The organism is Runella sp. MFBS21 (genome assembly GCF_029433105.1).
GTDB lineage: Bacteria > Bacteroidota > Bacteroidia > Cytophagales > Spirosomataceae > Runella.
Genome location: NZ_JARNTW010000019.1, coordinates 57,672 through 115,342 on the forward strand (window position 1 = coordinate 57,672; position 57,671 = coordinate 115,342).

A 57,671-nucleotide genomic window follows, 5' to 3' on the forward strand; every position below is an offset into this window, starting at 1 on the left:
TCACGACCAAATATTTCTGCCTCAAAAATCCCTAAACTAAAGTTTTTGCCTAGGTTCATGCTTAAATGATGGATAGCGGCATACTTTTTATTGATGGGCTCATCGGGCGAACGACCAGGCTGATTGTAGAGCATATTCGCCCACAAATTGGTATATTGAAAACGCCCTAACTGCGTAGTCATTTTCAAAAATAAGTAAGGCGAACTCCAATCCGACAATAGCATAGAGCGGAATCCACTCCCTATAAAATTTCTATCGTGTCCAAATTGGATATTGATTTGTTTGATGGGATTAAACGTAATATACCCACGTGCCGAAATAAAATCGACCCCATAAGTTCGTACACTTTTAACGAGACTTTCGCCAGGTACGACATAGAGTGGATAATTAAGGTATATCTCACGTACGTTGAGAGTATAGTCGCGCACATACTTCCCAAACATCCCCTGTGTATCAGTCACATAAGTATAAAACCCCAATTTCTTACCAATCAATCCTCTTAATTCGACGCCACGGGCTGTGAGCCATAAATAATCTTTGGAACTATTTTCAGTGCCCAAAATAAGGTGTGTTACTGGGCTAAGATGAAGGTCAAAGTTTTTGTTTTGGACATAATAAAAATCCGATGGTTTTTGATAAAAACGTTTCAGTAATCGCTTCTGACTCATCGGCGTTCGGTCGGCTGACCACTCCCAACTATCTTGACGGAGGTATTCGATGTTGAAAAAGTCGGTATCATTGAGTGGCATCGTGCGGTCGGCCATGATACTATCCAACAAACCAATGATTGCTTTACGCTCAAATGGTTTTACGCCAATGTGAAAATCTTCGCTAAGCTTTCCGCGACGAATTTCCAAACGATCTATTAAGTGATAATAATCATCATTGAGTGGGGCATATTGCGACTGTCCTACCGCACTTTGCAGCACCACAAAACAATATATAAGGGTAACGTAAAGTCTAAATTGCATAGTATTTATATATGACTTGAGCAAATTAAGCTAATTTTGTCAATCAAAATGGTTTATGGTAATACCGTTTGGTCTGGCAAAATTGTCAACACTCTAATAAAATAGATTATTCTCTTGAGTAAGTCTTCCAACACAGTTTATTTTCCTAACCTCAATGGCGTGCGTTTTATTGCGGCCTTCTCGGTTTTGATTCATCACATTGAGCAAGTAAAAGAGGTGTTCAAAATTCCGCATTTTTATGATAACCACCTCATAAAAAGTATGGGAAAATTAGGGGTGGATTTATTTTTCGTTTTAAGTGGGTTTTTGATTACCTATCTTTTACTTCACGAAAAGGGGCGGTTTGGGAAGATTAACACCCGCGATTTTTATATCAGGCGCATCCTCAGAATATGGCCGCTGTACTTCCTAATCGTATTGCTTGCCTTTTTTGTGTTTCCTCATATTCCCTTTTTTGTACCACCAAACAACGAGATTTCGTTTATGTCCGAAAACTTCTATCGGCGACTATCACTTTTCTTGTTGGTACTACCCAATATTGGTTTTATTCTCTACAATTCACCCTATCTAGCCGCTCAAACCTGGTCTATCGGCGTCGAAGAGCAGTTTTATTACCTTTGGCCGTGGATTATCAAAAACTTCAGCTGGAAGCGACTCATCATCACAGTTACCATTTTTTGCCTCGGCACTTTCTTTGTTTTTTATGTTTATTATGAGTGGATAGGTAACACCTACTATGCAAACAACGTGCCTGAAATTGTGCGTTTCTTTTTTAGTCAGTTTCGTATCATTACGCTTATGACAGGAGGCGCGTGTGCGATGCTGGTTTATTACGATAAAAAGAAAGTATTAAACATCCTCTTCCGCAAAGATGTGCAGATGGTAGTCTATGCTGTGCTAGTGATTTGTTTGGCAACTGGCTTTCATATCAACCACATCAACCTAGAGTTTTATGGCTTATTTTTTGGATTTTTTATCCTGAATGTCTCCAGCAACCCACGCTCTATTGTCAATCTTGAATACCCGTGGATTTCGTATTTGGGTAAAATTTCGTACGGGGTTTATATCTATCAAACCGCCTTTATTGTATTTGGTGTGCATTTGATTCAGTGGGTATTTGGCAAAGATTTGTCCACTTGGAGTTTCAATCTGCTGCTTTATCCGTTGGCTACCGGGCTTACTATTTTGGTAGCGGGGCTTTCTTATCGGTATTTTGAAAAACCATTTCTTGACTTCAAAAATCGTTTTAGTCGCCATTCAACGGGTCGATGATAAACGTACCAACTCAGCCATCGTATAGGTTTTAAGCCCCAACTTACGGCTCTCGGCCAGTATATATTCTAATTTTTTGACATCAAAACCATAAGGCTCATCTGAAGCGTCAAACAAAGGGCGATGCCCCATCAACATGAGTACGGTATTGGTATTTTTGGCCCGAATCAGGCCATCACGTAGCTGTGCGTCGGTGATATGAGTCAATTGGTCAATCAAGAGCGAATGCACCGTAGGGTCGGGTTGGTCAAAATGATAGTAAATTTCATCCATTGCAAACACACTCCTTTTGAGCGTAAAATAAGGAAGCACGCGCTCTGTCATGGATACATCCCGTAGAAGTATGAAATAATCACGCAGCAACCGCTGATCGGTAAACCAAGTTTGCTGCCCGCCCACGTGTGCAAAAGTGACGGGTCGAAATCCCGCTTTTTGCATCGAAACTACCTCTGCCTCTACTTCATTTTTAAAAAAAGCATCCAACGAGCCGCTCCCTCGCCAATAATCCAACACTCGGATATGCGCTGCTCCGTGCGCTCCTATCTCGTGCCCGTCGCTTTCCAGCTCATGAAGCCACTGAATTTCTTGGGGCGACAAGCTATCAAACTGAGTCACATAAAAGGTAACATGAGCGTCGTATTTTTTGAGCAAGGGCCGTAGCTGCATCCATTCTTTGAGGTAGCGGTCGTCTAACGAAAATGCAATTCCAGCAGGATGCTTCTCTCCTTTTTTTTGGCAACCTATTGTTCCCAAAAACCCAATTAACAGTAAAAGGATAATGTTTTTGTTTTTCAAAGAATGAGTTCGTATTATCGTTGCTACAAATGTAACGTCCTAAACGCAAACTACCCACTTTCTTATGTTTGTCCTTACTCAACAAGCTTCTATTGCTAATCATTTTTTGGCCGAACTCCGCGACGTCAACATCCAACAAGACAGAATGCGGTTTCGTCGTAATTTAGAAAGAGTGGGAGAACTATTGGCGTACGAAATCTCCAAATCTTTGCCTTATCGCCCGGCAAGTGTCACCACACCCCTCGGAAAATCAGACACACGCCTCTTGCGTCAACCTCCCGTATTGGCTACTATTCTGAGAGCGAGCTTGCCTTTTCACCAAGGTTTCTTACATTTTTTTGACCATGCGGATAGCGCTTTCATCGGCGCTTATCGAGGACACCATATTGGAGATGACGATTTTGAGGTTGAAATGGACTACATTACCGCCCCCGACCTCCACGAACGAACCTTGATTTTGATGGACCCCATGCTTGCCACAGGTCGTTCAATTGAGAAAGTTTATCATGCTTTGTTACGATTTGGCATTCCGGCCCAAACCCACATCGCTGCCGTTATTGCAAGTCCTGAAGGTGTAGGTTATCTCCAAAAACGTATGCCCGAATGTCGCTTATGGATAGGAGCAGTAGACGAAAAGCTCGACCCACACTACTATATTGTCCCTGGACTGGGCGACGCCGGTGACTTATCGTTTGGAGCTAAGTTGTAGAAATGCCCAACCAACCTTCTAATGAAAGCACTGTTACCACTGCTATGTTGTATGATAGGGCTTTGGCCTTTGGTATATGCCCAACAGCAGTGGTACTTTGACAACTATACCCAACGTGATGGCCTCGCCTCTGATATTACCCTCCATGCCCTCAAAGACAAACGGGGTTTTGTGTGGTTTGCTACCCGTCATGGCCTGAGCCGCTATGATGGGCTTCATTTTAAGAACTACCCATACAATCCTAGCGATACCAACGGCATCCGAGGGCGTAGGCTTTACAATATCGTAGCCGACCCGCAAGGGCGTATTTGGATTAGCATGGAAACAGGCGTGTGCTATTATGATGAAGCCCACGACAATTTTCACTATGTTTATTTCAAAGAAACAAATGGCCGTTGGGTATTCATGCCTATCTTGGCCGAAGGTCATAATATCTGGATTGCAGCCAATGGGCTAGGCTTGGTCAGATACGACCAACGCACTAAAAAAATATATCCTACGCCGCTTACCGAACGGAAAACCAATTTTTTTATCACTCTCTACAAAAGCCGAGCAGGTGAAATATGGGCAGGCACGATTCACAGTGGCTTGTTTAGGTATTTTCCCAAAAACAATCATTATGAAGAATACGCCCACCAAGACCCTACCATAGAATACACCGAAAAAAACCACATCAACTCCATCACCGAAGACAAACACGGTAATCTGTGGCTTGGAAGCGAAGGTGGTGGTCTACAATATTTAGATTTAAAAAGCCGCACCTTTCAGCTCTTTTACCCAGACCAGAAGAATCTCAAAAAACCCTTTGCCGTCATCAAGCACACGGCTTTTTTACCTTCTCTCACGGGCGACTCTGTACTATGGTGTGGTACGTTTGGGCGGGGAATGTACACCTTCCATCTCCGTACCCGTACTTTTTCCCAAGCCCTTCGCAATCCTCCGCTCGAAAAAGGTCTGGTCAGTCCTTTTGTCAATTATTTCTTTTTAGACAATCAAGGTATTCTCTGGATAATGACCCACCTTGGTGTCAGCAAAGCACTTTTTGGCGCTCATCAAATCCACTCGCTCAAGCTGCCTTTTTTGCAAGAGTTAGGAAACCCTTATTCCGACAACAGTATTTTTGAAATCAAGCCCGATGTGCGCGATTCCTCGATTTTGTGGATGGCTTCTTGGGGTGGCGGGGTGCTCAAATATGACTTTCAAAACCAAAAACTACTAGCTTCTTATCTCAACCAAAGCCCCGATGTTCACCATTGGAATGTTCGTTCGGTATGTTTTGACAAAAAAAAGCGATTATGGGCTGGTACCGAAAATGGATTATTTTATTTTGACATCTCTTCTGATACTTTTCGGGAGTTTAAGCTACCCTCTTTTCCACAACGCGCCGAAAAAGTAATTTATGATATCGTAGCCGATTCCCAAAACAACCTGTGGGTAGCTTCTAGCAGTGGATTGCTACGCATTGATGCCACTACGCAGCAAGTCAGACAATTCAGTATGAAAGAAGGCTTGCTTGATTTTGTGGTCAATCGGCTTTTGCTCGACGCCTCGCAAAAACTTTGGGTAGCCACCCGCAAAGGACTGCATCATTTTGACACTCAAACCTACAAAATCGACTACTATCGGCATCCTTCCACGGCCAACAACGACCTCAATGTAGGATTAGGGATGGCATTCGACCACAAAGGACAACTATGGATTGCGGCCCGAGGAGGTCTTTCAGTACTGGATGTAAAACGTAAAAGGTTTAGAAATTTTGGCGAAAAACAAGGATTCAATGCCTCCCAATGCAATGATTTGTACATCGACGATGCCCAAAATGTATGGATAAGCACCCAAGGGGACTTATTTGTGTATGACACTAAGAATCATAGTTTCCGCTCTTTTTCGGTCAAAGACGGCCTTTTTGGGAGTTTTATGTACGACCGCATCAGTGTAGTCAAACCCAACGTTTTTGTCAATTTTATCGGAGCCGTTAGTTATTTCACCCCCCAAAATCTCTTATCTCCTACCGAAGATGCCCCTTTGGCATTTACAAGTTTTAAGGTGATTGACCAAGAAATGCCTTTTGACCGCGACCAAACCGCCACGCGACCTTTCCGTATCAAATACCAACAAAATGTTTTGACCTTCGAATTTTCGACCCTTGATTTTCTCAATCCCGAAAAAGCTCGTTATAGCTATAAACTTGAAGGATTTGACCCGAATTGGTCGGCTCTTTCTCCCAAACACACCGTGACTTATACCAATCTTGACGGGGGAGAATATACTTTTTGGGTACGAACGCTCAACAAAATGGGCCAATGGAATCGTCCGATTGCCTTCAAAATCTTGATAGAACCTCCCTTCTGGAAAACATGGTGGTTTAGAGCGCTTGCGGTTGCGGTATTGTTGGGGGTTTTATACATAGTGTATCGCTCCAAACTCCAACAAGAACGCCAAGAAGCCGCTTTTCGTCAGCAACGTACCGAAGCCGAAACCAAGGCCCTTCGTGCGCAAATGAACCCTCATTTTGTGTTCAATTGCATGAATACCATTGAGTATTATATCCTTAGTAATCAATCACACAAAGCTTCTATTTTTTTACAAAACTTTTCGTTGTTGGTCAGAAATGTGTTAGAAAACTCTCAATTTGATTTGATTTTTCTCTCGCATGAGTTAGAAACCCTTCAGCTCTACTTAGACCTCGAAAAAGAACGCGCTGAAGACAAATTTACCTATCAAATCCAACTCAGTCAATCCCTTCCGCTCACTACTCAAATCCCGCCGCTTTTGCTCCAACCCTTTGTAGAAAATGCCATTTTACACGGTCTCAGGCACAAAACCGACGGCCAAGGGCTGCTTCTCATTAAGCTATGGGCTACGACCGATAGGCTTTGGATACACATCGAAGACAATGGCGTGGGTCGGGAGGCTGCCACCGAAATCAATCGTCAGCAAAGTCGCAAAAAACAATCATTGGGAATGAAAGTAACTGCCGACCGTATCGCAGCCCTACCTTTGGCTACGGGGCAGGCGCCCGCTGCTTTTGAGATTGAAGACCTACCACCGCCGTACGGAACGCGAGTTGTGATAAACTTACCTCTGTATTTAGTCAACGGTAACGAAAATCCGAACGCTCTGCTCTAATTTGCACTGCCAAACACTCCCTTTCCCATGTTGAAAGTCATTTTGATCGACGACGAGCGCATGAGTCTTGAGGTACTAGCTATCAAACTACGTAGCCTAGCACCTCATACCGACATTCTGGCCACCTACCAATCGCCCGAAGAAGCCATCGTGGGGATTCGTCAGCTCAAACCTGACGTGGTTTTTTTGGACATCGAAATGCCCCAAATCGACGGCTTTACGCTTCTCAGGCACCTAGAACCTTATTCTTTTGAAGTGATTTTTACCACGGCTTATCACCAATACGCCATTGAAGCTTTGCGCCTTAGTGCTTTGGATTTTTTGCTAAAACCTATCCGCGAAATCGAACTTAGCGCCGCCCTCCAACGCCTCGAAAAGAAGCGACAAAATCAACAAAATACGCCTTCGGTGTTGCAGTTCAACAAAATCGCCATTCCCTCCCTCAAAGGCATTACTTTTGTGCCTATTGAGGAGATTGTGTGGCTCGAATCAGACAGCAACTATACGGTATTTCATTTGGCACATCCCAACGGTACTCAAGTTCGCAAAATAGTAGCTTCGCGTACACTCAAAGAGTTTGAAAACATACTGACTCCGGTGCAGTTTTTGCGGGTACATCGCTCGGCGCTTATCAATTTACTCCGCATCAAAGAATATACCCGCGGCGAAGGAGGCACGGTATTGATGGACGACGGCTCAGAGGTCGAAATCGCCCGCAGCGAAAAAAAAGGGTTTTTGGAAAGGCTGGGGCTATGAAAGTTGTTTCAAAAATGGTTATGTCGTAGTATCAGGTTAAACGCATTATAATTAACCTCGTCGAAGCGAAATATTTGTAGTAAGCAAACCTACAAGCGCCAATAAGGAAGGAGGCCATATTTCTTTTGCTACAAATTTCACGTTCCTCCGGAACTCGGCACGCAAAAAAATGATTCCTCAATCGCATTGACCCTATTTTTTAATGCGTTTATCTATTGTAGAATGAAAGATGAATTTAAAACCAGTAAATTTCTGAGTCTTATTCTCCGGCATCGCCCTGATTTAGTGGACCTTGAGATGGATAAAAATGGCTGGGTATCAGTAGAGGAATTACTTGCCAAAACTGCTACCAAAGGGCATCCCCTTACTTTTGAAGAATTAAAACACCTTGTACTCACTAACAATAAACAGCGCTTTGCATTTAGTCAGGATTTTCAGAAAATTCGCGCTAATCAAGGGCATTCCATCGAAGTAGATTTGGCGTATGACAAACAATTGCCGCCTTCTTTTTTATATCATGGCACTGCCGAGAAAAACCTTAGTTCTATTCTCAAACAAGGTATTCAGAAGAGAAATCGCCATCATGTCCATTTAAGTGTGGATAAAGCAACCGCCTATAAAGTAGGCATACGACATGGCAAACCTAGTATTCTCAAAATCAACACAAAATTGATGTCGGAGGCTGGTATCGCTTTTTATCTTTCGTCTAACGGCGTATGGCTAACCGATTTTGTGGCACCTGCTTTTATCGAAATAGAAGATAGTGAACAATAATCCTTATGACTTAAATATTCCCGCTATCTTTGTGACCAAATTAACGCTTTAATAGTGAATAGTCATGTAATCGGTTGCTCTTTTATTCTCTTCTAAAAACGCACTTACTATAGTGCGCAGCAATCTTTTTGTGTTTATTTAAAGTGTTTAATCATGGCTATTTCAACCAAATACGGTCGAACGTATCATTACCCTTTTTCACCAGGTACTACAAGCGACGACCGTATTAATCATCACTATTGGGAATCTTTTTCCCAAATACCCGAATTAATTCATACCGAAAAACTGGACGGAGAAAACAATTGCTTGAGCCGCTATGGGGTTTTTGCTCGTTCACATGCTGCCCCCACTACTTCACCTTGGACAAGTACCCTACGTCAACGTTGGCAATTGTTGAAGGATGACCTCGGTCATTTAGAGATATTTGGAGAGAATCTATTTGCTATCCATTCCATTGAATATCAGAAATTAGAATCCCATTTTTATGTCTTTGCAGTGCGCGAGCACGACCAGTGGTTATCGTGGGAAGAAACAGAATTTTATGCTCAATTCTTCGACTTTTCTACAGTACCTGTATTAGAGAAAATATTGATGCCCATCTCCCAAGCTCTGTTTGAGGAAAGTGTATTGCATTGGGCCTTACAGCCGAGCCAATTGGTATCAGTCGATATTCAAACTAACCAACCTTGTACAATGGAGGGAGTTGTGACACGTAACGCGGCACAATATTCAACGGATAATTTTACTCAGAATGTTAACAAATACGTTCGAAAGGGACATGTCAAAACAGACGAACATTGGACTAGAAACTGGAAACGCGCATCTCTGATGTGGGAAAGGAGGAAGGATGTGGAAAATCACTCAAAATAAAGAATGGAGTTTTTTGGAAAGTCAATTTGATTGGGTACGTGACATGGCCTCCACGCCGCAAGACCCTTACCACCATGCAGAAGGCAACGTCGCAATTCATACCCAAATGGTTTTGGCAGAACTAATCAAAAATAAAGACTATCAAAAACTGGATCCTCAATCTCAGGAAATCGTATGGGCAGCAGCCCTAATGCACGACCTCGAAAAACGTTCGACCACTATCATAGAAGCCGATGGACGTATTACTTCTAGAGGACATGCTAAAAAAGGCGAATTAAGTGCCCGGCTATGGCTATATCAAAATACAGATGTACCTTTTGATATTCGTGAACAAATATCAAAACTTGTGAGCTATCATGGGCTTCCGCTTTGGTTTTTTGAAAAAGAGAACTCCCAAAAAGCTATCTTACAAGCAAGTCTAGAAGTCTCAATGTCTCAGTTAGGAATGATAGCAGAAGCCGACAGCCGTGGTAGAATATGTACAGACCAAGCCGAATTACTGTATCATAATGGACTATTCCGTGCCTATTGTGAAGAGCTTGACTGTTGGAATCAACCATTTCAGTTTTCCTCATCTTTGGGGCGTTTCCTATATTTTCGCAAAGAAGAGCAATCTCCTGACTATGAACCTTTTGATAACACAACATGTGAGGTAATATTATTATCAGGATTGCCTGGTTCAGGTAAAGATACTTACATTCAAAAGTTCTTAAATGGGATTGCGGTAGTTAGCTTAGATGATATTCGTCGCCGTCTTAACATCTCTCCTACTGATTCGAAAGGTAATGGTAGAGTGATTCAGGAAGCTAAAGAAGAAGTAAAAACGTATCTGCGAAAGAAGCAACCTTTTGTATTTAATGCGACAAACATTAGTCGCTCAATTCGAGAGTTATGGATTGACTTGTTTGTAACTTATGGTGCCAAAACCCGAATTGTATATTTAGAAGTTCCTTATAGGCAATGGCTTTCACAGAATAAAAACCGTACTTATCCTGTACCAGAAACTGTGCTATTTCGGCTTTTAAACAAGTGGGAAGTACCAGCATCTTGGGAGGCACACACCGTAGAGTATATAGTATCCTAAAACCTAGAAAGCATAAAGAACCTGACAGAGTGTTGTACTGTTATTTAATTTATGCTTTCTTATTGGCTTTTCTTTTTACTTACAATAGTACCTCAAAAGTTTAAACTAAATTTGTTTTTGACATTTATACCTGGTTGTATTCCATGAATTCCCCAAAAACTGACACCCCCACTACTGTACGCGAAGGCGAACAACTCAACGTGGCTAATTTGAATGCTTATTTTGCTAACCAACTACCTGATTTTGGAGATATTACGGAGGTAAGTCAATTTCCCGGGGGATATTCTAACTTGACGTATTTTCTCAAAACTACCCACCAAAAAGAGTATGTTTTGCGGCGGCCTCCATTCGGAGCCAAACATATCAAAGGTGGACATGACATGGGCAGAGAATTTAGGGTGTTGTCGATGCTACAAAGGGCAGGCTATCCCAAAATCCCTCAGCCTATCATCTACTGTGAAGACGAAAGTGTACTTGATTGTCCTTTTTATGTGATGCAGCGCGTCCAAGGGGTGATTTTGCGGGCACACACTGCCCCCAAAATGGGGATTGAACCTCCTACGATGCGAAAAATAGCAGAAGCTTTGGTAGATAATCTCGCTCTTTTGCACAGTATCGACATTCGCACTACGGGGCTGATTGAGCTGGGCAAACCCGAAGGATACATCCAACGGCAAGTAGACGGCTGGTACAAAAGATATAAAAATGCCCAAACCGACGAAGTGCCTTTATTTGAACAAGTTCATGAGTGGTTGGTAAAAAACCTACCCCTCGAAAATCCGCCAAGCCTCATTCACAACGACTATAAGTACGATAACCTAGTCCTCAATTCGACCGACCTTACCGACATCGTAGCGGTACTAGATTGGGAAATGACCACCGTTGGTGATCCACTTATGGATGTGGGTACTTCGCTTTCGTATTGGTCTGAACCAAGCGATGGCGCGTTTGAAAAAAGTTTCAATCTTACGTGGCTTCCCGGCAATCTTACCCGCCAAGAATTTGCAGACCGCTATGCCCAAAAAAGTGGCCGTGATGTAGCCAACATTTTATATTACTACGTTTTTGGGTTGTTTAAAAACACCGTAGTCATCCAACAAATATACGCGCGTTGGAAGCAGGGTTTTAGCAAAGATAAGCGGTTTGGGGGACTTATCTTGGGGGTACATTCTCTGAGCAGTACCGCCGCCAAAGCTTTAGAAAAAGGCAAAATTTAAGGTTAAAAATCAAGAGAAGGCACGCCTGATAAAGCCCGCTAAAAAACCGCCAACCAACACCGGAAAAAACTGAAGCAAAGCCGTAAACTTGGTGGCATCGGCGTCGAAGGGAGTCATCCAATGCGCTGCTTCAATCACAAAATACCATCCAATAATCAAAACTACCTGTAAGAGTGCCAAAATCCAGCCCTTGCGCGGCTGTAGCCAACCTATCAAAAGACCTACTATCAATCCTACTAAAAAAGGCAAATGAATAGTGGGGCCATAAAAACAAGCCGCTGCCACTATCACACTCAAAACAACAGTAAGCAGTAAGTCGCGCACAAATTTTTGATTCCAGATAGAGTCCATGCGATGAGGGGGATTGATGTATGCCCGCAAAGATACACGCCAAAATCTACAACGAGGAGGTCTTGTTTATTTTACTTCCTCCAAAATAGAACTACTTAAGCGAAGAAGCTCTATTTCGGTTACTTTTACGTTGAATGCCGCTTCAATCAGACGTGATTCGGTAGCTACGGCGTTGCGCTGAGCTTCTCTGAATTCGAGCGGGGTGGAGTTTCCAAACTTAAATCTTTCGAAAGCTAAATCTACGTTTTGGCGGGCGATGGTAAGGTTTTTCTCTTCAAACTCAAAGAGTTGGAGACTATTCCGATACGTATTATAAGTCCGCTCCAACATCGACAAAAGCTGCAACTGCGCATCAGACTGTTGGTATTCGGCAATGTAAGTATTGACTTTGGCATTTTGCTCACGGCGGCGTTGATTGAGTCCGTCATAAATCGGAATCACCAACCGCGCCCCATAATTGAGCGAGCCATTTTTGCTGCTTTTCACCCCAAAACCCACTTCGTTGTTGAGGGTATTGTAGGTATAGCCTCCCAACAAATCCACTTGTGGCAACCGTGTGGCGCGGGTTTCACGCTCTACGATAGAGGCGATTTTACGGTTTTGGTCAGCTGCGATAAGATTAGGATTCTTGATTTTTAGGTTTTCTTGTAGCTGTGCTATTTGTAAATCTTTTCTGAAAATAATGGTATCAGGTACGTTGAAATCAATCTCAAAATCGCGTAGCATCAGGGCATTGAGATTGATTTTGCTATTTTTTAACACTTGTTCTTGCGCCACCAAAGCCGCCTGGTCGCCATTATAATCCACTTGAGCAGCCAAATACTCCGACTTGGAAGTAGTACCTACTTCATAGTTGGCCTTGGCCAATTCTCGTCTTGTGTTTGAAATATCAAGGGCATCTTTGAGGGATTCGAGGCGTTGTTTTTGGCGAATTACATCATAATAAGCCGCCGCTATTTGCGCCACGGTATTTTCGATATTGATTTTGACGTTGGTTTTACCCAAATTTTCAATTTCACGCAATCGGTCGGCGGTGGCAAACATTCCCATACCATCAAATACCGTCCATACTAGGTTGACACCCGAACTCGAATTTCGGTTTTGCACCCCTGTTTGCACCAATGGGTCGCGAGTGGTAGTACCAATCGGGAAAAAAGTCTGATTGACACTGTTGGTGGTGAAGTTGGCTTGGGTGGAGGCCGATACTACTGGCAGCATACCTGCATTTCCACGCGTATTGTCATTGTGGGCAATCGCCTCACGGCTACGGGCTATTTTGATGGAATAGTTTTTTTCGAGCGCTGCCGAAATCGCATTTTCGAGGGTGAGTAAATCTTGAGAAAAAGAGATAAAAGGCTGTAAAACAACAACAAACAACAGAATAAATGGGCGCATGGTCAGTAGAAAATCTGAATCAATTACAACTCTAGTTTTCAAAAATAGCGTATTAAAATGTAGATTTAGCGAGTATTTAATTCCGACACGATGAAAAACTACTTTTACGCGCTATTCGCCGCCTTTTTAGCGTCATGTTCAGGCCAAAATAAGGCAGATTTTATAGTTTTTAATGCCACGATTTACACCGTCGATTCCACGTTTTCGAAGGCTACCGCACTAGCCGTCAAAGACGGAAAATTTGCCCTTGTGGGGGATTCAGCTACGGTTTTTAGCCAATATACCGTCGATTCGGTCATCAATGCCGAAGGCAAAGCCCTCTATCCGGGATTGTACGATGCCCACGCGCATTTTTATGGGTTAGGCCAAATGCTCGACCAAGCCGATTTGGTAGATACCCAATCGGCCGAAGAAGTAGTAGAACGGCTCAAAAAATACCAAGCCGCTCATCCCGACCGCGTTTGGATTATCGGGCGAGGCTGGGACCAAAACGACTGGGCGGTAAAAAAATTCCCAACTAAAGAAATTCTCGATAAAGCTTTTCCCAACAATCCTGTCTATCTGACCCGTATCGACGGTCATGCAGCTTGGGTCAATTCTAAAGCTTTGCAATTGGGCAAAATCACCGCCGCTACCAAAGTAGAAGGTGGGGCGATTCCCCTCCACAACGGCCAACCTACGGGGATTTTGGTGGACAATGCGATGCGTCTTGCCCGCACCGCCAATCCTCAACCTACTCCCGAAGAAACCAAAAATATTTTGCTAAAAGCCCAAGAAGTCTGTTTTTCGTATGGTCTTACCAACGTGGGAGATGCGGGTCTATCGCCCGAACTCATCGACATCATCGACGATTTGCAGAAAAAAGGCCAACTCAAGATTCGACTTTATCCGATGGTGAGTATCAGCCAAGAAAATGTGGATAAGATGTTGAAAAAAGGTGTTTACGTCACCGACCGCCTCAATGTCCGTTCTTTCAAAATCTACGCTGATGGAGCGCTTGGCTCACGGGGAGCGTGTTTGCTCCAACCTTACGCCGACGCCCCCGAAACGACGGGATTTTTGTTGATGAGTCCTTCCGAACTAGAAAATTACATCAAGCAAATTGCCAATAGTGATTTTCAGGCTAATACCCACTGCATCGGCGACTCTGCCAACCGCCTGATGCTCAATCTATATACCAAATACCTCAAAGGCAAAAACGACCGCCGTTGGCGCATCGAACACGCCCAAATCGTAGATGCTGCCGATGTTCCTACTTTTGGTAACTTCAATATACTGCCATCGGTACAGCCTACTCATGCTACTTCCGATATGTATTGGGCAGGAGAAAGGCTGGGCAAAGCACGCGAAAAAAATGGGTACGCTTTTCAGGCACTTTTTCAACAAAATGGAAAAATCACCTTTGGAACCGATTTTCCGGTAGAGGCAGTCTCGCCTTTTTATACGTTTCACTCGGCAGTGTATCGGCAAGATGCGAAGGGATTCCCAAGCGGCGGCTACCAAATGGAAGGTGCCCTCAGCCGCGAACAAACCCTGCGTGGAATGACGATTTGGGCCGCCTATGGCAACTTTGAAGAAAATAAGCTTGGCAGCATCGAAGTGGGCAAAGCCGCCGATTTTATCATCTTAGAAAAAGACCTTATGACTGCCCCCGCCGCCCAACTTCGCGACATCAAGGTTTGGAAAACATTTGTAGGGGGCGAAAAAGTATTTGAGCAGAAATAGGTTTAAAGGTCGCTACTTAATAGGGGTACGAGTAGGTTAAATAGCCTAAAATTAGCCTCAGAGAGGCTCAATATTTGTAGTAGGAGAGTATTAATGTCACCCTCCAAGCTCCATAGGAGCGTAATATTACGTTCCTACAGAATACAACACACCCCCTTTCGTTCTTTTCTCTTCCGTTTACTACTTTTAACTTATGTATTGTATGATTTTCAAATTGACATATTTACTTAAGTACTTAAGCAGAAGTAACAAAAATTATATTGCTGATATACTCTAAGCCTCCTGAAACCCCATATCGTGGTAGCGAACCGTCTTTAGATGGGGTCAAGACATAATAAGTACGTTTTAAGAGCTTTAGCCCTGATTTTTCATATAAGTGTTGAAAATCAGGGCTAAAGCCATGTGATTTTCACATATTTTTAGCCCCAGCCTAAAGGCTTGGGGTTAAAATACAAAACCGTATCTAATCTATTTTTGCATGACTACTTAATATGTATTTTTGCATAAAATCGTATCTACCGTGACTTTTCGTAAACGCGTTTATAGCACGCTTGAATTTTCGTCTATTGGGCGACGTGGCCTAAGTCTGTATATCAATGTGGGGTTAGTGACAGTGATTGTACTGAACTCCCTTGCTATCATCCTACATACCGTACCCGAACTTGCCCAACATCCTCTTTACAACTCTCTTTTTCAAGACTTTGAGATTTTTTCCGTTTTTATTTTTACTATCGAGTACTTTCTTCGGATTTGGTCTTGTCCCGAAAACCCCCGCTATAAAGACGGTTGGCGTGGGCGGCTACGTTATCTTTTTTCATTTTGGGGTATCATTGATTTTTTAGCCATTTTTCCTTTCTACTTTACCCTGTTTTCTTCCGAGTTTGGCATCATTCGGATTTTACGTGTTTTTCGGTTGTTTCGGCTTTTTCGGGTTACGCGCTATGCCCATGCCCTCAAGCTCATTCGGGATGTGATTGTGGAACACAAAGAAGAACTCCTCCTTTGTTTTTCGTTTATCATTTTTACGCTGCTTATTTCATCAAGCGTGATGTATTATCTAGAACACAGCGTTCAGCCCGAACGATTCAAGAGCATTCCGGCTACGCTTTGGTGGGGTGTGATTACGATGACTACTACCGGCTACGGCGACATGTATCCGGTGACGGCGGCGGGCAAATTTTTTGGAGGCATAGTATTAATAGCCGGAATTGCCTTATTTGCATTGCCAACGGGTATCATCGCCTCGGGCTTTATTGAGCAGATTCGCCGCCCCAAGCGAAAAAAAGGCATTCGCTGCCCACATTGTAATGAATGGATAGATGCCCAAACGCTAAAACACATTCACAAATCTGAAAAAGAAGATTGATGCGTATCGGATTCGACGCCAAGAGAGCTTTCAACAACCGTACAGGATTGGGCAATTACAGCCGTTTTGTGCTCAATGCCCTCCAAACCTTTGCCCCACAGCACGAGTGCTTGGCTTATACGCCCAAAATCAAAGCAGGCTTTTTTGATGATTTTCCAACAAAAGACCTTCACCTGCCTCCTTCCCAAAACAAACTATATGGTGCTTGGTGGCGAAGCTACGGACTCCCAAAAACCCTTTCTAAAGACCATGTTCAGCTTTTTCATGGCCTAAGCAATGAGCTTCCCTCGGGGTTGGGTAAGGTGGGGATTCGGTCTGTAGTCACGATTCACGACCTGATTTTTTTGCGTTATCCAGAATTGTATCCCGCTATCGACCGTTTTTTTTATCGCCAAAAGTTCAAAAAAGCGTGCGAGCAGTCTGATTCCATTGTGGCCGTCAGTGAGCAAACCAAGCGCGATATTGTGGATTTTTATGGCATCTCCCCCCAAAAAATCCGCGTTATTTATCAAGACTGCCACCAAGCTTTTCAGCGTATTGTTTCGACCCAAGAAGTGCTTCTGAAACATAATATTTCAACCCCTTATGTGCTTTGTGTGGGCACCCTCGAAGCTCGTAAAAATCAATTGCGACTTACCAAGGCATTTGCCCAAGCCAACCTTCAAGAAGCCCAATTGATTTTGGTGGGGGGAAAAACCAAATTTCAAGCCGAAATCGAATCTTTTATCGCCAAAAACCATTTAGAAAATAAGGTCAAGATTCTTAATAACGTACCTTTTTCGGACTTACCTGCCTTGTACCAAGCGGCACGTGTTTTTGCTTATCCTTCTTTTTTTGAGGGTTTTGGTATTCCGATTGTAGAGGCACTGCACAGTGGAGTTCCCACTTTGGGGGCTACAGGTTCATGCCTTGAAGAAGCCGGCGGTCAGGGGGCAATTTATGCTAATCCATTGGACGAAAATGATTTATCCGAAAAATTAGCGCAACTTTGGACCAACGAAACCCTTCGCCAGACGCTCATTGCCAATGGTAAAGCGCACATTCAGCAGTTTGGTGCCCAACGCATCGCCACTCAGCTGACCGCACTTTACGAAAGCTTAACCTGAGAAAGGTATTTTTTTAAAATTCAAAAATCGATTACTGTTTTGTCTTTTCCACAATCATTCATACAAACTCTTTCGGCACAGCTCGGCAGCGAATACAACGCTTTTGAAGCAGCTCTGCAGCAAGCGGCACCTGTGAGCATTCGCCACAATACCGCCAAAGTAGCCGCTTCCCCTTTCGAAGACCCTATTCTGTGGTGCAATGAAGGCCAATATTTAGAAAATCGCCCTGTTTTTACGCTCGACCCGCTTTTTCATGCAGGGGCTTATTATGTACAAGAAGCTTCTTCGATGCTCATTGGGCACGCCTTGGCGCAGGTAGCTGACCTTACGCAGCCTTTACGGGTATTGGATTTGTGCGCGGCTCCCGGCGGCAAAACCACGCTTTTGGCTTCGCTTTTGCACCCTGACAGCCTGCTTTTGGCCAATGAGGTTATCAAAAGTAGAGTAGCGATTTTGAAAGAAAATATTCAAAAATGGGGACTGCCACAAGTACATGTCAGCAACCACGACCCACAGAGTTTAGACGGATTAGACGACTTTTTCGACATTATCGTCATTGATGCTCCTTGCTCAGGCGAAGGGCTTTTTCGTAAAGACCCCGCCGCTATCAATGAGTGGTCGCCCGACAATGTACAAATGTGCGCGGGGCGTCAGAAAAGAATCTTGAGTGCGGCCCTTCCTTTGCTCAAATCGAGCGGAATTTTGGTATACTGTACTTGTACTTACAATGATACCGAAAATCAGGGAAATGCGCAGTTTGTGATAGAAACAGGGGAATTTGAAGAGTTGAAAATTAGACTTCCTGCGGAGTGGGGAGTGTGGGCCAAAACCCACGGCTATCAGTGCTATCCGCACCGGGTCCAGGGAGAAGGTTTTTTCTTTAGTGTGTTTCAGAAAAAAGAACCTGTATTTGACCCCGAAGCCAAATATTTCGCCAAAAAAGGTCGCGATTATCGCTTTCGGTCTTTTAAAGCACTGCTTCCTCGCGAAACCACCGAAGTAAAACGGTGGCTTGCTCGCCCCGATGATTTTCATTTTTTCATCAAACCCAACGACGAAATCATTGCCATACTCGATAGTCAGTTAGAAGACCTCAAAATCCTTGACAATGTACTATTTGCCAAGGGTCTAGGTTTAGAAATGGGCGTGTTTAAAGGTAAAGATTTTATTCCTTCTCATGCTTTAGCATTGAGTGTTGAGCTATCCAAAGATATACCACAGATAGAGCTATCGGAGAGCGAAGCGTTGCAGTTTTTGAAAAAAGAAAACTTTCCTTTAGAAGCTCCCAAAGGCTGGCTGCTTGCCACTTATCAAGGACTGGGAATAGGCTGGATGAAGAGCCTCGGCAATCGCTTCAACAACTACTTACCCAAAGATTGGCGCATCAGAATGGAAATTCCCGAATAATCAACACACCTACTTGAAAACGTTTGATAATGCCTTTACCCAAACTCCTTTATCTCTGTATCAACGACGGCTCCGATACCCGTATCAACAAAGAAATCAAGACGTTAGCTACTTCTTTTGATATTGTTTATTTGGGAATTGGCCGCGATGATTCTAAGGCTTTCGCCAAACCTTACTGTCGCTCTTTTCATTTGGTGCAAGGCCACCACAAATCACCAAGTACCCTTTTTCGGTATTTTTTTACGTTTATCAAACTTTACTTTTCAAATCGGCTGGCAAGCATTCATGTCATCAATGAGCAATTGCTGTTGATTTTCTTTCCTTTTTTATGGTGGAGTCGCTCTAAAGTCGTAGCCGACATCTTCGATTCTATTTTTTTAAGAACCAACAAAGCATGGGTACGCTCTCTTCAATCCATTATTTATAGTCTTCCAAAAGCTATCATCGTCACCGACGACAACCGTAAAACCTTAGTTCCCCAAGCATTTCACAATAAAACATGGGTAGTCGAAAATTTCCCCTATGCTTTTGCAGACGTACAGTCCAAAGCAGCTCCCGACACAGAGCTTTTGATACTTTACAGCGGTTCATTGGGCGTGACACGGGGAACGAATTTATTAAATGACTTAATTCACTATTCTCCTACTATCAAAATTTGGATGGTAGGATGGGTGTATGACGAGCCTACCCGCCAACTCAGCCAACACCCTCAGGTCACTTTTTGGGGTGTCAAAACCCAGCAAGAAACCATGCAACTTGCCTCAGCATGTGACTATATATTGTCGCTATATGAGCCTATCAACGACAACAACCTCAATGCTAGTCCCAACAAAATCTATGATGCCATTCAGGCCCGCACGCCCGTAATCATCAATGCTGAGATAAAAATCGCGGATTTTGTCGCCCAAAATCACCTCGGATACGTGATGGAGAGTTATTATGCCAAACAGGTCGCCGAAATAGCCAACGATTTGTTACGACTCAAAAATCAATTTGTATTCACCCCCTCTTTCCTGCACACCTATACTTGGGAAGCCATAGAGCACAAGCTCCTCCAAGCTCACCACTAAGCCACTTTTTGATTTCCGCATTTCACTCACTCATTTCCGCTATTTACGCAATGGCGTCCAGAAGTAGTATGTCTTTGTTTTAGCTTCGTTCATCTTTCAACCAAGCCATCATCATCATGAAAAAGTCTGCTGCTCGCCAATACCTCTGGCAAGGTTTCTTGTATGTACTGCTAGCAGCATTGGTGTTGTTTTTAATTTTTACCTAAAAAATAGCCGTCAAAACGTCTTTATTCTATGAAAAAAACAATTTTTATCCTCTTCTTCTTAGGCATTTTTGGCATAGAGGGATGCAAGAAAGAAGCAGATATTTCTACCGACGACTGTAGTAGTGACCCTACCGCCTGTGGGTGTCCGCAAGCACCCGCTAGTTGTGGCGGCACTACAGGCAATACCGCTTTGGGAAAAGGCCAACCCGGAGTGGTAGGTTTGGCAGGGATTGATGCGTGGGACAAACTTGCAAGCAATGAAAAAAATCGTATCAAAAACTGGAACACGCTTTTTTTACATCAATCGGTAGGGCAAGATTTAGAAGAAGGGGCCAAAAGCAATGGATTCGCTTTTGACTACTATGGTCCTGGCGACAAAACAGACAAAGGACTACGCGGTGGTATATTCGTAGATGTAGGAGGCATTGCCAATGGTAATCCTTATGAAAAAATCAGGGTCTTTCGGGAAAATGCTACCCGCAATAAAGACCTACTCCAAATCGCGGTTTTTAAGTTTGGATATGCTGATGTGATGGACGATAATTCTGAAAAAGTAAAAACCGAATATAAAGCTTTTGTAGATGCGCTTCGCGCACAATCACCCAATCTTCGTTTTGTACACGTGACGCCGCCTCTGGTATATTCCACAACTTCTTTCGAAGGCAACGCCGCCAAAATGAAAGTAGGTCAATGGATGAAAGACACTTTTAAGGGCACCGATGTCATTTTTGATTTGCAAGAAATAGAAAGCAATAATGGCACTTGCCAGCAAAACAATGTATGGCGCATCTGCACCGAAAACCGCAACACCGCATCAGACCCTTCTGATGTCAATGGCATAGATAGTTCAGACGGGCAAGGACACATCGGCAAAAAAGCGGGCCAACGCATCAGTAAAGCCTTACTTATGAGTATCTACAACGCTGGAAAATAACTTCAAATCATGATAATGCTCCATAACTCAACAATTTGCTAGATATTGAGAAAAAAATAGGTGAGCACATGAAAAAGAAATACGGTTGTTTTACGATTTTAATCGCATTGGTTGCTTTTTCGGTAGTAGCAACAGTGATTGGGTATTATGGAAGCTATTGGATGGATTTGTACCAACGTCCTTGGGCTTATAGCCGCGACAGTGACGCCCCCCTTTTGGTGGGCAAATGGCACGGCAACTTTACCGATCCTGATGGCATAAAAAAAGAAATCAACCTTGAGATTTTTGTGCCAATGACTTCTGAAGAGCGATGGGAAAAAGCAGGACAAAAACGTCGCCGCCGTGGGACTAGCAGCGCCAAAAGAGCTTTTGACGGCATAGCTATCGTCAGCAGCAAACTTGGCACTGAAACCTACGAACTATGGGGAAACGTAAAACGCGAAGATTTTCATGATTTTGATTTGGACTTTACGGCAGATGAAAAAAAGTCCCTCAAAGTACCCAATTTTTATGTCAACATCGCCGAAAAATCCCATTGGAACAATGACCAAATGACCCTCCCTATCAATTTTAGCTATCGCCTTCCCAATGGTACTAGTCATTGGAGTAGCGCCGACCCTCGATTTAGTAAAATAGTAACCGTGACTTTAATACGGCAAAAAGAATAACTCTTAATCCCCAAAAACACAATGATACCCTTGAATCGTCTTTTGGCTATACTGATTTTTTGTGGTTTAGCACATATTGCTACGGCCCAACTTCCCAGCAACATGACAGGCACATGGAAACGTACAGGTATGACTTCTACTGACTTATCAGGAAAAACCAGCGATGACTTCCAAGAGCATATTAAAACCTTGCCTTGTACCAAAAACATCACTTATACATTCAAAGCCGACGGGAGTTTTATAACCACCGTACCAGATGAATGTGGCGCGATCAAAAAGGCAATCGAAGCCACCAACGGTGCCGGAAAATGCACAGCGTCTGGCAATAAAGTAAAAGTAACGATGAAGGGCATCCCCGACGCCACTTATGATGTAAAGACTCAAGGCAATACCATGATTTGGGTGTTTGATTATGCTTCCAACCCCAAAGAACACAATGTGGCGGGGAGTAAGCTCAAATCTCTCACCATTGTTTATACCAAAATTTAGTTTTTGACTCTTTTCTCAACCTCATTATGGTATGAAAAACGCCCTCATTTCCGCGCTATTTTTTTGGGTTATCCTGACAAGCTGCAAGAAGGAAGAAGTAGTGACCGACGAATGCGACAGCGACCCTACCGCCTGTGGCTGTCCCCAAGAGCCGCCGAGCTGTCAGGGCAACAATGGCAACACGGGGTCGTTGAGTGGGAAAATATACGTATCGCCCAACGGCAACGACTCCAACGACGGCTCAGAAAGCAAGCCATTCAAAAGTTTACAGGCGGCTATCGACCAAATTGACCCTGCCAAAAGTGCTGAAATCATTTTACGGGGTGGTACCTATGAAAGCAAGGAAATAAAATTTAGAACTTCAAACATCTATTTGCATTCTTACCCTGGCGAATGGGCTATCATCAAGGCCGTTACCAACGTAGAGGATATTAGTAGCTGTTTGTGGTTTAGGGAGCCAGGAACTTCCAATATCACCCTCGAAAATCTCGAAATCATCGGGGGGTATTATTATGGTATCAAACTAGAAAGCAATTGGGACGACGACCGTAGCGTACCTTATGATAAAAGAAAAGGGATTTCGAATGTCAAAATTTTGAATTGTAAAATCCATGATACAGGCCGCGATTGTATCAAGATTACGCCGGGCTGTAAAGATATTCAAGTCCTTAATTGTGAAATCTACCGATCAGGAGTAGGGCCAGCCAATAAAGACGCCCAAAACGCCGAAGGTATCGACAATGTCAACGCCGACCGGATGATTGTCCGTAATTGCTATTTTCATGATATTGCGACCAACGCCCTTTATGCCAAAGGAGGTGCCAAAGATTGCGTGTTTGAACAAAACCTCTTGATGAATTGCGGCGAAGGAGGGCTTATAGCGGGCTATTTAGACACTGACAATGAATGGTTTAATCTTGCTACTAACCCTACTTATTATGAAAGTATCAACATCATTATTCGTAACAATATCGTCGTCAATACCAAACGCGAAGGGATTGGATTGTATGCCGCCTTGGGAGCGCAAGTCTATAACAATACCCTTGTCAATGTAGCAAGCGATGCAGGAAGTGCTGCTTTAATGGTAGCACGAGGTGAAATCTACGGCACTCCTACGGGCGACAAATACCCTAAATGCAAAGATTTGAAAGTAATCAACAACATCATAGTTCAAGCAGCCTCAGCCAAAGGCTACATGGCCCGCCTAAGGGGACAGGTGGAAGGTTCTAATGATTTTAGCAGTAACTATTATTATCGTTCTTCGGGAACGCTCCAATTTCGAATCGATAAAAATGAGGATGATTATGATACTTTTGAAGGTTTTAATAATTGGAAAACCCAATCAAAACTAGACGGCAACAGCCTCAACGCTGATCCAAAGCTTGATTCTCAATATCACTTATCATCCACAAGTCCTTGTATTGGCGCGGGTAAGGTTTTGGGTAGTTTGGTAGAAAAAGATTATGACGGTGGCGCAAGAGGGAGTAAAACGGATATTGGCGCCGACCAAACCAACAATGGTACTTCACTGACTATACCACCTCCCACGGTACCCAATGGGACAAAAGGAACAGGAGGTAATTAGATACGAAAAGAGACGCCGATGTGCGTCTCTTTTTTGTGTAGTCAATAGACTTTCTAAGGTTTCATGAGTCAAAATCTTAGAAAGCCTATTTTTTTATTTATTGAGCAGTTCGTCAAAAGTAAGTGATACATAGTACATCGCGCCTACTGTTGGGTTACCCCAGCCTGTGGTGTACTGCTTGCCCAAGATATTCGAACCTCCCACTTTTAGTATTGACTTTAAGCCCGATAGTTTTTTGCTTACTTGTGCATCCAAAGTACCAAAAGCAGGAATAACAATTTGAGTATTGTTTTGTGGCAAACGTGCTAAAGCAGGTAGAAGAATATCGGCCCAATTAAATTCTGACTGATGCCGCCATACCACATTAAAGCCCCATCCTGAATTTTTGATGTTACGATTTCCCAACGTCACATTATAACGGTACTTGGGGGTATTATAACCTACCTGGAAGCCGTCGTCGAGAACATTGACGTTTTTCTCGCTACTAAACATTTTCACACCACCAGCATTGAGGGTATTGTTTGAAAGATTGAAACCAACAGTAAAGTTGCGAGGCATCAAATAATCAGCGCCAATACCAAAGCCTTGGGTCTTGATATCACCTGTATAATTAGAAGACATCGAAACCACTTGAGGAATCGCGGCATTACGCAGAAGTACACCACCTATGTAATTTTTGAGGGTAGTATTGTAGTAATACACATCTACCAACAATTTTTTGGCAATCATCCCCTTATAACCTAGCTCAAAGCTTAGGGCGCGTTCAGGTTTAAATTCAGGAAAATTCCAAGGTTGTCCAGTTGCAATATTGATAGAGCCACCTCCTTCTTTCAATTTATAATTTTCCCACAAAGCTGGCAAGCCTCCAATCAAGAGCGAGACCGGGGTATTGAGGTTGATGTATTGGTTTTGGTTGGTCGGAATTCTGAAGCCTGTCTGGTAAGAAGCACGGAAGTTATGTACTTTATTGGCGGTATAAACAGCCGATAAACGCGGGCTCCATTGTCCTGCAAAATTTTGATTTTTATCGTAGCGTAGCGAACCAGTTAGTTTCAATACATCGTTGATGTTTTTGCTTAGCTGAGCATACCCACCAAATTCGTTAATACTATATTCACTTCCGTCCGATTTTTTCAAGAACAAAGTTCCGTTTGAATTGAGGGCATATTTACGATAATTTCCCCCTACAATGATTTCCAAAACTTTAGGGTCAATGAGTTTATTAAAGTTGTACATACCTTCTAAGCTATACAACTTGGTACGATCCACAAACAAGGCGCCATTCGGGATAGGATTGGCTTTGATTTGGTCGGCTATCTGATTGAAACGGGGGTCACCTGGCAATACCCTTCCATTATCTGCTACGCCACGGGCGGCATTATGAAATGCCTGAGAGTTGGTATTGACTGCATTTAAAGCCGAAGCGTAAGCTGCTTGGGGGTTTTGACCCGCCTGCAAAGCCGCTTGAAATGCAGGCACGAATGCTTGGAAAGCTCCACCTGCATAGGTAAGCGCATACTGAGGATACCATCCTTGTGCCAATCCTGCTAAACCAGCCGAGGCAGGTGGCGAGCTAGGTTTCCAGGCTTCATTGATATAGGTTCCCAAAAGTCCTGCGGCATAGGTATCGCCTGAGTTTTCGGCTGTCAAGTAGCCTCTAATAAAGAAATTAGAGCCTTTCAACTCCGCTTTGTAGAGTCCCATACTAAAATTTTTGAGTTGGTAGCGGTCAGATGAAGTATAAACAGTAGAGCCTGTACCCCAGTTGGCTTGCAAGATTGCTTCTACACGGTCATTGATACGATAGTGGAGTGCGCCATTAAACTTCAGACTTTTGGTGGTATAATCTACCAAATCAAACTCATTGTAGCCCGTACGCGACACGGCGACATTAGGGAGCAAAATATCATTGATTAGTTGACTAGCAGGGATTCCTGTAGCTCCCGCAAATTGATTCACGCCTCCTACCAATTGCGCCAGAGAAGGATTAATGGCATTGAGAGTAGCCACAGGTACACCTAACAATTGGGTAAAAGTAGGTCTCAAACTAGCTAGTCCTGCTCCACTTGAGTTTTCATCTCCGTACACGTTTACACCGTCATAGCCAGGATTGGCACGAGTACCGGTGGCGGGAGTAGTCCCTCTAAAACTCTGATCACGATAATCGTTTACTTGCCAATCTTGGGCGGTAAGGTAGCTTACATTGAGTTTGAATGCAAACTTGTTATTAAAGGCTTTGGCATACCTGAAAGCTACATCATAAAAAGGAGTCGTTTTAGTAGAGCGGTTATCAGCGCTCATCATACCTAGTTTGGCATAAGCACTCGCCCCTTGGTACAAAAATGGACTTTTACTATTCATTAGTAGCAGTCCATTGATGGCATTGGGACCATACAAAGCCGAAGCCGCTCCAGGCAACAATTCTACGCTTTCCAAATCTAGTTCCGAAATACCAACTACGTTTCCAACGGCAAAATTAAGCCCCGGAGCTTGATTGTCGATACCGTCAATCATCTGTACGACTCGCACGTTTCCATTGCCCGAAAATCCACGGGTATTTACTGAGCTAAAATTCAGCGATTGGGTACTTACTTCTACGCCTTTTAGGTTGCGGATGGCATCATAGAAATTAGCCGCTGGTGTTTCGCGAATACTCCGAATATCCATTTTTTCGACCGATACGGGAGATTTCAGCACGCTCTCTTCTACCCTAGAAGCCGATACCACTACTTCTTGACCCATCAGCGCTTGCTCCTTCAGGGATATTTTGAGGTCAGAGCGGCTATTGTCAATCTGAATTTCTTGGGTTTCAAAGCCTACCGAAGTGATTACGAGCGTAAAAGGGGCTGGCGTACTTGTTGTGATTGAAAAATTCCCTTTAGAATCCGAAATAGTTCCTACTACTTTTCCTTTCACTTGTACGCTTACTCCCACCAAGCCTTCGCGTGTTGAAGCATCTGTAATATTGCCTGAGATAGTGGTCTGAGCCAGTAACGAAACTGCGCCCATCAACCACACCGCTACATACATAACGGTGTTACGTAATATTTTAATCATAGGTGCAAAAATTGATTTTGGTTTTACTTGTTGATAATATTATTGCGTAATATTCGCTTATTTAAAAATAATTTACAATTTTTTATTTTAATCATTATATAAAAAATCTTTATATAGGCTTTTTTTATTTGAAAAATCCAAATGTTTTTTCTGGCAATACATACTTAAAGACTCCTAAAAGTGCTTTAGAGACGAGCATTGCCTTCCCATTTTGATTTATCCCCCAATTTTTTTTATAAGGATATATGGGCTCTTTTCTTAAAATATACCTAAAAGAGCAATTCTAAGAACCATCCACGTTAAACGTCTCATATCATTTTTTGATAAATTCCTTTCTCAGAGGTACTTTATCTGTCAACCTTTTTTGGCTAACCTTAACGGAAAGCGTAGATTTACAATTTAAAAATTACTGCTACAAAACGCTTAAATAATGAATAACTTCCGATATTAGTTTTATTTTTAGTCAGCAAAGCGCCTTTAGCTATTACGTTTTAAACCATAAAATACTGATTTTAACCATTTTGAATCGTAATAAACCAACAGGCATTAGCTTTGTATTGAAGCTTTTTACGACATATATCCCACTTATTTACCAAATCAATCTATCGGCAAATGAATCATACTTATGTAATTATTATGGCAGGCGGGGTAGGTACTCGCTTTTGGCCTTTTAGTCGTAACAATAACCCCAAACAATTTCACGATGTATTAGGCACCGGCAAATCTCTCCTTCAACAGACGGCAAGCCGATTTGAGGGCGTTTGCCCTCCCGAAAATATATATATCGTTACCAGTACCGAGTATTATGGTCTAGTCAAAGAGCAATTGCCTTTTTTAACCGATGATCAAATTTTATTAGAGCCAAATAGACGTAATACAGCCCCTTGTATTGCCTATGCTTCCTATAAAATCGCTAGCAAAGACCCCAAAGCAACCGTCATAGTAGCTCCTGCTGATCACATCATTTTGAAGGAAGATGTATTTAGAGAGAAAATTGGAGTAGCCGTAGAAGCTGCCCAAAACAATGATATTTTGATTACATTAGGTATCCAACCTACCCGTCCCGACACAGGCTACGGTTACATTCAATATCTGGCGGCAGATGGACTCGTCAAAAAAGTAAAAACATTTACTGAAAAGCCGTTGTTAGATATTGCTATAAAATTTTTGGAAAGTGGCGATTTCGTATGGAATGCAGGCATTTTTATATGGAATGTAAAAGCCATTCGAAAAGCATTTACTAGCTATTTGCCAGAAGTAGCAGAGGTATTTGAAGCCGGAGAGAAAGATTATTATACCGAGCAAGAGAAGGATTTTATTGAAAAAGCCTATATGCTTTGCAAAAATATTTCTATCGACTTCGGCATTATGGAAAAAGCCGAAAATGTATACGTAGTGTTAAGCGATTTGGGCTGGTCTGACTTGGGTACTTGGAAGTCTCTCTATGATGTATCGGAAAAAGATAATCAACAAAACGTAGTCAATGGCAAGCAATTGCTCTATGATACCTCCAAATGTATCATTAAGACTTCTGGCGATAAACTCGTAGTAGTGCAGGGATTAGAAGGCTATATTGTGGCCGAACACGGCGGTGTACTGATGATTTGTAAAATCGATGACGAACAACGCGTCAGGGATTTTGTGGCAGATGCCAAGCAATTTGGGAGTGAATTTATCTAAACAAAAAAGGGAGGCTAGCCTCCCTTTTTTGTTTTAGTTATTCCCTAAAATCGCGGTAGCTTCAATTTCAATCAGATACTCTGGTGCAATAAGCTTAGACACCTCTATCATCGTAGTACAAGGGCGTATTTCTCCAAAAAATTCTCCGTGAGCCTTGCCGTATGCTTCCCATTGGGCAATATCTGTTACAAATAAGCGAGTCCGAACCACGTCTGTTAAGTTGGCACCAGCCTGAACCAAGACTTTTTCTATTTTTTGAATAATAAATTTAGTCTGCTCATAAGCGTCACCTACTCCTACTGGCCCGTTGTCGTCTACCGCCACAGTCCCCGTAACTTCGATGATATTGCCTACTCTTACGGCTCTCGAATACCCTACTATCGCTTCCCACGGAGCTCCTGACGAAATATTTACCCTTTTTGACATGTATAATAAATGGTTGTTATTGATTAATTTTTAGCACCTCCTTGCTGCCCAGCCTTTGGCGGTTGGCTTTTTTGAGCCTCACGCATTGGATTTGAAGTTCCTTGTGAAAAACCTTGAGACTTAAACAACTGAAAACGCGTAGGCTGCGCTGGCTGACGTGGAAAATGATTGCTCTCTTCATCAATATCAGCGATTTCGCGATAGGGATCCAACGTCCATTGCACCACTTTCTTCTTCGTCGTCACCACCTTCGACACCTGCTGGTCGTTCAAACGCCATATCTCCGCTGGAAAACGAGCCACCGAATCCGTTCCGTCTTCAAACTGCATCTTCACTATCACAGGCATGGGCAAGCCACCTTTGTTTTTGACTTTCAAAGTATAAAAATTCAAGCCCGATTCCACCAATTTACGCTCATCAGGTGAGAGACTTGCCAGATAAGCTTCGTATTTCTTCTTGTCGGCGTCGGTTACTTTGTAAGGATCGTAGGTATTATAAAAATCTTTCATGTCAGGATTTTTCTCTACCACCGACTCTTTGATGTAATCTTTGTCGCGTTGACGAGCCACAGTATTGCGTTTTTCGTCGACTTGTTTTTTAGCTTCGGCTTTGTTGAGGTCAGGGTTTTGGGTATCTACCGCAAACCATTCTACTTCTACCAAGTCTTGGTCCACGGGCTCCACTCCATAGAACCAACCTTTCCAGAACCAATCCAAGTCTACCCCAGAGGCATCTTCCATAGTACGGAAGAAGTCAGCAGGAGTAGGATGTTTAAATTTCCAACGATTAGCATATTCTTTGAAAGCATAATCAAACAGGTCACGTCCCATGATAGTTTCACGCAAGATATTCAGGCCTGTTGCTGGTTTAGTATAAGCATTTGGCCCAAAACCCATGATATTATCAGAACTTGACATAATAGGCACTTGCTTATCAGGAGTAGTACGCATATACTCCACGATATTTTGGGGCTCTGCTACATCTCCCCCCATATCTCTGTCCCATTCTTTGGTAGTAAGGTATTCGAGAAATGAATTCAGGCCTTCGTCCATCCATGACCATTGGCGCTCGTCCGAATTAACAATCATCGGAAACCAGTTGTGCCCTACTTCGTGAATTACTACTTGTATTAAGAAATTTTTTGTTCCTTTTGAATAAGTACCGTCCGCTTCGGGGCGAGCACCGTTGAATGAAATCATTGGATACTCCATCCCTCCCACTGGCCCATGTACCGACTGTGCTACGGGATAGGGATAATCAAAGGTAAATTTAGAGTATGTTTTTACGGTATGCGCTACCAACATCGTCGAATATTGTCCCCAAAGTGGGTTGGCCTCTTTGGGATAAAACGACATTGCCATGATTTTTTTTCCGTTAAGTTCCACGTTCATGGCATCCCAAATGAATTTACGAGAAGTAGCAAACGCAAAATCGCGTACGTTATCCGCTTTGAATATCCATGTCTTTTTACCGTTGGGTTTATTGGACTCATTTTGGGTTGCTTCATCTTGGCTTACAATCAAGACAGGCTTATCAAAAGTTTTACGAGCCTGCTCAAGGCGTTTGAGTTGAGTAGCCGAAAGTACTTGATTGGCATTCTGTAGTTCTCCTGATGCTCCCACAATATGGTCGTTGGGAACAGTAATGGCTACTTTATAATTTCCAAAAGCTAAAGTAAATTCTCCTTGTCCCAAAAACTGTTTGTTTTGCCAGCCGTTTACATCATCATACACACATGCCCTAGGAAACCACTGCGCAATCTCATAGATAAAATTACCGTCTTTAGCAAAAAACTCGGCTCCCGAACGCCCCGAAGCATATCTAAAATCGGTGATATTGTAGTTCCAATCAATCTGAAAACTAAACGATTGCCCCGACCGAAGTGGCGTAGGAAGTTCGATACGCATCATGGTTTCGTTGATGGTATAGCGTAGAGGCTGAGAAGTTTTGAGGTCTTTGACCAAGGTGATTTTGTGTCCATAGTCTTTATCAATCATGGTACGCATCACCGAGCTGAGAGGCATTCCTTTTTCATTGACGGCACTTGAGCGCGTTTGGGAAGCCATCGAATTGTTGGCAAACAAATTTTGGTCCAATTGCATCCACACATACCTCAATTCGTCAGGCGAGTTGTTGAAATAGGTCACATTTTCAGAACCAGCCAAATGTTGTTTTTCGTCGTTGATTTCGACTTTGATGTCGTAGTCAACACGATTTTGCCAATAGTCTTTCCCTGGAGCACCCGAGGCAGTCCGGTAAGTATTGGGAGTAGGAAGCTGAGCGCCCATTTGCTCAAAACGAGAATTAGCATGATAATTAGCGGTGGGAGGCTGTGCCATAAGCGGTGCCACCACTCCTAACAAACAGCACAAGAAAGAAAAAAATAACTTAGTCATTTGGGTTTGTTGATTGAATTAAGTCGGTTAGTAATTTCTTTTTCTGATATAGAAGCCTGTTCACTTTTATCGTATATACTCAATAAATAAACGGTTTCATCTACGATTTTAACATAAGTAATCACTCTTGCACCTCCACTTTTCCCTTTGCCTTTTGAACGGATAGGCATACGAATTTTGTAGCAGTCTTTACCAATAGAAGTGCCCATAAGTGGATTGTCTTCTAAAGATTCTACCAATGACAAATAATCATATTTTAAAGACTGATATTTTTTGGAAAGGCGTTTAAGTTCTCTCTCAAACTCTTGAACGGCTATGATTTTAAAGCTCATCAAAAAGTTCTCTAGCCGTTTTCAACTTAATCTTTCCTTGTGAATGAAGCTCCGCTTGCAACAAAGACCGTTCGAGGCTATCCAAAAACTCTTCTTTGGTAGGAGGGCGCTCTGTTTCGTCTTCTTCGATTTTTACTTTGGCTTTTACGGCTTTCGCCATTTCCAAAAACAAATTCCGGTGACGTTCTTTGGTTTCTATGATGATTCGCATGGTCTGAGTATTTTGATAATCAAAATTAATAAAATATTCTGTCACCTTGGTAGCGTTTTGTAGAGGACAAAACCTATTCCTGCAAAAATCACATTGGGTAACCACACAGCCGCTACGGCCGGAATTTTCCCAGATTCGGCAATTCCTTTTGCCAACATAAAGAACAACAGATACACAAAAGCTAAAATGAAACCCAGCGCAATTTGCCAACCTGACCCTCTTCGACTCTTACGAGCCGACACTACTACCCCAATCACCGTCAAAATAATAAAAGCAAAAGGATGCGTAAAACGGGTGTATTTTTCGAGCAAATAGGTCTGTACCCCATCCGCTCCGCGTAGATTTAGTAAATCAATATAGTCATTGAGTTGACTAAGGGTAAGCTCCTCAAATCGGTTCTTATCATTCTCAAAATCTTTAGGACTTAGATTGATAGTGGTATCAATTTTGGTGCCTTGGGTCAGGGTCTCATTCTGACCTTCAAACTTGCGCACCTTATAATCATAGACCTCCCATTTTTTCTTTTTAGACTCCCACGTGATACGGTCAGAGGTCAGTTTTTCTTTGAGTTGATTTCCTTCAATACGCTCAAGCGTAAACTTATAGCCTGTCTGAGAAGAGTTGTTGTAGCTTTCGAGATAAGCGTAGGTTTTGGGAGCAACTTTGATATGAAAATTACGACGATTGAAATAAAATTGTTCTTCAATGTACTTATACTCAAACGCCAGCCTGATTTTGTTGGCACGCGGAATCACCCAGCCTACCATATAAAAAGTGAAGATTGCCAGTATCGTAGAACCGATAATGTAGGGAAAAAGTATTCTCAAAAACCCTATCCCACTACTAAACATGGCGATGATTTCTGTACGAGCGGCAATACGGGCCGTAAAGAAAACCGTAGAAATAAATACCAACAATGGACTAAGGTAGTTGGCATAATACGGAATAAAATTGAGATAATAATTGAAGATAATTTCATTGGCCGAGGGATTGGTCTTACGAAAATTATCTACTTTTTCCGTAAAGTCAATCACGCATATAATCAGTAGCGTAATGAGTACTGTAAAAACGTAAGTAACTAAAAAATTTTTGAGAATGTATCTGTCTAAGATTTTCATGATTTGTAGTCAGAATAAACTTGATAGCTTTCTAAAAAAGCGTTTAACAGAACCTCTCGCTCTGTATTTTTTACATCTATAATGACCGCTCCCGTTATAATAACATCATCTAAAGAAAATGAAAAATCATATTTTTCTAAATCTCTATGACTATATTTCAAAAACCACCTATCAAAAACCCTTTTGCGAGGCAATTGTTTACGATCAATGCTCTCACACACATAAAGCAGTACATTTTGTGGATTTTGAAAAAAATCAAATAGGAACTGTAATATAGTGTCGGTTACCTTTTGGTCAACAGGAAGTTCCTTATCAGCCCCGAAACTAAACTCTACAATATTCCCATGGGGAATGCTAATGTTGTTGAAATGGAAAGAGGCATCAAAAAGGGCAATACTATAATGAATGCCATAATCTGATAAAAAGGAATAAGTACCGTCGGGATTTTCAACGATTGGGTAAGGAGACTCGAACAATTTTACGGCCTTTTTGGGTGATGACAGAAGTATTGCCTTTACTCAATTCTTGATGAATTTCATTTTTATCTTTTATCATATTCCTTACGACCTCTTCTAACTTGCTTCCAGCAGGAATGGTGATTGTAATTTCCATCGCTTATATGCATTATTAATGCTACAAAACTAGCAAAATATAATAGAATTTCCTTTAAGATTGCCTCTTTTAAGGATTTTTAACGTTTAAATTTTGCCAACCCTTCATCCAAAAAGCGCGTAAACTCTTCGGCACTTGTGTAGCCTACGGGTTGGGTGAGTAGCTCTCCTTCGGGGGTTATTAAGCAATAAAACGGCTGAGCATTGTTGTTAAACTTAGTAATTTGCAAATCAGCGTTTTTCTCCCCTATCGTTGTTTTTTGTTTTTGGTCATAAGTCGAAACAAACTTCTTAGTATCAGGCAATTCCGTCTTATCATCTACGTACAACGAAGCTATCACAAAATCGTTTTTCAACCTTGTCAAAACCTCTGGTTGAGGCCATACATTGGCTTCCATTTTACGGCAGTTGGCACAGTTGAATCCCGTAAAATCAATAAAAACGGGTTTTCCGGCGGCTTTGGCTTGTGCAAGTGCTTGCTCGTACTCAAAATACCCTTCTAAGCCATGCGGCAAATGCGGCTTATTGCGATCTGTTATCGCCGAGGAACTGCTTGTCGTGCTGCTTCCTACGGCATTAGTCAAATAAAAATCTTGCGTTTGTTCAGGGGGCAACCAGCCCGAAAGTGCTCTCAAAGGCGCCCCAAACATACCTGGAATCATATAGACCACAAAAGCAAAAGTAGCCGACGAAATCAACAATCTCGGAATCGTAATGCCTTTGACGGGAGTGTCTTTGTCCATCCGTAGTTTGCCCAACACATAAAAGCCTATCAACGTAAACAACACAATCCAAAGTGCCAAGAAAATTTCACGGTCGAGTACATTCCAGCGGTAAGCGAGGTCGATATTTGATAAAAATTTGAGAGCCAATGCAAACTCCAATAAACCAAAAACTACTTTAAACTCATTGAGCCAACCGCCCGATTTAGGAAGACTTTTCAGAAACTTCGGAAACATGGCCAAGCCTGTAAATACCACCGCAAAAGGAAGTGAAAAGAAAATCATTCCCAACACAGGACGCATTACTTCGTTGCCTTTAGAAGCCAGAATAAGTAGCGTTCCGGCTATCGGGGCAGTACACGAAAATGATACTACTACCAAGGTAAGAGCCATGAAGAAAATACCAATCAAGCCACCTTTATCGGCTTGTTTGTCAACACTATTGACGAAAGAATTGGGTAATACAATTTCAAATAGACCTAAAAAAGATAAGCCAAAAAGGACAAATACCACAAAGAAGATGGCGTTGGGCAGCCAGTGGGTACTGATAAAATTGGCGGCTTGAGCACCTCCTACTCTTGATACCAAAAAGCCTAGAAGTGTAAAAATCGCCACAATCGAAAGGCCATACAATAACGCCTTGCTTGTACCGTGTTCTTGCTTCGTGAAATAACTCACCGTCATGGGCATGATAGGGTAAATACAAGGCATAAAAATCGACGCCAAACCTCCTAGAAAACACGCCAAAAGAAAACTCCAAAGCGACTCTTCGGGGTCTTCGACGGGAGCATCTGCTAGGTTGCTCGGCTCAGGGGCGGGAGAAAGGGGTGCCGCCGCCACCTCAGCATTTGCAGTAGGTTCTTCTTTAGAAGTTGCTACTTCGGGTTGGTCTGCTACTGCTGCGGAAGGTGTCTTGGTTTCTGCAACGACACCGTCTGTTTTTTCGGGGGCAGTAGCGGCTATAACTTTAAAAGCTGGAATTTTAAAATCAGCATTAGTCAGTACACATTGTCCGTCTTTCACGGTACAGGTTTGCCCTTCGATAGTTCCCTCTAAGATTGGGTTTTCTTTTAATATCTTTATTTTCTGAACAAAGGAAGCCTTGTCTTCTGCAATGCTTACATTTCCTTCCCAGATTTCATCGTATTTTTCATGAAATCCTACTGGTTTTATTTTTCCTACTACTTCAAACGTAGGGTTTTTCTTAAACTTAATCTCTGTTTTGGTAGGGCCTTCTGCTGGAAACTCACTAGAGTAAAGATACCACCCGTTGTCGATAGTAGCGGTAAACTTCACTTCTACCACTTCTCCTACTTTTACTTCTTTTTTAGGGCCTTCAAACGACCACTGAGCGTGGTTTTGGATTTGAGCAAAAAGGGGAGAAAATGCTATCAAAAGCATATAAAGCACAGAAATCTGTCTCATAAACTTACTTACCATTGTCTTTTTCATATCATAGTTAGGAATTGGCTCCTCTGAAGGTTATTTCTTTTTCTTTTCCAACGATTTGGCATCTACTTTTCTTACTACTTCATTCTTTAAAAACTTAATACGCCAAATCCCCAAATGTGTGGCGTCGTCCTTAAAACATTCCTTACAAATCATGTGGTCTTGGGGAATAGGAGAAGTATATATCAATACCGAATCTCCTAGTTTTTGAATGTTTGTGATTTGTGAAATTTTATTTTCGGCATTATATACATACGCATCTATTACTTCCTGCTCTTTACTAGAAAGATTAGGATTTTTGACGTCTTTTTGTCCCAGCAACATAATCTGCACTCCATATAAGGCCTCCAACGAATCTATTTTTTTGACGCCTTCGAGCTTACACAGCTTGGCTAGTTCTGCATTTGGAGACTGCCGCTGTGCTGATTCCCATGAGGCTTGAGCTTGCTTTACTATGCGTGCTCCCCAATCGTCCACTATGGCTACTACTTGCTGAGGAGTAACCCGCTTTATTTGCATACTTTTGATTTTATCTACTGCTTCTTTGGAGCCTTCCAGCCTCTGTTCTGAATGGCATCCGACAAAAAACAAGCCAAAACTTAATACGTACCCAATAAATAGTTTATGATTCACCGCAATTTTTTGGTTCAAAGTTAGTGCATTATCCTTAGCACCATAAAAACGCCGCGCGCTAATGTTTGGTTCAAGCCAAAATTTGGTAAATTGCCCTTTATGCTTAGTAATGTGTTTTTTGGAGTTTTGTTTTTCTAATAGCCATGACTTTCACAACCCTTCTTATCGACGACGAACCTCTCGCCCGCATACGCTTGCGCCGTCTCCTCTCCCAATTTGGCGATACTTTTGAAGTGATAGGAGAAGCAAGCAATGGAGCCGAAGGGCTTACTATGATTGAAAGTCTACGCCCTGCTCTTATCTTTCTCGACATCGAAATGCCCCTCTTAAATGGTTTTGAAATGCTAGCGCAGCTTTCGTTTATGCCTATGGTAATATTTGCTACAGCCTATGACCAATACGCCATCCGCGCTTTTGAGGAAAACTCTATCGACTACCTACTAAAACCCATTGAAAATGAAAGACTTACTAAAACTATTGAGAAACTTAAAAGTAGATGGGCCACCGCTCCGACCGACAGTACACCAAGCACAGGTTTTGATGCCAATTTGTTAAAATTAATTGAACAGCTCAAACCCAAAAAAGAACTTCATGCTATTTCGGTCAAATTTGCTGACAAAATCTTGCTCATTCCTTTTGAAGAAATCAGTTACTTTGAAGCGGAAGACAAATATGTATTTTTAGCAACCAAAGAAGGTCAAAAATACCTCACAAGCTATACAATCTCTGTTTTAGAAGAAAAACTGCCCTCTTACTTTGTCAGAATTAGCCGTGCAGCAATCCTTAATAGCCGTCATCTTAAGGAAGTTCAAAAACATTTTGACGGGAAATTTATCTTGGTTCTCAACGACAAAAAATCTACAAAACTTACCTCAGGGCAATCGTTCTCCGACAACATACGCAGTTTATTAGAACTTTAAAGTATTTGCAACCCCCCACTTCACAACTAAAAAACTTCTATTATTTCTCTCACGAGGGATTACCTTTTGATAACTGTGAATAAGTATAAACAAAAATAGAGGTGCGTATATACACCTCTATTTTTGTTTTTTAGTTCGTTGATGTAAATAACGCAACGCTTAAACTACTTACAATAACGTAATGAAGCTTTTGAAAACAGCCGCCAAACGCACTGCGTCGAAGATTCGCTGCTCCGAAGCACCATGCGATTTTACGGAAGCTTCGTGGGAAGTGACGCACATTTCACAACCATTAACCGCTGAAATCGCTAAACTCAACAGTTCAAAGAATTCTTTCCCCAAGACAGGATTCATCATGATAGACATCCGAATTCCTGCTTGCATATTGTTGTAGGATTCTTTGTTCATAAAATGCCGAAAACGATAAAATACGTTGTTGGCATTCATGAGCGATACACAAGCCGCTACCTCATTGAGCTCTTTTTCTGAAACTCCACGCTGCTGCGCCAATGCCTCCAAAGAGGCGATGAGAGCGGTTGATTTTTCGTTGATAGCAACACCCAAAGCCAACAATACAGCATCTTTTTCGCCCAAAGAAGGCGCTTTCAAGGCATTGGCAACGTTGATTTTGAGGTCTTTGATATACCGATGATCGGCCTCATTGAGACGATCTAAGAAAAGACTTTCAAACTCAGCAGGCAGATTTACTTCGGCCAGTAAGCTTTTTTTGGTTTCACTAATTGTTCCAAACATAGTTGTAGAAAGTTAGTAAAAGGAGCACTTCCCTTTTTATTGAAAATTTATGCTTGGAGCGTAGCTTCGCCTTGTTTCCAGTTGCAAGGACATAGTTCATCTGTTTGGAGAGCATCCAATACTCTCAATACTTCATCTACGTTACGTCCTACAGAAAGGTCGTTGGCCGAAACCCAACGAATGATACCTTGCGGGTCAACAATGTACGTAACACGATAAGCAATTTTTTCGTTGGCTTCCAAAATTCCCAATTCTTCGGCCAATGATTTGGAGGTATCGGCCAACATTGGAAATTTAAGCCCTGTCAAATCTTCGTGGTTTTTGCGCCATGCCAAATGCACAAACTCAGAATCGGTAGAAGCGCCAATAAGAATAGTATCGCGGTCTGAGAAATCCTCTACTTTTTGGTTGAAAGCGGCGATTTCGGTAGGACACACAAACGTGAAATCTTTAGGCCACCAAAACATAACCATCCATTTGTCGGCGTTTTTGTGGTCTTCTGAAGTTATATCATAAAATTCATTGCCTTTTTCCAAAGACACGACTGAAGTCTTTTTGAATGTGGGAAACTGAGCTCCCAATCCCAACATACGGCTAGCCATGATTGTTTTTATTTAATGGTGAAAATTATTTTTGTACAATTTCAATATTTATTTTAATCAAAATTACGCATTTTCATATTTGAAAAGTATAATTTTGATAACGATGCAAAACTGTACTAAATCACCTCTCATATCAAATCAATATTTTCTATTGATTGATAGATTTTATCAATATCTATTTTTAAAAAATTGATTTTGAGAGCATTACTTTTTGAAGCTACCCATAAAAAATCCCCAATATTGACCAAAGTCAGTAGTGGAAATTTAGGAAGATGACAAGAATGACGATACTCTGAGTTATTGTTGTCCAAAAACAAAATCCCCCAACTTTTTGAGTTGAGGGATTTCTGCAATATTATATATTATAATTTTTATGCTTTGTCTAAGCTTCCACCATACATGCTCCTACGGTCACGTTGGAGGTTTCATCTATCAAGATAGCCGCACCATTGGCACGATTGTTTTGATATGAATCGTAGGCCAATGGTTTTGCCGTACGAATCACCACTTTGGCCACGTCGTTTAGCTTGAGGCTTTCAACATCTTCCAATTGTTCATAATTGTTGATATCGATGCGGTATTCTATTCCTTTTATAGAACAACGAACGCGCGTAGTACCATGCTGGAGGGTGTATTTATTACCTACTTTTAGTTCCTTACGGTCGTCCATCCAACAAATCGTAGCTTCTACGTCTTGGCTTAACACTGGCTGATTGCCATTGCCACTAATCAAATCACCACGGCTAATATCTACATCCGTTTCAAGCAAAAGAGTCACCGATTGAGGTGCCGAGGCTTCTTCTACTTCTTCTCCATATATTTCAATTTTGGAAATTTTGGAGGTTTGCTCCGAAGGAAGTACGGTGATAGGGTCTCCTTTTCGGAAAACACCGCTTTGAATCCGCCCTGCATATCCCCGATAATCGTGCAACTCTTCGGTTTGAGGGCGAAGCACATACTGTACCGAAAAACGCGCATCAGTCAGGTTAAGGTCGTTTAGTACGTCCACATTTTCGAGATAATGAAGCATTGTTTCGCCCGTATACCAAGGCGTCGCTTCAGATTTATCAACGATATTGTCACCAGCCAAAGCACTTACAGGAATGATTTTGAGGTCTTTGATATTGAGTTTGCTAGCTAGTTTTTGGTATTCTTGCGCTATTTGCAAAAATACATCCTCCGAATACCCCACTAAGTCCATTTTATTGACAGCCACTACAATATGCGGAATACCCAGCAACGAAGCAATAAGAGAGTGGCGGCGAGTTTGCTCTACAACCCCTTGACGCGCATCAATCAGGATGATGGCCAAGTCGGCATTAGAAGCACCCGTCACCATATTGCGAGTATACTGAATATGCCCTGGTGCATCTATACTAATAAACTTACGATTGGGCGTTTGAAAATATTTGTAAGCGACATCAATCGTAATTCCTTGCTCTCGCTCCGAACGAAGCCCGTCGGTCAATAATGCCAAATCAATTTCGCCATCGCCTCTGGTTTTGCTGGCACGTTCTACGGCCTCCATTTGGTCGGCCAAAATACTTTTTGTATCGTAAAGCAAGCGGCCAATAAGGGTACTTTTACCGTCGTCAACACTACCTGCGGTTATAAATCTTAGAATGTCCATAGCCCCTAAATCCCCAATGAGGATTTTTTTATTATTTTAAATATTTATTTTTAACTACCCTACCAGACAACTGCCACTGCGGGGTAATGAAAGAAATTTAAAAATATCCACCCTTTTTGCGGTCTTCCATAGCCGCCTCGGTTTGTTGGTCATCGATACGGGTTTCACCACGCTCGCTGATACGCGTAGCCTTGATTTCGTTGACTACTTTTTCGATAGTATCGGCCTCTGATTCTACTGCTGCCGTACAAGTCATATCTCCTACCGTGCGAAAACGTACGGTCTTAGTCACTATGACATCGGCCTCATCTTTGTAAATAAAATCGGCATTGGCTAGTAAATTACCATCGCGCAAAATCATTTCGCGCTGATGTGAAAAGTAAATGGTAGGTAGCGGAATTTTTTCACGTTCGATATACGACCATACGTCTAGTTCGGTCCAGTTCGAAATCGGGAACGCCCGTACGTTTTCTCCTTTGCTAATTTTGCCATTAAACAAATTCCACAATTCTGGCCGCTGACGTTTGGGGTCCCATTGCCCAAATTCATCACGGAAAGAAAAAATACGTTCTTTGGCCCGTGCTTTTTCTTCGTCGCGGCGGGCACCTCCAATACAGGCATCAAACTCAAACTCTTCGATAGTATCTAGCAAGGTGTAAGTTTGGAGCCAATTGCGCGTAGCATTTTTCCCCGTTTGTTCTTTTAAGCCTTTGGCTTTGATTGTATCTTCTACCTGACGCACAATCAGTTTGGCCCCTACTTCATTGGCTAGCCAATCGCGGTATTGAATGGCTTCGGGGAAGTTGTGCCCTGTATCAATATGTACTAAAGGAAAAGGGATTTTGCCCGGAGCAAATGCCTTTTGTGCTAAACGAACAAGCGTGATTGAATCTTTTCCGCCCGAAAACAACAAGGCAGGACGCTCAAATTGCCCCGCTACCTCACGCATGATATAGATAGCTTCGGATTCGAGTTGGTCTAGATAATTTTTACGCTGACTACTAGACTCTAAATTTTGGGTATTTGACATGATATATCGTGTCTGATTTTCTAATTTACTTTTACAAAGAGTGGCTTCTATTGACTATCTCGCATGTAAGCCGCATTCTTTTTTGCTCTCGTCTTCCCACCACCAGCGCCCCGCTCTGAAATCTTCGCCTTCACGAATGGCACGAGTACAAGGAGCACATCCAATACTTACAAACCCTTTGTCATGTAGAGGGTTATAGGGCACATTGTGAGATTTTACATAATTTTTTACTTCTTCAAAAGTCCAATTCAGCAAGGGATTGAACTTAAACAAATCATGCCCCCCATCCCATTCAATGGCCTGCATATCTGTACGGTTGGGCGATTGCTCCGCTCTGATACCAGTCACCCAAACTTTGACTCCTTGCAAAGCACGATTGAGCGGTTCTACTTTGCGGATAAAACAACATTCTTTGCGATTTTCAATAGACTCATAGAAACTCAATGGGCCTTTTTCGGTCAACAATTTCTCAACGGCATCATTTTTCGGAAAAAGCACTTCAATTTTTGAATCATAGCGATTATTCGTTTTCTGCAACGTCATGTATGTTTCGGGAAACATACGCCCTGTATCTAGTGTAAAAATGCGGATATCAAGTGCATTCCCCAAAATCATGTCTGTTATTACTTGGTCTTCGTAGCCCAAACTAGTCGAAAAAGCTACTTGTCCGGGAAACATCTCTGCCAACAAACGCAATGATTCCACTTCTGTTTTGCCTTGTAGTTGTGCTAGCAACGACGAAGCTGTATGAGAAAATACCTCTGTCTGCATTTTAATTCTATCGAATTTGTATTGTATATTAATTTCTAAACAAGAGTGTTGGAAGGGTCTCTTAAACGACGAGCCACTTCAACTATAAAACTAACCAGCAACCAATGAGGAGATTTGTACTGCCTTAACATTCTTTTGCTACTTATTGGTTCGTTAGTGTTTTGTTTTATACAATTTCCTCAACCTATCATTTTTTCCTAGACTCGTATTGCCTTTATGGATAGTGAAAGTGAGGAAATTGTAGGCTTATATATCTTCTACACTTTAGCCGCAATCGCCTCAGCGCTTACTACAGCTGCTTGCGTAAAATCTTCTATCAAATCTTCGACCGCTTCCAAACCTACCGAAATACGAATAAGGCCTTCTGTAATACCCAAAGAAGCTTTTTCGTCGGGTTTAAGCTTGGAATGAGTCGTGGTAAAAGGATTGGTAATAATCGTGCGCGTATCTCCTAAATTGGATGATAAAGTAGGGATTTTGAGGGCTTTCATAAAAGCACTCACTCGCTCAAAACCACCTTCAAGTTCAATCGTCACAATCGCCCCACCTGCATTCATTTGAGCTTTGGCAAGCTCATATTGAGCATGGCTTGGCAAATAAGGGTAATTCACCTTTTTGACTTCGGGCAGTGCTTCAAGCGCTTCGGCCAAGCGCAGTGCATTTTGGCTATGACGCTCCATGCGAAGCTCAAGCGTTTCGAGGCTTTTGCTCAAAGTCCAAGCATTGAAAGGCGACATTGACGGGCCTGTATGACGGCAGAAAAAGCGAATCGGAGCGATGTATTCTGCTTTTCCGACCACAACCCCTCCTAGTACACGTCCTTGTCCGTCCATAAATTTAGTAGCTGAGTGAACAATCAAATCTGCTCCAAAATCGGCAGGGGTTTGGATAATCGGCGTTGCAAAGCAGTTGTCAACGTTAAAAATCAAGTTATGTTTTTTGCAAATGCGCCCAATCATTTCCAAATCGACCAACTCTAGCCCCGGATTAGAAGGAGTTTCTAGATATATCATGCGGCTATTGGGTTGTACGGCGGCTTCCCATGCTTCTTCAGATGCATCAGCGTCCAAATAAGTATAAGTAATGCCCCATTTAGTCAAAATCTGCGTAATAATCTGATGCGCCGAACCAAACAATGCCCGACATGCAATGATATGATCGCCCGATTTGAGAATCCCTGCCATGCTTGCAAAAACAGCCGCCATCCCTGTAGCAGTAGCAAGCCCGTCTTCCGCACCTTCTAGCATACATACTTTATCCACAAACTCCTGAACACTAGGATTTGAAAAACGACTGTAAATATTGCCTTCTTCTGTTTCATCAAAAAGTGCCTTGCCTTGCTCGGCCGATTCGAATGAAAAGCTAGAAGTAAGAAACAAAGGCGTCGAATGCTCGCGGTATTGTGTCTTTTTGGTTTGGGTGCGTATTGCTTTAGTCTGACGTTTCATAATTGAGATAAGTCATGAGATAGTCGTAAAATCAAGAACGAGAAGGGAATACCTGCTTTGGAATTTTACGGCTAGCAGTGGGTTTTATATACAGGGTTACAACAGAACCGTTAAAATATTTCGCAAACTTACGATAATTACTACTAATCCGACCATAATCATCATAGCTTTTATGGGCAAGCGGCGTGATAAATGAGCCGCAATAGGAGCCGCAATCGTACCGCCTAAAATCAAACCAACGATAATCTGCCAGTGAGAGAGACCTATCAACATCACAAACGTAACAGAGCTAGCCAATGACACAAAAAACTCAGCCAAGTTGACAGAGCCAATGGTATATTTGGGATGCCGCCCGCTTGCAATCAAGCTCGAAGATACAATGGGTCCCCATCCACCGCCGCCGATAGCGTCCATAGTACCACCAAACAATGCCAACAATCCTACTTTTTTAATAGGTTTTTTCTTAATACGCTTTTGTAGTGCTTTTTGAATAATCAAAATCCCCAAAATCAAGGTGTAAACGGCCACGATAGGTTTGATGAAATGGGCATATTGCTCTAAAGAGGTAAGTACATAAGCCCCCAAAGCAGCCCCTATGACACCAGGGATAAGCAATATTTTAAACAATTTGCTATTTACATTCCCAAACTTTAAGTGCATATAGCCAGACACCCCACTCGTAAAGATTTCGGACGAATGCACACTTGCACTTACTGCCGAAGGCGGAATCCCAAGGGTCAGCAAGAAAGTAGTCGCTGTCACACCATAGGCCATTCCTAGCGCCCCGTCAATCATCTGAGCTACAAAGCCTGCTAGAAGAAAATAAAAAACTTCGTCGGTAATTTGGAGTGTTTGTCCGATAAGGGTGATACGCTCAATCGTAAAATAACTGAACACCCAATGCCCCACTACCATCAATGCCAAAGCCGCAAAGATATTCATGGCGATTTCGGAGCGAGTACGTTGGCGCAATATGGGAGTTAGGAACTTATCTAAAACCCACTGAAGGGTCCCTTTGGGTTGAGCACCGACCTTTGAAGGACTTGAAGTAGTATAAAAAACATCCGACTCTTGCGGTAAGTCTTTCAACAAAACCTTGAGCCCTTGCTCACGAGCCAAAACTGCCAAACGGCGGTCTTCGGTAGCATCACCTGTGGCAATACACGCTATCTGTACACTTTCCCATGCGGCTTGCTCCACGGTATCGTTTTCTATGTTTTTATTTATACCCAAAACTAGATATACTATATTGATTTTATAGAAATAAAGACCTAAATTAAATGCCACGCGTGTGACGTGGCATTACAAAAGTAGAGGCAATATTTAAAAAGTCCAAAAATTACGCTAAAAAACTTGTCAAATTCTTATAAAGATACGGTTTCGGTACATCCAATGTAGAATCAGCCACTCGACAGTGAGTATTGCAGTTCCTCTCACCAAAGATTCGTAGTTAAGTCCTAAGATTTGATCGTAGGTTTTGGAAATATGAATTTGAAACGAATGATGGATAAATTCTACGATTGTGTGCGAGATAATGTAAGCAGCGATAGAATTCATACCGATTACCATCAGCCAAAAGAAAGCTTTCTTATACCCTTTGATATCTACTATCCAGTAGAAAAAAGCCAACAAAATAAAACACCAACCTCCGCTAAAAATAGTCCATGTAGGAGTCCAAATACGTTTTACATTGGGGCATATTCCTGTCCAATTGAGCAGCAGTCCAGTCCCTAAAAGTCCAATTCCTATCAATCCAAAACGCTTAACTTTTTCAAGGGGAGCTTCTTCATCTTTGAGCCACTGCCCTGCCAATAACCCCAAAATCATGGTACCAAGCGTAGGGATAAAACTAAGCGTCGAATAGCCTCCACCATTTCGGATAAAAGGCTTTTCGCGAGGGAAGAGATTCATAAACCACTGGTCAAAAGCCCAGGCAGCATTGGTATTTTTGTTCCAATGAGCTGCAAAGCCTGATAAATTGTGTTCCCAATCGGATGCTACACCTACGGCGGCATAATCAAAATTAGCATCAGGAAGTGGATACAAAGCAAACACCAACCAATATCCTACTAAAATAGTGCACAATGCAATAACTTGGGTTTTGAAAGAACGAAAACCAAGCCAAAACAAGATAGGATATCCAAGCCCTATCTGCGTTAAGGTATCTTCAAAAGTAAAATTGGTTTGCTCGCGATGCGTAGAACGCAAGAAAATTCCTAAAAAAATCAAAATCAATGACCGCTTAAGGGTATGCCCAAACATATCCTTGAACGATTGTCCTTTGGCCAGCCGGCTAGCCACCGAATAAGGTAAGGCTACCCCCACCAAAAAAGAAAAAGAGGGTTGAATCAAATCATGTAACGAACAGCCTACCCAATCAACGTGATCTTGATGATAGGCTAAAAATGCCCAAAAACTACTTTCAGGCAATGCTTTGGAAACATGACCAAATTCGAGAACTTCGGCCATCATCAAAAACATAACAAAACCACGGTAAACATCTACCGACGAAACACGAGTAGGTATAGTAGGAGCCATAAAATGAAAAAGGGTTTAGTACCGCTAAAAGTACGTTAATGAGCATTTATAATACCCCAACGAACTATGTAATCCAGTATCCTGTTTTTGATAGTACTTACCAATCTTGCTTTTATACCCATTTTCCTTTGAAAAATATGCTCTTTGTTTTCGCTATACTCCTACTTTTGGGGACTATTTTTTATTTTTTTATGTATGACAACTTTGAATGGAAAGTTGCGCAATATCGTACAAACCCTGACTTACGCATTGTAAGAGATGACTGGAAAGGAAATCCTGTTAATCCAGAAGGTAGGTTTCTAAACGAAAACTTACAGCCTCTACCTGGATTTCGAGAGTTATGGAAATGGCAAACCGAAACCAATCCCCAAAAAGCAGAAAAGAAAGCCGATACTTTTAGACTAAAAGTAATTCATAACAATGATTTTTTGCACTCTCATGATGATGGCATCATGTGGCTAGGTCATGCTAGTTTTTTTATCCGAATCAATGGTGTCAACATCATCACTGACCCTGTACTTGAAAGTCCTTCTCCTCTTATGAAGCGCTATTCTGCGCTTCCTGTGGATGTAGCGGAGTTAAAAAACCTTGATTATATTCTCATTTCTCACGATCACCGCGATCATTGCGACGAAAAAAGCCTCAAGATACTGGCTTCTCAAAATCCCAATGCTACCTATCTTACGGGCTTGGGATTAGATAAATTATTGTTTGCTTTTACAAAAAGTACCAAAATCCAAAGCGCAGGCTGGTACCAAGCTTATCAGACAGATACATCAAAAATAGAGATTATTTATCTGCCTGCTCAGCACTGGGCAAGGCGCTATTTCAACGACACCAACAAAAGCCTGTGGGGAGCTTACTTAATACGCGCCAATGGCAAAAGTATATATTTTGGAGCAGACTCAGGATATAGCACTCACTATCAAGATTTTGGAAAATATTTTAAAGAAGTAGATGTGGCCTTATTGGGGGTGGGAGCTTATAAGCCAGAGTGGTTTATGGCAGCAAGTCATGCAGGACCTGCCGAGGCTCTCAAAGCCGCCCAAGATATGAACGCTCGACGTTTTGTACCTATGCATTATGGTACTTTCGACTTGTCGGACGAACCCTTAGGTGATGCTTATCGTGCTTTGAAAAACCTAAAAAAAGAACCTCAATACCAAGATTTGATTGTGTTGGCAGATATTGGCGAATCCATCAAAATATAAAACAAATGAGAGCACTTTCGTACTCTCATTTGTAGAAATGTCTATCTAAATTGCTTAATTCACCGTGGTTTTAAATGCCTTTTTAGCCGCTAAATCGTGAGCGGTGTCATAGTATGAGCGAAGGTTACTCCAATCAAATACATCAGACATATTTTCTACTTTATTGCGTTGTTGGATACGTTCGCGAAGATTCATCCTCACAAACTTGAAGAGAATATTGGCCAATTGGTCGGCTGCTTGGTCAAAGTTTTGGGTTTTACGATTAATGACATAAATCCCACGATTTTCGTAATCACGCATGATTTGCATGATAAAATCTCCAAAACCCGACAAATCGCTCGTGACCGTAGGAATCCCTCTTACCACGCATTCAAGCGGAGTATATCCCCAAGGTTCATAATAACTTGGAAATATTCCCAAATGACATCCTCTAACAAACTGCCCATAGTCTAATCCAAAAAGAGGATTAGTAGAAGCAATAAAATCGGGGTGATACACGATTTTGACGCGATCTTGTTCATGATTTTTCAATCCCGATTGTTCACAATATTCTGTAATTGAATCAGGTGATTTCAGATCGTGCGTAACATAAGGAGGCAAGCGTTTGGTTTTCCAAGTTTGGATAGTTCGACGAAGGCGTAAACGCCAATATTCATCTACAAACTGATTCAAATCAGGCAAATGATGATCTGTAGAAGAAGCCGAGGCCAAAAATAGCTTATCACCCAACTGTTTTTCGATAGCTTCACAGGTATCTTGGATTTCTCCCAATACCGCTCGCGACTGAAGCACATCAGGATTGATAGAATGGTAAGGTTGGCGAGTCACAATAAACATCACCACCGTCATATCCATTTTAGCCTGTACCATTTTCCAATTGAGGCGCGCCAAAGCTTCCAATGTAATATCATAGCCTTTGTTGACATACTCATAACGCCCCGAAGTGAAGAAGTAGAGGGTTTTATCCAAGTTGAAAGAATAACTTTGAAAAAAATGCCCCATGATAAACTTATGGATATTCTCCTTGTATTTCATGTGCAGGTTTTGGAATTCATGTACTGCGGCAAAACGCTGAATATTGAGTCCATTGGGCAAAACTAAATCGGGATATTTACCCAAAAACACCTCACATTCGCGAGCAGTGACATCGCTGACGGTAGTACTTACGTGCGCGCTCAAGTAAGCCAAACGCTCTATAGTAGCCTGAGCTTCGATATTATAATAGCGAGCCTCATGTTTCCAATCAAAATAAGGGAGTTTATGATAAAAATCGCGCTCATTGGAGGCAATATATCTTCCCAGCATAGTAGCATGAGTCGTAAATACAGTAGCAATCTTGACGTCGTTGCGGCGCAAATCTGGCAATCCTGAGCTTGCCATCCATTCGTGAAAATGAGCCGTAATTTCAAACTTACGGGCATAATCTTCCGCAAATTGAGTCAAGAAAATACGTACCATCTCTCCAAAAGCAATAGTCTGATTGACTAAGTCTTCGATATTTACGGTAGATATTTGGTGGTATTCCCAAAGCTCATATTTGATACGATTGAGCTGCCCCATCATACTACGAATATCAAACAATACTACTCTAGGCTTACCTGTAATGAGCCAATAGCCATATTCTACCGCCAAGCCCGCTTCCCGCATTTTTTCGACGGTTTGATAAATCCCCGAACCATCATCGGAAGTGATAGGCTCGTATTCGGTAAGAGCCCGCTGTGGGAAATAAGGACCCAAACAGACGTAGTCGTCCTCCCATTGATCCACCATCGCCGGAACCTTGCTGCGAATCACGGTATAAATTCCACCCACTTGGTTGCAGACTTCCCAAGCAACTTCAAACAAAAGGGACTTTTTTGCTTTTTTTTCCACGGTAAAGCGAAGTTTTTAATGTACAATTTTTAATTCAAAATGTACAATTTTTTAGATTTTAAAATGCAATAATAATGCTTATTTAATTTTTGCCAATTAAAATTAAGATTTATGACAATGATTTTTCAAAAGCATACACAGGCCGCCTATCGAATGAATTAAAATGCCATCAAAGTGTCTATAGCAAACATCATTATGCTTTTTTAAAACAAGTATTTTGTTCATAACGTCTTTCTTGAAAGGCTTTACTAGGTAAGTTTCTAATGATAGAAAACATCCCTAATAGTAGAAAAATAACTCTTCTATACATAAGAGCGTTTTTCTATCCCAATACTATGAAAAATTATGATACTATCGCCAATTGTGGCGTTTGAATTTTGGAGTCCCTACATTTATTAAACTTTGAAGAGATACCCAACCCCTTTTAAAGTAACTATTTCGAGAGCCGTATCTTCTCGAAAATAATCGCGCAGGCGGGTAATGTACACATCCAGATTACGGGAATTGAAGAAAGAATCATCGCCCCATACGCGCTTCAAAATATCGCGGCGACTAACGGTAGAATTGCGGTTTTCGGCCAAAATAGATAGCAGCTCGGTTTCTCGGTGAGAAAGCTTACGAATCACTTCAGCCCGATGTAGCTCGTACTTGTGAGGAAAAAAGGTGTATGCTCCCAGCACTACTCCCTCTTTCGTAGGCATTGTCTTTTTTTGAAGCGTAAGATTGAGGATATTTTGTATTCTTACGATGAGTTCTTCCATGCTAAAAGGCTTTCGGATATAATCGTTACCGCCACTCTGAAAGCCCTTTAGCACATCTTCGGTTTGGGTTTTGGCAGTCAAAAATATAATTGGTATCGCTGGATTTACTTGTCTGATGTCGTGCGCCAAGGAGTAGCCATCACGATGCGGAAGCATAATATCTAATACACAAACCATCGGCTCAAACGCCCTAAACTGCGCCATAACTTCTCTCCCATCAGCAACCATACATACCTCGAAGCCCCGACTTTCGAGGCTTTCTTTTACTATTTTCCCCAAAAAAGGTTCGTCTTCAACGTACAGAATTTTAGCCATTGTTTTTTAAAGTGATTTGCGAGGGAGTGTGATGACAAATACACTGCCTTTGCCTTCTTCACTTTTTAAGTTAATACTTCCTGCGTGCTCTTTTACCACCGACGCCACATAACTCAACCCTAAACCATATCCTTTGACATTGTGGGTGTTGCCAGTAGGTACTCTGAAAAATTTCTCAAAGATTTTTGATTGATATTCCGCTGGAATACCTATGCCTTCATCGCTCACCGAAAAGCTAATTTCAGTATCCTTCTCCGTCAGATGCAGTTTCAATTGAGGTTTATTTTCACTGTACTTAATGGCGTTGTCGAGTAAGTTATAGACTACATTGGTAAGATGAATTTTATCCCCCCAAAATACAAAGTTCTCTCCAGAGGTTTGATAATGTACGGTAGCTCCACATTTTTCAAACTGTAATTTCATTGAATTCACTACCTGCCCCACTAGCTCCTTCATCTCCAATTCTTCGCGGGTGAGGGTCAATCCTTGCTGCTCAAAAGTCGCCATTTTCAATACTTTATCTACCAGCAAAGTGAGTCTATTGAGTTCATTTTTAGAAATTTCCAAATACTCTTTTGTGAGTTGCGGATTTTGAGCTGCGCCAAAGTTTTGCAAAGCTTCAATCGCTACACTGACTGTGGCGATGGGAGTTTTGAGTTCGTGAGTTACGTTGCTGATAAAATCGTTTTTAAGTGCCGTAAGTCGTCGCTGTTGTCGTAAGTTGCGATAAATCGCCCCAAAAGCAAGGGCGGTAATCGTTAACAAGAAAACTGAAAAAAGTGCTTGTGGGACAATTTTTTTCAACAAAAAAACTTCATAATCTTTAAACGCTGCCCTGTACGTACTTCCCAATGGCATAGTGCTTGCCACTTCAGAAGTAAGAAGCTCTTGGGGCAAAAAAGTAGTATCGCCGGCCAAAGCTTTTCCTTGACGGACTACCCGAAAAGGAACTTCAATTTTGGATTTTTGGATTAGCCCTTTGTACTGGACTTGTATTTCGGGGATTTTGAGCGAATCTGCATCAAATCGAATCACAAAATTATTTTCAACATGACGACTTTTGGTTTTCGGCATCTCTTCCTCCCGCCTAGGTGGTGAAGCTAAACTGTCGTTTATGATTGACAATTGAAGTTTGTCGGATTTCGAAAATCGCACATTTCCCCGAATGCTATCTTTGGCATCTCGCAAATACAGCATGACCCTAGCCACTTTACCCACGAGTTTTTGGGCACTATCATGTTCGATAGCTCTCTGGACTATCACCACTTGTGGGTACGGAGCAGCAGCTGTATCTTTCAACTTAACTCTTGTAAAATCAATAGGATTGCCACGATGGATTCTAATAGACTCAATATTTTTGGGGTCGATGTTTGCGAGACTCGTTTTTTGAAAAGCAATAAAGCTATCCCGCAGCTGTTGTTGAAGCAACTGCCCTAGGTGCCCTACCACTACACTATCATTGGAGGAAGGCTCTAAAGCCACTTTTTTGTCCTTCCCCTTTTTAGGGTCTACAGTAGAGCTAAAATTGACCGATACTTTAGTAGATATACCCACTGTAGCCCCGGAGTCTATATTTAATTTCAAAGGCTTTTTAGTAGACAACTTTATTTTTTTCTGAATCAAAGAATCTTCTAAGGCTTGAATAGTATTCTTAAATAAAATATCTGCTTCTTTTTGAAGGATTGTTTTTTGTTCACTGTATTCTTTGTAAAGCCAAAATGCTTGAAAAGCCGCTAGCAAAATCATGCTAGCGACCATCAAAGTAAGCGATATAGTATTGGGTTTGTATAGCTTCATCTTAGTTTCGGATGATTCTAATACCGCCTTGTCCGCCCATTTCTTTCATAAACTCATCCCTTTTTTTATTAAACTCTGCCTCCGTTATTTTTTTACCTCCGGTGGGGGTTCTCAGGTCAGCATTACTTAGTTTTTTAAAATCGATTTTGGTCATGTTATAAATCATATCGCCGTCATTGACATCTACTTCCAAAATCAAGCCTGGTAAGCCTCCAAAGCCCACAGGGCCACTTGGAACAGGAATCGCCTCCGCAAACCACGCCACTATTGGCTGATTAGTGGCTTTGTTGGTCATGGTAGCTTTAAGACAATCATAGCCCTGAATTTTTTTGGTATCTCCAGTGAGTTTCCAAGGCATTCGACGGAGCGTGTCTTCTATCAAAAACTTCTGTCCCGCTAGCTCTCTTAGTTCTATGGAGCGCTGCGTTTCGTAATTGCGATAAGTCTCGTTTTGGGGAGCTCTTAATACCATTCTTACAGTAGCCCCATTTCCATCTGAGGATTCATTTTCTTCGTTGGGCTGTTGGTCGGCGGCTTTAAACAATGATTCTGATGCCCGTATAGTAAGTTGCATTTTGTTGGTACGAAATTCGGGCATCATGGCTTTCATCGACTCATCTTGCATGCGTTTGTGCATATTGATTTTTTGGTCATAAAACACCACTCCTTCATTTTGTTGGCCATAGCCGTATATTGCTGTACTTATTCCGACTAGCAAAGTTAAGATTTTCTTTTTCATTGATTTATTGATAGTTATTGGTTTTGTTGTTGCATCTTATCCTCTCTGAATCACCCTCACCCCTCCAGAGGGCATCCCTCCCAAAATATTGTTGAGACTGTAGGTAAAGCTTAGTAAAAAGTAGCGGCCAAGCGACCGAATACGCTCATCCTGAACAAAATTGCCCTGTGCCATACGGCTGATTCCAACGTTGCGGTTGAGCATATCTACGACCGAAAACTTGAGTTCGCCGCGTTTGTTTTTCAAGAAAAACTTAGAGACCGAAGCATTCCAAATAGGTACTTTTTGATTGAAAGAAGACCCTGCAAAATTGTAGATGCTGTAATCCATGACCGAACTGACGTTCCAGGTTTTTGTCAATTTAAGATTGGCTTCTACGTCATAGCTTTGATTCATAAACGACTGATTGAGAGCAGGATTAAGCGAATACGCGGTGCGATTGAAAGTCATAGACCCACTGGCAGATATATCAAATGCTTCTTTGTAGCGGTATTCGAGTCGTAGGGTATTGCGGCTTTCTAATCGCCGAGTTTGATTGTCGGTATCGTTGACTGGCGTAATCCCCCGATTCAACAATAGATTTGTACTAAAATTGACTCGTGTACCGATGGCTTTGATACGAAACCCTTTTGAAATATTGGTAATGAGATTATAATCATCTTTGACATTGATAGGCCGATAGGTACGTACGAGATTGGCGTCTACTTGCTGAGCAGTAGCAATTTTGTTGGTAGTATAAGTAAGGTTGACAAAAGCAAAAAAGTTACTAAAGTTGAGTTGATTAAAACGGAAAAAGTTGAGATTGAGTCGATGGTTGTATTCGGGGCGCAAACCAGGATTTCCGGTATAAATATTAAGCGGGTCGCTATTGTCTACGATAGGCGATAGCTGCTGAATACTTGGCTCACGTACATCTGTGTCATAAGTCAGGTTAATATTTTGATTGGTGGCAAAATTGTACTGAAATCTTAGGTTAGGAAGTAGGTTGGTGAAAGTACGGCTGACATGTGTATTTTGTAAAATCAAATCCCCTTCCAATGCCGACCGCTGCAAACTTACGCCTGTCGAAAAATTATATTTGGGTTGATTGAGACGGAAGTTCATCCCACCTCGTTGGTAGATAAAATCGTTACGAAACTGATTACTGAGTTGGACATTCATGCGGGGTGCGCGCCCTTCGCCATTCACATCATATACGAGGCGATTGACGTCGTTTTGAGTAAAATTAACCGCATAGTTTACCTCCAAATAGCGTCGCTTTCCCAAAGGTTCGGTATAAGAAGCCGTTAGCCCATAGGTTTGTCGGTCGTTGGTTTGGGTGTTGGTCTGTCGTAAAGTATCTACTCTATTTTTCTCACCACTTGAATTATAAAAACTGTTTAATGCATTCAAAGTGCCGTTGCGGTCGCTTTGTTCGAGTCCTAATAAAAAATTGGTAGATAGCGTACGTCCTTTTTTGGCAAACTTATGCCGCCACAACAATTCCGAGTTTATGCGCCAATTGTTGCCTTGTGTATTTGACTGCCGCATACCTTCATTTTCGAGTATATTGTTGGCATTGGTAGCGCGACTACTACTACCTGTATAAGAAGAGTTTTTGGCATAACTAAGCTGATTAGTCCACTTCAAGGAGTTGAGCGAATCTATCTTATGGTCCACAGTCACATTGGCCCTATGCGTAGCATTGTGGGTATTTTGGGCGGTATTTTGTTTTGTTTTAAAACTTCCTGACGGCAAAAAAGTCTCCCGATTGGTTTCACGCTCAATGCGTTGGTCTAGCTGATTATAAAAATAATTACTTTGTAGTTCGGTCTTTTTATTGAACTGATTGTTGTAATTAAGTCCTGCGCCGCCAGAAGTCACGAAGCCATTGTTTCGCCCCCCAAAATTGAGCGGAATGGCCGCATCTTCTTCAGAATTGAACTGCAATCTCACCGCCCCTCCCGTCATCATTCGTTGGGCATTACCCGTAAAATTCATGTAGTCGTTTATTGAGAATCCTTGCTGATTGATATTATTAGCCATTCCCAGCACTGACATTTGGCGGGTTTTGCTAAATCGGTTGAAATTGGCTTTGAGCGAATAGCGACTATCAGGCCCCGCCCCCGCAGTGGCATTACCAAAGATTCCCTTCTTTTTCTCTTCTTTGAGAGAAAGGTTGATTGTTTTTTCGCGTTGGCCGTCGTCAATGCCCGTAAATTGGGCTTGGTCTGACTTACGGTCAAATACCTGAACTTTATCTACGGCATCGGCGGGGAGATTTTTGGTCGCCATTTTAGGATCTCGACCAAAAAATTCTTTACCATCCACGGTCACCCGCTGCACTTGCTGACCTTGGGCACGTACCGTTCCGTCGCGATCTACTTCCACGCCAGGCAATCTTTTCAATAAGTCTTCGACGGCGGCATTGGGCTGCACCTTAAAAGAGCTGGCATTGTATTCAATGGTATCTTGTTTAATTGTCACGGGGTCGCGTTCTCCTTTTACCACCACTTCTTTAAGGTCTTTGGGTATGGGGAGCATGGTGAGCTTTCCCAATTCCAACAACTCTCCCGAAGGAGGTGTGATAGATTGAAGAATGGGCTGTAATCCCATGTAAGTCACTTTCAAGAAGTAAGAAGCGTGAAGCACATTTTTAAACTCAAATGTTCCGGTGGATTGGGACCTCGAAAACGACACAAGCGAGGTGTCTTTCCCGTCAAGCAGCATCACAGTAGCGCCTTCTAAGGGACGCTGCGTAGTGTCTACTAATACTCCTTTGATAGAGAATTTTTGAGCGTATGCTCCCGCCGAAACAAACAACAACAGAAACAATACCCAAGGGACAAATAAGAAAGAGTATTTTTTTCTCAATCCCCCAAACGGGGTTTTTAGTTGTGGTTTGCTCGGCGTTAGAAGCTGCAAAATCATGGCTGTATGGAGTTTTTATGATGCCACAAAACTAATTCAGGGCTTTGGAGAAGTAGGTTAAAGGTCATTGAAACAATGTTAATTAAGGTTAATGCCAAAAGTCCCTATCTTTGTAGCTACTCATCTTAGCTTTCTAAAACCATGCATTGTTATTTCAACGGCTCTATTATGCCTGTAGAACAGGCTTCTGTCAAAATAAACGACCTTGCGTTGCTTCGCGGTTATGGCTTGTTTGATTATTTCCGAACCTACAATGGTGTTCCTTTCCAATGGAATTGGTATTGGGCGCGCTTTCAGCGCTCCGCAGAAGTGCTTCGGTTACCTCTTCCACTGAATCAGAATCAAGCAGCCGATATTTTGAATGAGTTGTACACGCTCGCGGGTCAAGCTGATATTGCCTATCGGTTTGTACTGACCGGCGGCTACTCTCCCGATAGCGTGAGCGTGGTTGAACCCAATCTGCTTATTATTGCCGAAAATCTCCCTAAAGACAACCCTGAAGGGCGTGTACGGGGTATCAAAGTGCTTCCGTTTGAATTTGTGAGAGATTTGCCTGAACTCAAAAGCACCAATTATCTGCATATGATACGCCTTGCCTCAGAGATGAAATCGCAAGGCGCGGCAGATTTGCTATACCACAAAAACGGAGAAGTAAGTGAGCTTACTAGAAGCAATTTTTTTATTTTTAAAGGAGATACACTCATTACACCCGACCAAAATATCTTGCATGGTATCACAAGACGAGTGGTGTTGGAATTGGCCGAAAAAACATTTAAAGTAGAAGTCCGTCCGCTCTTGGTCGAAGAGTTGGCAGAAGCTGATGAAGCTTTTACCACGAGTACCACCAAATGGGTAATGCCCGTAGTGCAGATTGGAAGGCAAATCGTAGGCGATGGCAAACCCGGTCCAAGAACTTTAGCTTTGCTCGATGAGTTTGAAAAATTAGTAACTGAATACGAAGCTGTCAAAGCTTAAATCTTACACCCATTTTTTCATTTGATTTTAAATCCCACAACCTATGTCAATCTCTAGCCCTTCCGAACTTATCGGTATGCAAAGAATCAGCGAAGCGGTAGCAATTACGCTCAAAAAAATGCGCGAATATGCCCAACCCGGTATGACGGCTCAAGAGCTAGATGAATATGGCGGTAGTATTTTACAAGAATTCGGAGCCAAATCTGCCCCAAAACTTACGTACGGGTTTCCGGGATGGACTTGTATTTGTCTCAACAATGAAGTAGCGCATGGTATCCCTTCCCCAAAAAAGATATTGAAAGAAGGCGACCTCGTCAATATTGATGTATCAGCCGAATTAGACGGGTTTTGGGCCGACAATGGAGGCTCTTTTGTATTAGGAAAAGATATTCATCAACACCGCTCTCTGGTAGATGCTTCAAAGCAAATCTTGCGCAAGGCCATCAACAATATCAGAGGAGGAGTAAAAATCGCCGATATTGGAAAACTCATCGAAACCGAAGCAAAAAAATCAGGTCTTCGGGTAATTAAAAATTTGGTGGGACATGGCGTAGGACGTAGCTTACACGAAGCCCCGCGAGAAATCCCTTGCTACTACGACCGCCTCAACCTTGATCGTTTTAAGAAAAACTCTACGGTGGCTATTGAGACTTTTATTTCTACCAAAGCGTCTTTTGCTCATCAATCCAACGACGGCTGGACCTTTGTCACTACGGATGGCAGTTTTGTGGCGCAGCATGAGCATACCATCATGGTCACCGATGGCAAACCTCTTATCTTAACAGAAAGCAACGAGATTTGGAATTAAGTATGAAATCTGCACATTATTGGGTACAAAAGTATCAGATGCAACCTCATCCCGAAGGAGGGTATTTTGTAGAAACG

The 57,671-nt window shown here is 42.1% G+C and carries 50 protein-coding genes (2 of these 50 cut by a window edge); 23 read left to right on the forward strand and 27 right to left on the reverse strand.

Annotated features, from left to right (window positions below; translation table 11 throughout):
- Positions 1-971 carry the 5' portion of a hypothetical protein gene (locus P1X15_RS25460; RefSeq protein WP_277340960.1) on the reverse strand. 730 nt of this gene lie to the left of the window's left edge, so only the first 971 of its 1,701 coding nucleotides appear in the window; its start codon is at positions 969-971; the stop codon falls past the left edge of the window.
- 114 nt (positions 972-1,085) lie between these two features.
- Here P1X15_RS25460 and P1X15_RS25465 point away from each other — a divergent pair, with 114 nt between their 5' ends.
- Entirely contained in the window at positions 1,086-2,243 is a 1,158-nt protein-coding gene (locus P1X15_RS25465; RefSeq protein WP_277340961.1) for an acyltransferase, read from the forward strand.
- On the opposite strand, the gene P1X15_RS25470 is transcribed toward P1X15_RS25465, so the two are convergent.
- Entirely contained in the window at positions 2,229-3,038 is an 810-nt protein-coding gene (locus P1X15_RS25470) for a polysaccharide deacetylase family protein (protein ID WP_277340962.1), read from the reverse strand. The genes P1X15_RS25465 and P1X15_RS25470 overlap by 15 nt on opposite strands.
- A 64-nt stretch (positions 3,039-3,102) precedes the next feature.
- Between P1X15_RS25470 and upp the strand changes: the two genes are divergently transcribed.
- The 7 genes from upp (at position 3,103) to P1X15_RS25505 (ending at position 11,577) form a co-directional block, all read left to right on the forward strand.
- Complete coding sequence (gene upp, locus P1X15_RS25475) at positions 3,103-3,747, forward strand: uracil phosphoribosyltransferase (protein ID WP_277340963.1); 645 nt, start codon at positions 3,103-3,105, stop codon at positions 3,745-3,747.
- Between the two features lie 21 nt (positions 3,748-3,768).
- Positions 3,769-6,876 (forward strand): sensor histidine kinase, encoded by a 3,108-nt coding sequence (locus tag P1X15_RS25480; protein ID WP_277340964.1) that lies wholly within the window; start codon positions 3,769-3,771, stop codon positions 6,874-6,876.
- A gap of 27 nt (positions 6,877-6,903) precedes the next feature.
- Entirely contained in the window at positions 6,904-7,632 is a 729-nt protein-coding gene (locus P1X15_RS25485) for a LytTR family DNA-binding domain-containing protein (RefSeq protein ID WP_277340965.1), read from the forward strand.
- A 222-nt stretch (positions 7,633-7,854) separates the two neighbouring features.
- Positions 7,855-8,406, forward strand: a complete 552-nt coding sequence (locus P1X15_RS25490; RefSeq protein WP_277340966.1) for an RNA 2'-phosphotransferase — start codon at positions 7,855-7,857, stop codon at positions 8,404-8,406.
- 153 nt (positions 8,407-8,559) lie between these two features.
- Positions 8,560-9,276: an RNA ligase family protein gene (locus tag P1X15_RS25495; RefSeq protein ID WP_277340967.1), complete on the forward strand. Its 717-nt coding sequence runs from the start codon at positions 8,560-8,562 to the stop codon at positions 9,274-9,276.
- Positions 9,254-10,360, forward strand: a complete 1,107-nt coding sequence (locus tag P1X15_RS25500; RefSeq protein ID WP_277340968.1) for an AAA family ATPase — start codon at positions 9,254-9,256, stop codon at positions 10,358-10,360. Before P1X15_RS25495 ends, P1X15_RS25500 begins: the two co-directional genes overlap by 23 nt.
- Before the next feature lie 143 nt (positions 10,361-10,503).
- Positions 10,504-11,577, forward strand: coding sequence for a phosphotransferase family protein (locus P1X15_RS25505; RefSeq protein WP_277340969.1), 1,074 nt, complete (start codon positions 10,504-10,506; stop codon positions 11,575-11,577).
- A gap of 9 nt (positions 11,578-11,586) precedes the next feature.
- On the opposite strand, the gene P1X15_RS25510 is transcribed toward P1X15_RS25505, so the two are convergent.
- Both P1X15_RS25510 and P1X15_RS25515 read right to left on the reverse strand, forming a co-directional pair.
- Positions 11,587-11,928: a hypothetical protein gene (locus P1X15_RS25510; protein WP_277340970.1), complete on the reverse strand. Its 342-nt coding sequence runs from the start codon at positions 11,926-11,928 to the stop codon at positions 11,587-11,589.
- 66 nt (positions 11,929-11,994) lie between these two features.
- Positions 11,995-13,323: a TolC family protein gene (locus P1X15_RS25515; protein WP_277340971.1), complete on the reverse strand. Its 1,329-nt coding sequence runs from the start codon at positions 13,321-13,323 to the stop codon at positions 11,995-11,997.
- Positions 13,324-13,413: 90 nt separating this feature from the next.
- Between P1X15_RS25515 and P1X15_RS25520 the strand changes: the two genes are divergently transcribed.
- From P1X15_RS25520 to P1X15_RS25560, 9 genes are all read left to right on the forward strand, one after another.
- Entirely contained in the window at positions 13,414-15,048 is a 1,635-nt protein-coding gene (locus P1X15_RS25520; protein WP_277340972.1) for an amidohydrolase, read from the forward strand.
- A 520-nt stretch (positions 15,049-15,568) separates the two neighbouring features.
- Complete coding sequence (locus P1X15_RS25525) at positions 15,569-16,414, forward strand: ion transporter (RefSeq protein WP_277340973.1); 846 nt, start codon at positions 15,569-15,571, stop codon at positions 16,412-16,414.
- Complete coding sequence (locus P1X15_RS25530) at positions 16,414-17,520, forward strand: glycosyltransferase family 1 protein (protein ID WP_277340974.1); 1,107 nt, start codon at positions 16,414-16,416, stop codon at positions 17,518-17,520. The genes P1X15_RS25525 and P1X15_RS25530 overlap by 1 nt, the downstream gene beginning before the upstream one ends.
- Before the next feature lie 39 nt (positions 17,521-17,559).
- The gene (locus tag P1X15_RS25535; RefSeq protein ID WP_277340975.1) at positions 17,560-18,927 is read left to right on the forward strand and encodes a methyltransferase RsmF C-terminal domain-like protein; all 1,368 of its coding nucleotides are present in this window, start codon (positions 17,560-17,562) and stop codon (positions 18,925-18,927) included.
- A 29-nt stretch (positions 18,928-18,956) separates the two neighbouring features.
- Positions 18,957-19,997 carry a hypothetical protein gene (locus P1X15_RS25540; RefSeq protein WP_277340976.1) on the forward strand — a complete coding sequence of 347 codons (1,041 nt, stop codon included), beginning with the start codon at positions 18,957-18,959 and terminating at the stop codon, positions 19,995-19,997.
- A 234-nt stretch (positions 19,998-20,231) separates the two neighbouring features.
- On the forward strand, positions 20,232-21,137 hold the full coding sequence (locus P1X15_RS25545; RefSeq protein ID WP_277340977.1) for a hypothetical protein: 906 nt from the start codon (positions 20,232-20,234) through the stop codon (positions 21,135-21,137).
- A 68-nt stretch (positions 21,138-21,205) separates the two neighbouring features.
- A complete protein-coding gene (locus P1X15_RS25550; protein WP_277340978.1) occupies positions 21,206-21,805 on the forward strand; it encodes a hypothetical protein in 600 nt (199 codons plus the stop codon).
- A gap of 21 nt (positions 21,806-21,826) precedes the next feature.
- The gene (locus P1X15_RS25555; RefSeq protein ID WP_277340979.1) at positions 21,827-22,294 is read left to right on the forward strand and encodes a lipocalin family protein; all 468 of its coding nucleotides are present in this window, start codon (positions 21,827-21,829) and stop codon (positions 22,292-22,294) included.
- Between the two features lie 31 nt (positions 22,295-22,325).
- Positions 22,326-23,879, forward strand: a complete 1,554-nt coding sequence (locus tag P1X15_RS25560) for a right-handed parallel beta-helix repeat-containing protein (RefSeq protein WP_277340980.1) — start codon at positions 22,326-22,328, stop codon at positions 23,877-23,879.
- Positions 23,880-23,972: 93 nt separating this feature from the next.
- On the opposite strand, the gene P1X15_RS25565 is transcribed toward P1X15_RS25560, so the two are convergent.
- Positions 23,973-26,936 (reverse strand): TonB-dependent receptor, encoded by a 2,964-nt coding sequence (locus P1X15_RS25565; protein WP_277340981.1) that lies wholly within the window; start codon positions 26,934-26,936, stop codon positions 23,973-23,975.
- A 612-nt stretch (positions 26,937-27,548) separates the two neighbouring features.
- Here P1X15_RS25565 and P1X15_RS25570 point away from each other — a divergent pair.
- Positions 27,549-28,616: a mannose-1-phosphate guanylyltransferase gene (locus P1X15_RS25570; RefSeq protein ID WP_277340982.1), complete on the forward strand. Its 1,068-nt coding sequence runs from the start codon at positions 27,549-27,551 to the stop codon at positions 28,614-28,616.
- A 33-nt stretch (positions 28,617-28,649) separates the two neighbouring features.
- Here the strand turns inward: P1X15_RS25570 and P1X15_RS25575 are convergent, their stop codons facing one another.
- The 9 genes from P1X15_RS25575 to P1X15_RS25615 form a co-directional block, all read right to left on the reverse strand.
- Complete coding sequence (locus tag P1X15_RS25575; RefSeq protein ID WP_277340983.1) at positions 28,650-29,042, reverse strand: RidA family protein; 393 nt, start codon at positions 29,040-29,042, stop codon at positions 28,650-28,652.
- Between the two features lie 23 nt (positions 29,043-29,065).
- Positions 29,066-31,438: a M1 family metallopeptidase gene (locus P1X15_RS25580; protein ID WP_277340984.1), complete on the reverse strand. Its 2,373-nt coding sequence runs from the start codon at positions 31,436-31,438 to the stop codon at positions 29,066-29,068.
- On the reverse strand, positions 31,435-31,770 hold the full coding sequence (locus P1X15_RS25585) for a type II toxin-antitoxin system RelE/ParE family toxin (protein WP_277340985.1): 336 nt from the start codon (positions 31,768-31,770) through the stop codon (positions 31,435-31,437). Before P1X15_RS25585 ends, P1X15_RS25580 begins: the two co-directional genes overlap by 4 nt.
- Positions 31,760-32,026, reverse strand: coding sequence for a hypothetical protein (locus P1X15_RS25590; RefSeq protein WP_277340986.1), 267 nt, complete (start codon positions 32,024-32,026; stop codon positions 31,760-31,762). Before P1X15_RS25590 ends, P1X15_RS25585 begins: the two co-directional genes overlap by 11 nt.
- On the reverse strand, positions 32,023-33,099 hold the full coding sequence (locus P1X15_RS25595) for an LptF/LptG family permease (protein WP_277340987.1): 1,077 nt from the start codon (positions 33,097-33,099) through the stop codon (positions 32,023-32,025). Before P1X15_RS25595 ends, P1X15_RS25590 begins: the two co-directional genes overlap by 4 nt.
- The gene (locus P1X15_RS25600; protein WP_277340988.1) at positions 33,096-33,575 is read right to left on the reverse strand and encodes a DUF6169 family protein; all 480 of its coding nucleotides are present in this window, start codon (positions 33,573-33,575) and stop codon (positions 33,096-33,098) included. Before P1X15_RS25600 ends, P1X15_RS25595 begins: the two co-directional genes overlap by 4 nt.
- Positions 33,547-33,711 carry a hypothetical protein gene (locus tag P1X15_RS25605; RefSeq protein ID WP_157585003.1) on the reverse strand — a complete coding sequence of 55 codons (165 nt, stop codon included), beginning with the start codon at positions 33,709-33,711 and terminating at the stop codon, positions 33,547-33,549. The genes P1X15_RS25600 and P1X15_RS25605 overlap by 29 nt, the downstream gene beginning before the upstream one ends.
- 79 nt (positions 33,712-33,790) lie before the next feature.
- Positions 33,791-35,884: a protein-disulfide reductase DsbD gene (locus tag P1X15_RS25610; protein ID WP_277340989.1), complete on the reverse strand. Its 2,094-nt coding sequence runs from the start codon at positions 35,882-35,884 to the stop codon at positions 33,791-33,793.
- A 30-nt stretch (positions 35,885-35,914) separates the two neighbouring features.
- Positions 35,915-36,514, reverse strand: coding sequence for a hypothetical protein (locus tag P1X15_RS25615; RefSeq protein WP_277340990.1), 600 nt, complete (start codon positions 36,512-36,514; stop codon positions 35,915-35,917).
- 143 nt (positions 36,515-36,657) lie between these two features.
- On the opposite strand from P1X15_RS25615, the gene P1X15_RS25620 reads away from it, so the two are divergent.
- Positions 36,658-37,434, forward strand: a complete 777-nt coding sequence (locus tag P1X15_RS25620) for a LytTR family DNA-binding domain-containing protein (protein ID WP_277340991.1) — start codon at positions 36,658-36,660, stop codon at positions 37,432-37,434.
- 168 nt (positions 37,435-37,602) lie between these two features.
- On the opposite strand, the gene P1X15_RS25625 is transcribed toward P1X15_RS25620, so the two are convergent.
- The 8 genes from P1X15_RS25625 to P1X15_RS25660 form a co-directional block, all read right to left on the reverse strand.
- Complete coding sequence (locus tag P1X15_RS25625) at positions 37,603-38,187, reverse strand: carboxymuconolactone decarboxylase family protein (RefSeq protein WP_277340992.1); 585 nt, start codon at positions 38,185-38,187, stop codon at positions 37,603-37,605.
- 47 nt (positions 38,188-38,234) lie between these two features.
- Complete coding sequence (locus P1X15_RS25630) at positions 38,235-38,777, reverse strand: peroxiredoxin (RefSeq protein ID WP_409049707.1); 543 nt, start codon at positions 38,775-38,777, stop codon at positions 38,235-38,237.
- Between the two features lie 394 nt (positions 38,778-39,171).
- Positions 39,172-40,419, reverse strand: coding sequence for a sulfate adenylyltransferase subunit 1 (locus P1X15_RS25635; RefSeq protein ID WP_277340994.1), 1,248 nt, complete (start codon positions 40,417-40,419; stop codon positions 39,172-39,174).
- 97 nt (positions 40,420-40,516) lie between these two features.
- Positions 40,517-41,449 (reverse strand): sulfate adenylyltransferase subunit CysD, encoded by a 933-nt coding sequence (cysD, locus tag P1X15_RS25640; protein ID WP_028663768.1) that lies wholly within the window; start codon positions 41,447-41,449, stop codon positions 40,517-40,519.
- A 54-nt stretch (positions 41,450-41,503) separates the two neighbouring features.
- Positions 41,504-42,220, reverse strand: a complete 717-nt coding sequence (locus P1X15_RS25645) for a phosphoadenylyl-sulfate reductase (protein ID WP_277340995.1) — start codon at positions 42,218-42,220, stop codon at positions 41,504-41,506.
- 257 nt (positions 42,221-42,477) lie between these two features.
- The gene (locus P1X15_RS25650; protein WP_277340996.1) at positions 42,478-43,668 is read right to left on the reverse strand and encodes a PLP-dependent aspartate aminotransferase family protein; all 1,191 of its coding nucleotides are present in this window, start codon (positions 43,666-43,668) and stop codon (positions 42,478-42,480) included.
- A gap of 96 nt (positions 43,669-43,764) precedes the next feature.
- Positions 43,765-44,955 carry a sulfite exporter TauE/SafE family protein gene (locus tag P1X15_RS25655; RefSeq protein ID WP_277340997.1) on the reverse strand — a complete coding sequence of 397 codons (1,191 nt, stop codon included), beginning with the start codon at positions 44,953-44,955 and terminating at the stop codon, positions 43,765-43,767.
- A 69-nt stretch (positions 44,956-45,024) separates the two neighbouring features.
- A complete protein-coding gene (locus P1X15_RS25660; protein WP_277340998.1) occupies positions 45,025-46,206 on the reverse strand; it encodes an acyltransferase family protein in 1,182 nt (393 codons plus the stop codon).
- Between the two features lie 137 nt (positions 46,207-46,343).
- Between P1X15_RS25660 and P1X15_RS25665 the strand changes: the two genes are divergently transcribed.
- On the forward strand, positions 46,344-47,417 hold the full coding sequence (locus tag P1X15_RS25665) for an MBL fold metallo-hydrolase (RefSeq protein ID WP_277340999.1): 1,074 nt from the start codon (positions 46,344-46,346) through the stop codon (positions 47,415-47,417).
- A 54-nt stretch (positions 47,418-47,471) separates the two neighbouring features.
- Here P1X15_RS25665 and P1X15_RS25670 read toward each other — a convergent pair whose 3' ends face one another.
- The 5 genes from P1X15_RS25670 to P1X15_RS25690 all read right to left on the reverse strand — a co-directional run bounded on the left by P1X15_RS25670 (position 47,472) and on the right by P1X15_RS25690 (position 55,811).
- Positions 47,472-49,289: a glycogen synthase gene (locus tag P1X15_RS25670; RefSeq protein ID WP_277341000.1), complete on the reverse strand. Its 1,818-nt coding sequence runs from the start codon at positions 49,287-49,289 to the stop codon at positions 47,472-47,474.
- Between the two features lie 395 nt (positions 49,290-49,684).
- Positions 49,685-50,365: a response regulator transcription factor gene (locus P1X15_RS25675; RefSeq protein WP_277341001.1), complete on the reverse strand. Its 681-nt coding sequence runs from the start codon at positions 50,363-50,365 to the stop codon at positions 49,685-49,687.
- A 6-nt stretch (positions 50,366-50,371) separates the two neighbouring features.
- Entirely contained in the window at positions 50,372-52,162 is a 1,791-nt protein-coding gene (locus P1X15_RS25680; RefSeq protein ID WP_277341002.1) for a cell wall metabolism sensor histidine kinase WalK, read from the reverse strand.
- A gap of 1 nt (position 52,163) precedes the next feature.
- On the reverse strand, positions 52,164-52,901 hold the full coding sequence (locus tag P1X15_RS25685) for a GLPGLI family protein (RefSeq protein ID WP_277341003.1): 738 nt from the start codon (positions 52,899-52,901) through the stop codon (positions 52,164-52,166).
- Between the two features lie 36 nt (positions 52,902-52,937).
- Positions 52,938-55,811 carry an outer membrane beta-barrel family protein gene (locus P1X15_RS25690; protein WP_277341004.1) on the reverse strand — a complete coding sequence of 958 codons (2,874 nt, stop codon included), beginning with the start codon at positions 55,809-55,811 and terminating at the stop codon, positions 52,938-52,940.
- Positions 55,812-55,952: 141 nt separating this feature from the next.
- On the opposite strand from P1X15_RS25690, the gene P1X15_RS25695 reads away from it, so the two are divergent.
- The 3 genes in view from P1X15_RS25695 to P1X15_RS25705 are tightly spaced (at most 43 nt apart) and all read left to right on the forward strand, a layout consistent with a single transcriptional unit that may run on beyond the window.
- Entirely contained in the window at positions 55,953-56,786 is an 834-nt protein-coding gene (locus tag P1X15_RS25695) for an aminotransferase class IV (RefSeq protein WP_277341005.1), read from the forward strand.
- A 43-nt stretch (positions 56,787-56,829) separates the two neighbouring features.
- On the forward strand, positions 56,830-57,594 hold the full coding sequence (gene map, locus P1X15_RS25700) for a type I methionyl aminopeptidase (protein ID WP_277341006.1): 765 nt from the start codon (positions 56,830-56,832) through the stop codon (positions 57,592-57,594).
- A 2-nt stretch (positions 57,595-57,596) separates the two neighbouring features.
- Positions 57,597-57,671: the start of a cupin domain-containing protein gene (locus tag P1X15_RS25705; RefSeq protein ID WP_277341007.1), read on the forward strand. The gene runs 435 nt beyond the window's last position; the window shows 75 of its 510 coding nt (coding positions 1-75); its start codon is at positions 57,597-57,599; its stop codon lies off the right edge, out of view.

Coding starts and splice junctions, on each gene's coding strand:
- P1X15_RS25540 (WP_277340976.1), top strand. CDS start 18,957: ATGCCTTTACCCAAACTCCTTTATCTCTGTATCAACGACGGCTCCGAT.
- P1X15_RS25625 (WP_277340992.1), bottom strand. CDS start 38,187: ATGTTTGGAACAATTAGTGAAACCAAAAAAAGCTTACTGGCCGAAGTA.
- P1X15_RS25675 (WP_277341001.1), bottom strand. CDS start 50,365: ATGGCTAAAATTCTGTACGTTGAAGACGAACCTTTTTTGGGGAAAATA.
- P1X15_RS25570 (WP_277340982.1), top strand. CDS start 27,549: ATGAATCATACTTATGTAATTATTATGGCAGGCGGGGTAGGTACTCGC.
- cysD (WP_028663768.1), bottom strand. CDS start 41,449: ATGTCAAATACCCAAAATTTAGAGTCTAGTAGTCAGCGTAAAAATTAT.
- P1X15_RS25505 (WP_277340969.1), top strand. CDS start 10,504: ATGAATTCCCCAAAAACTGACACCCCCACTACTGTACGCGAAGGCGAA.
- P1X15_RS25565 (WP_277340981.1), bottom strand. CDS start 26,936: ATGATTAAAATATTACGTAACACCGTTATGTATGTAGCGGTGTGGTTG.
- P1X15_RS25490 (WP_277340966.1), top strand. CDS start 7,855: ATGAAAGATGAATTTAAAACCAGTAAATTTCTGAGTCTTATTCTCCGG.
- P1X15_RS25605 (WP_157585003.1), bottom strand. CDS start 33,711: ATGGAAATTACAATCACCATTCCTGCTGGAAGCAAGTTAGAAGAGGTC.
- P1X15_RS25555 (WP_277340979.1), top strand. CDS start 21,827: ATGATACCCTTGAATCGTCTTTTGGCTATACTGATTTTTTGTGGTTTA.
- P1X15_RS25585 (WP_277340985.1), bottom strand. CDS start 31,770: ATGAGCTTTAAAATCATAGCCGTTCAAGAGTTTGAGAGAGAACTTAAA.
- P1X15_RS25515 (WP_277340971.1), bottom strand. CDS start 13,323: ATGCGCCCATTTATTCTGTTGTTTGTTGTTGTTTTACAGCCTTTTATC.
- P1X15_RS25660 (WP_277340998.1), bottom strand. CDS start 46,206: ATGGCTCCTACTATACCTACTCGTGTTTCGTCGGTAGATGTTTACCGT.
- P1X15_RS25530 (WP_277340974.1), top strand. CDS start 16,414: ATGCGTATCGGATTCGACGCCAAGAGAGCTTTCAACAACCGTACAGGA.
- P1X15_RS25560 (WP_277340980.1), top strand. CDS start 22,326: ATGAAAAACGCCCTCATTTCCGCGCTATTTTTTTGGGTTATCCTGACA.
- P1X15_RS25480 (WP_277340964.1), top strand. CDS start 3,769: ATGAAAGCACTGTTACCACTGCTATGTTGTATGATAGGGCTTTGGCCT.
- P1X15_RS25645 (WP_277340995.1), bottom strand. CDS start 42,220: ATGCAGACAGAGGTATTTTCTCATACAGCTTCGTCGTTGCTAGCACAA.
- P1X15_RS25495 (WP_277340967.1), top strand. CDS start 8,560: ATGGCTATTTCAACCAAATACGGTCGAACGTATCATTACCCTTTTTCA.
- P1X15_RS25630 (WP_409049707.1), bottom strand. CDS start 38,777: ATGTTGGGATTGGGAGCTCAGTTTCCCACATTCAAAAAGACTTCAGTC.
- P1X15_RS25485 (WP_277340965.1), top strand. CDS start 6,904: ATGTTGAAAGTCATTTTGATCGACGACGAGCGCATGAGTCTTGAGGTA.
- P1X15_RS25510 (WP_277340970.1), bottom strand. CDS start 11,928: ATGGACTCTATCTGGAATCAAAAATTTGTGCGCGACTTACTGCTTACT.
- P1X15_RS25635 (WP_277340994.1), bottom strand. CDS start 40,419: ATGGACATTCTAAGATTTATAACCGCAGGTAGTGTTGACGACGGTAAA.
- P1X15_RS25520 (WP_277340972.1), top strand. CDS start 13,414: ATGAAAAACTACTTTTACGCGCTATTCGCCGCCTTTTTAGCGTCATGT.
- P1X15_RS25575 (WP_277340983.1), bottom strand. CDS start 29,042: ATGTCAAAAAGGGTAAATATTTCGTCAGGAGCTCCGTGGGAAGCGATA.
- P1X15_RS25685 (WP_277341003.1), bottom strand. CDS start 52,901: ATGAAAAAGAAAATCTTAACTTTGCTAGTCGGAATAAGTACAGCAATA.
- upp (WP_277340963.1), top strand. CDS start 3,103: ATGTTTGTCCTTACTCAACAAGCTTCTATTGCTAATCATTTTTTGGCC.
- P1X15_RS25665 (WP_277340999.1), top strand. CDS start 46,344: ATGCTCTTTGTTTTCGCTATACTCCTACTTTTGGGGACTATTTTTTAT.
- P1X15_RS25620 (WP_277340991.1), top strand. CDS start 36,658: ATGACTTTCACAACCCTTCTTATCGACGACGAACCTCTCGCCCGCATA.
- P1X15_RS25580 (WP_277340984.1), bottom strand. CDS start 31,438: ATGACTAAGTTATTTTTTTCTTTCTTGTGCTGTTTGTTAGGAGTGGTG.
- P1X15_RS25550 (WP_277340978.1), top strand. CDS start 21,206: ATGAAAAAGAAATACGGTTGTTTTACGATTTTAATCGCATTGGTTGCT.
- P1X15_RS25695 (WP_277341005.1), top strand. CDS start 55,953: ATGCATTGTTATTTCAACGGCTCTATTATGCCTGTAGAACAGGCTTCT.
- P1X15_RS25610 (WP_277340989.1), bottom strand. CDS start 35,884: ATGAAAAAGACAATGGTAAGTAAGTTTATGAGACAGATTTCTGTGCTT.
- P1X15_RS25500 (WP_277340968.1), top strand. CDS start 9,254: ATGTGGAAAATCACTCAAAATAAAGAATGGAGTTTTTTGGAAAGTCAA.
- P1X15_RS25545 (WP_277340977.1), top strand. CDS start 20,232: ATGAAAAAAACAATTTTTATCCTCTTCTTCTTAGGCATTTTTGGCATA.
- map (WP_277341006.1), top strand. CDS start 56,830: ATGTCAATCTCTAGCCCTTCCGAACTTATCGGTATGCAAAGAATCAGC.
- P1X15_RS25650 (WP_277340996.1), bottom strand. CDS start 43,668: ATGAAACGTCAGACTAAAGCAATACGCACCCAAACCAAAAAGACACAA.
- P1X15_RS25595 (WP_277340987.1), bottom strand. CDS start 33,099: ATGAAAATCTTAGACAGATACATTCTCAAAAATTTTTTAGTTACTTAC.
- P1X15_RS25690 (WP_277341004.1), bottom strand. CDS start 55,811: ATGATTTTGCAGCTTCTAACGCCGAGCAAACCACAACTAAAAACCCCG.
- P1X15_RS25680 (WP_277341002.1), bottom strand. CDS start 52,162: ATGAAGCTATACAAACCCAATACTATATCGCTTACTTTGATGGTCGCT.